Below are 54306 nucleotides of genomic sequence, written 5' to 3'. Positions count from 1 at the left end.
TGGCGCGAGACCCTGGCCGCCACACCGAAGCTGCTCGTGATGCGCGAGGCCGACCTGCTCGACGACGAGAGCAGGGCCGATCAGAGCGAGTTCCCCACGCGGTGGACCCAGGGCGATCAGGTGCTCGGTCTCGCCTACCGGTTCGAGCCGGGTGCCGCCGACGACGGCGTGAGCGTCGTGATCCCGCTCCCCCTGCTCGCGCAGATCGAGGACAGGGGCTTCGACTGGCAGGTGCCCGGCCTCCGCGCCGAGCTCGTCACGGGCCTGCTGCGCGCTCTGCCCAAGGCCATCAGGCGGCATGTGGTGCCCGCGGCCGACTGGGCAGACAAGTTCGGGGCCGAGCTGGCCGGAGACGGCCCGGAATCGCACGGCGGCCTCCCGAACCGCACCCTGAAAGAGGCGCTCGCCCGCCTCATCCAGCCCCTCGCGAACCAGCTCGTGTCTGCGGCGGACTTCGAAGACGACCGAGTGCCCGCGCACCTGCGCATGAACTTCCGCGCCGTCGACGAACGCGGGCGCGTCGCAGGATCGAACCGAGACCTCAGCACGCTGCAGGCAGAGCTCGCCGATCGGGCCCGCAGCAGCGTGGCCCGCTCGATCGCGGCCCCGCCCCGCCGACCGGGGCCGTCGAAGGGTCCGCAGCCGGCCGCGGCTGCCGCCGCCTCCATCGAGCAGGACGGCCTGACCGCCTGGACGTTCGGCGAGCTGCCCGAGGTGCTCGACACCCGGGTCGCCGGCGGTGTGGTGCGCGGGTACCCCGCGATCGTCGATCAGGGCAAGACCGTGTCGGTGCGTGTCGAATCGACGGCGGATGCCGCGAGCGCGGCCACCCGGGCCGGTGTCCTGCGACTCGTGCTGCTCGGTGTGCCCTCCCCCTCGTCGTATGTGCAGCAGCACCTGACCAGCCCGGAGAAGCTCGCACTCGCCGCATCGCCGTATCAGTCCGCAGCGGCCCTCATCGAGGACTGCCGCGCCGCCGTGGTGCAGAGCGCGATCGACCGACTGGCCCCCGGGGGCATCGTGCGCACCCAGGCCGAGTTCGAACGCGTGCGCGACGCCGTCTCGGCATCCCTCGTCGACGAGCTCTTCGCCTGCGTATCGCTCGTGGCCCGCATCCTCACGAAGTCCCGAGACGTCGAGCGCGGCATCAAGTCGCAGAACTCGCTCGCTCTGCTGGGCCCGCTCAACGACATCCGCACCCAGCTCTCGGGCCTGCTGCATTCCGGGTTCGTCTCGGCGGCGGGCGTCGACCGCCTCGCGCACTTCCCCCGGTACCTCGACGGCATGCTCGACCGGCTGAAGACCCTGGCGAACGCACCGGGCAAGGACCGCACACGCATGAGCGAGTTCGAGCGCATGGCGAAGGTGTTCGAGGATGCCGGGGGGACGATCCCGCTCGCACCCGGCGCACCTGCCGCGCTCATCGAGACCCGCTGGCTGCTCGAGGAGTATCGCGTGAGCGTGTTCGCGCAGCGGCTCGGCACCGCGCAGCCCGTCTCGCCGCAGCGCATCATGAAGGTGCTGGCATCGCGGGGGTAGCCTGAGGTCATGGCTCGCGCGATCGTCTACACAGAGTTCGGTTCCCCTGATGTGCTGCACCAGATCGAGATCCCCGATCCGATCGCGCTGAGCGGCGAGGCCGTGGTGCGCATCGAGGCGGCGGGCGCCAACCCGATCGATGCCAAGCTGCGCAGTGCGAAGCGCCCCTCGCCGCCGATCACCGAGCCGCGCACCGTCGGGTTCGACGGCGCCGGGGTGATCGAATCGCTCGGCGACGACGTCGACGGCTTCGCGGTGGGCGACCGCGTGGCGATCCGCGACACCGTCGGCACGTACGCGAGCATGCTCGCCGTGCCGGTCGAGAAGCTCGTGGCACTTCCCGACTCGGTCACCGCCGCGGAGGGGGCCGGCATCGGCATCCCCGCAGGCACCGCGTACCAGGCGCTGCGATCGCTCGACGTCGCCGAGGGCGACGTGCTGCTCGTGCACGGCGGCTCCGGATCGGTCGGCCAAGCGGCCGTGCAGTTCGCGGTCGCCTGGGGCGCGACCGTGATCGCCACCGCCAGCCCCGCCCGACACGACCAGCTGCGCGACCTCGGAGCGTCCCCCGTCGCCTACGGTGACGGGCTGCTCGAGCGCGTGCGCGCGGCCGCGCCGGACGGCGTGACGGTCGCCCTCGACTGCGCAGGCACGGATGCGGCCATCGAGGTCTCGCTCGAGCTCGTCGCAGACCGCGACCGCATCGCGACGATCGTGCGCGGACCGGATGCCGCGTCGTTCGGCATCCGCGCCTTCTCCGGAGGCTCGCCTGAGCCGCTCACCGAGCAGGAGCTCGCATGGCGGGCCGAGGCGCTGGCCGCGACCGTCGAGCTGCTCGCATCGGGTGACTTCGTGATCGAGCTCGGACCCGAACTGCCGCTCGGCGAAGCGGCGCAGGCCCATGAGCTCATGGAGTCCGGCGCCGCCTCCGGCAAGATCGTGCTGATCCCGTAGCAGGACCGGCCGTCAGGCGACCCTCTCCTCACTCTGCGCGGCTGTGGCCTCGTCACGGAGTCGGGCTCCCTCTCGCAACGCGGGCACGAGCTCGGCACCCCAGTCGCGCACGTCGCCGAGCGGTTCGAACCCGCGGATGAGGAAGCGCGTCACGCCCAGGTCGTAGTACTTCAGCAACGCTTCGGCCACCTGCTCCGGCGTGCCGACCGGCGCCGTGGAGTTGCCGGCCGGACCCGTGAGCCTCGTGATGCCGAGCCAGAGCCGCTCGTCGTGCACATCGCCACGCCGTGCGGCCTGCTGAAGACGGTCGGCGGACACCGGAACCTCCTCATGCTGCGCCGGACGCGCGAAGGTGAGGGTGTTGCCCGATGCCCGGCTCGCGATCAGCGCCTCGGTCTCGGCGTAGATGCGCTCGGCCTTCTCCCAGGCCTCGGCTTCGGTGGCACCGATGATCGGTCTGGTCGAGAGACTGAACTCGACGGTTCGGCCCTCACGCGCTGCCGCGGCGCGGATGGAGCTGATGTGCTCCGCGACGTCTGCGAGCGGCTCGCCGAAGAGCATGTAGACGTCTGCCCCCCTGGCCCCGACCTCGATCGCGCCGTCCGACAGGCCCCCGAAGAACACCGGGATCCCGTCGTCGGTCGCGGGCTTCACCGCCGAGAACGCGCCCTCGACCCGATAGAAGTCACCGTGGTAGTCGAACGGCTCGTCGGATGCGAGCGTGCGTCGGAGCACCTCGATGAACTCGCCGGTGCGACGGTACCGGTCGGATTTGTCGCTGAAGTCGCCGTCCCTGCGCTGATCGGACTCGCTGCCGCCGCTGATGTGGTGGATCGCGACCCGTCCGCCACCCGTGAGGTGGTCCAGAGTGGCGAGTTTGCGGGCGACGACGGTCGGGGCGACGAATCCCGGCCTGTGCGCGATCAGCACCTTCAGCCGTTCGGTCGAGTGCAGCGCCGCCGCAGCGACCGCGAAGCCGTCCGGCGAGCTCGCGCTGTAGCCGATCAGGACGCGGTCGAACCCCGCCTCCTCGTGAGCGCGAGAGAACTCGCGCACGTAGGCCGCGTCGACGACGGGCCCGTCGACGGCTCTCGACTCCGATCCGGCGGTCGTGGCGATCATTCCGAGCAATTCGATGGGCATGTGATTCAGCTCCTGACGGGGGCGGGCGACGGGCGGTTCGCCCGAGGCGCATGGATGAGGGGGACGGAGTCGATGAGCAGCCGGGTGTACGGATGCTCGGGGCGCGAGATCACACGACGGGTGGGTCCGTCTTCGACGATGCGTCCGTGGTCGAGCACGATCAGCCGGTCGCTCATCGCGGCGAGCGATCCGATGTCGTGCGAGATCACCAACATCGCCAGGTCGGATCCGCGAGCGTCGCGCAACGCGATGAGCGCCTGCACGACCCGGTCGCGGCTCGCCGCATCGAGGGCGCTGACCGGCTCGTCGAGCAGGAGCAGCCGCGGCTCGACGACCAGTGCGCGGGCGATCGCCGCTCGCTGGCGCTGCCCGCCGGACAGACCTGCGGGCAGGCGCGCGATGAGCTCCTCCTCGAGACCGACGGCGGCGAGGGCCGCCGCGCGACGGCGTGCGGCCTCGGCTGCGGGGACACCCGCGATGCGAAGCCCCTCGACGATCGAGTCGGCGACGCGGACCCCCGGGTCCAGAGACCGGAGCGGATCCTGGAACACGTACTGCACGGCGCCGCCGCGCCGCCACGCCCGCAATGCGCCGCCGCGGAGGCGCGTGACGTCTCGGCCGTCCACGACGAGGCGCGACCCGGCAGAGGGATCGACCGCGCGAAGCACGGCCTTGGCGAGAGTCGTCTTGCCTGAGCCGGATTCGCCGACCACGCCGACGACCTCGCCGGGGCGCACGGCGAGCGAGATGCGATCGAGCACGCGCACGCGCCCGTAGTCGACCGTGAGGTCTTCGAGTTCGAGGATGGGCGCTGTCATGCGAGGAACCTCTCGAGTCCGTATGCGGCGTGCGCGCTGAGCAGTTCCCGCGTGTAGGCGTGCGCAGGTGCACGCAGAACCCGCGACGTCGCACCGGCCTCGACGACGCGTCCGTCGCGGAACACCTGCACGCGCTCGCACACCTGGGCGACGACGGCAAGGTCGTGCGAGACCAGGATGAGCGCGAGATCGCGTTCCCTGCGCAGACGGCCGAGGAGCTCGAGCAGCTCCGCCTGCACCGTGACGTCGAGCGCCGTCGTCGCCTCGTCCGCGATCAGCACGGCGGGGTCGGCGGCGAGCGCCATCGCGATGAGGACGCGCTGCAGCATCCCTCCTGAGAGCTGAGCGACACGCTGACGCAGCACCAGGTCGACCCTGCGGATGCCGAGATCGTCGAGCAGCTCGCGCGCGCGCTCCCTGGCCTGACGACGCCCCAGCGCGGCGGTGATCCTCAGGGTCTCCTCGAGCTGTGCGCCCACGGGAATCGCCGGGTTCAGATACGAGGCAGGGTCCTGGAAGACGGCCCCGATGTGCGTGCCGCGCACGCGACGCCACGCCCGTTCATCCGCCTCGGTGAGATCGATCCCGGCGACCTGCACCGTTCCGCCGGTGACCTCGAGACCCGCAGGCAGGATGCCGAGCAGGGCGCGGCAGGTGAGGGTCTTGCCGCTTCCCGATTCGCCGACGATGCCCAGAGCCTCGCCAGGGCGCACCGAGGCCGAGACTCCGTGCACGAGTTCCGTGCCGTCGGAGGCGGTGATCACGAGATCCGTGACCGCGGCCGTGGCCGGGCGCGCGAGGGAGGCTTCGTCGAAGGAGGGGCGCAGTGGTCTTCCGTGCACGGTGCCCGTGCGGACCTCGGTGCCGCTCGCCTCGATGATCGACCGGGTGTCAGACATGCGCGGCCGCCTTCCGCTTCGCCGGCGCGACCGCCGCTGCTCCCCGCACGTCCCGCGCCGCGTCAGCGACCACATTGAGCGCGCCGACGGTGACGATGATCGCGAGCGCCGGAGCGAGCGGACCCCACGGCCGCTGGCCGAGGTACCCGAGGTCGCTCGACAGCATCCCTCCCCAGGTCGGGGCCGGCGGCTGCACCCCGATGCCGAGGAAGGTGAGCGACGCGACGGCGAGAAGCGCGCCGCCGAGTGCCGAGACCGTCGCGACCACCAGATTGGGCGCGACCTGCCGCCAGACGTGCCGCCGCAGGATCCACCACGCGGAGGCGCCCAGATAGCCCGCCGCGTCGATGTACGGGGAGTCGCGTACCCGCAGTGTGGCAGCGCGTGCGATGCGGAAGAACCCCGGGGCGAGCAGGATGCCGATCGCGAGCGTGGCCTGGATGAGACCGTTGCCCAGAAGCGCGGCGAACACGATCGCGAACAGGATGAACGGCAGAGCGAGGAGCGCGTCGACGATGCGCAGCGAGAGCCACTCGGCGACCCTCGGGACGAACGCGCTGAGGGCTCCGGGCACCGCCCCGAGCACGAGGCCGATGAGCGCCGCGGCGACGGCGCTGATGAGAGAGGCCGGCGCCCCGGCGAACAGCCGCGAGAGCACGTCTCTGCCGAGATAGTCGGTGCCGAGGAGGTGCACCAGGCTCGGCTCCTGCAGCGCTGCCGACGCGTTCTGTGCGAGCGGATCCTGCGGTGCGAGGGCGGGGCCCGCTACGGCGAGCAGGACCATGCCGACGAGCACGAGAAGTGCGAGTCTGACGCTCCATCCGGTGCGCCACAGTCTCACTGCAGCCGGCGATGCGATGACGCTCATGCGGCACTCCTCTCGGTTCCGCCTGCGCGGGAGATCACGATGTTGAGGACGGCCCCGACGATCACGATCATCGCGACCGTCACGAGGAGCACCCCCTGCACCACGGGCACGTCCCCCTGCAGTGCGGCACGGTTGGCGAGCTGTCCGAGTCCGGGCATCCCGAAGATCACCTCGGTGATGACCGCTCCGCCGACCAGGCGCGGCGCATGCACGCCGAGAGTCGAGAGCGCCGGGGCTGAGGCGATGGGCAGCGCGTGTCGGAACACGATGCGCGCGGGGCCGAGCCCGTGCACCCTGGCCCCGATGATGAAGTTCTCCCCCAGCGTGCTGACGAGCGAGGTCCGCAGCTGCCTGGCGATGTCGGCTCCCGCGTCCAGGCTGAGAGCGATCGACGGAAGCACGAGGCAGACGAGCCAGGCTCCCACGTCTTTCTCCGGCGGGGTGTACCCGGCGACCGGGAACAGCGGGATCGCGTAGGAGAAGAGCAGGATCAGTGCGATCGCCGCGACGAACGCGGGAACCGTGGCGGCGATCGTGCTGAAGGCGGTCACCACCCGATCGATCGCTCCTCCGCGGGTCACGGCGGCGAGCACGCCGCCGGCGAACCCGAAGACGAGGGCGAACAGCGTCGCCCCCGCCGCGATCGACAGGCTCACGGGAAAGGCCTGGGCGATGCTGTCTGCGACCGGGATGGTCGTGAACCAGGAGGTGCCGAGATCACCCGTGACGGCCCCCGTGATCCAGTCGACATATCGCACGAGGAACGGACGGTCGAGCCCGAACTGGTGGTTCAGCCTGTCGACGTCGGCCTGTGTGGCGACCTCGCCGAGGGCGACGGCTGCGGGATTCGATCCGCTCGCGGCCCCGAGTCCGAAGGTCGCGAAGGTGGCGAGGAGGAAGACGGTGACCGCCGTGACGAGGGTGGCGAGGATCACCCTCATCGCGGGCCACGCACTGAGGCGTGCGCCCCCGTCGTCGCGCTCGGGCACTGCGAGCTTCTCGGCGATCACTGTCGGCATGGTGTGCTCAGCCCTCGACCTTGACGTCTTCCCATCGCTGCACGTCGAGCCAGTGCCGGATGCCGGTCACCTTCTCGGGGTGCACGAGGATCCGCGGCCAGCTGAAGAGGAACGTGTTCGGCTGCAGCTCCACACCGATCTCGACAGCATCCTGGATCTTCTCGGCGTAGTCGTCCGCATCCGTGGGGGTGGCTCTCGCCGTGTCGATCGCCTCGGTGAGCTCGGACGGTGTCTGCCGGCCCAGGTTCATCAGCCCTTCGGTGCCGTAGAGCACCTCCAGCCCCTGCAGCGGCGACTGGCGGCCAGAGTAGCTGTCGAGCACGAACGGCAGGGTGCGCTGCACGTAGTTCTGGGCGACGGCTGCCGCGGGCAGGACATTCAGGGTCACGTCGATTCCGGCCTCAGCCCATTGCGCCTGCAGCACCTCGGCGAGCGCGGTGTCGTCCTCGGTCAGCGACAGGGTGATCTCGAGTCCGTCCGGGTGACCGGCTTCGGCGAGAAGCTCTTTGGCCGCATCCACGTCGTGGGGGTACAGCTCGTCGAGCTCCGGGCTGTGCGCGACGTACCCCTCGGGGAACGGCTGCCAGTTCGGCGTGCCCTGCCCGAAGTACGCCGCGTCGACGAGGGCCTGCCTGTCCGTGGCATGACTGATGGCCTGGAGCACGCGCTGGTCGTCGAACGGAGCCACGGTGCTGTTGACGTCGAGGGCCCGCACGGTGAGAGCCCTGATCGTCTCGACCTCCAGATTCGCCGCCTCCGCGCCGTCGACCTGAGCCGGGGGGACCTGCGCGACATCCCACTGCCCCGAGCTCACACCGGCGACGACCGTCGCAGGATCCGTGACGGGGACGATCGAGAAGTCGTCGATGAAGATGTGCTCGGCGTTCCAGTAGTCCTCGTTCTTCTCGAGATCGGCGTGGGCGTTGGGCACGTACTCGGTGAGAGCGAACGGACCCGATCCCTCGGGCTGGGTCGCGAGGGTCGTGACGTCGTCGAACGCCGCCGGGTTCACGATGAAGCCCGTCTTGCCGGCGAAGAGGTACGGCACCTGGTAGTCGGCCTGGTCGAGATGGACGGTGACCGTTCGCTCGTCGTCGACATCGATGCCGACGACGATCCGCAGCTGGCCGGCGAGCGTGGAGTTCTCCTGATCGCGCCCGCGTTCGATGCTCTGCTTCACCGCATCGGCTGTGACCGGAGTGCCGTCCGTGAACTCCGCCCCCTCGCGCAGATGGAACGTGATCGCGGTGCCGTCGGCGTTGTATTCCCAGCTCTCCGCGAGACCGGGAACGACCTCACCCTCCGTGTCGAGCTGAGTGAGGCCGTCGTAGACCAGCGCGAGCGCATGTGTGTCCCATCCGGCGGTCGAGGTCACCGGATCCCAGCTGGTGGGCAGAGCCCAGCCCCAGGTCAGCGATGTCGTCCCTGATGGGTCGGAGGGAGCGGCGGATGCACCGGCGCAGCCGGCCAGGGCGAGGGTCGCGGCCGTCGCAGCGGCGAACAGAGGAAGGCGAGATCGGGTGGTCATGACAGTGAACGTAGGAGCGCGCCGCAGCAGCCCACAATCTCCCGCGAATCGGAGGGTCACGTATCGCAACACGGCGAAATATCGGCTGCGGCCCCGCGGGACCGACAACAGGATGGGACCCATGACCACGACCTCCTCCCCTGCACTCTGGGCGCCACCGGCCCGCGTCCGCGGCACTCTCGCCGTCGTGACCGGGCGTGGTGAGCGCGCGGGCGTCTATGAGCGCTTCGGGCGCCGCCTGAGCGCCGACGGCTACGTCGTCGCCGTCTTCGACGAGGACGCGGAGTCGGCGAGCGACTGGCTCTCGGCTGTCCGCGACCTGCCGCGCGTGCTCATCGGAGCGGATGCTGCGGCATCCGCGGTCCTGCGCCTCGTCGCAGAGGGCGCCCCGACCGAGGCCGTCGTCGTCGTCGGCACGCTGGTGGACGCGGAGAGCGCGCTTCCGTCCGCCGAGGAGCGCACGGCGTGCCCGCTGCATCTCGGAGTGCTCGCCACCGAGGCGTCGTCCGAGCCTCTCACCGTCGCCGAGCCTCTTCCTGCACCCGCCGATCTCGCAGCTATCGAGGTTCCGGTGCTCGCGATCCACGGCGGCGCCGACAGCGTGTCGCCGCTGCCGCAGGTGATCGCGGCGCTGCGCGCGGTGCCTGATCTCGAGGTCGTCGAGACGGTCGACGGGCTGCACGACGCGCTCAACGACCACTCGCACCGCAGCGTGGCGGCATCGCTCGTGCAGTGGCTCGAGCGCCTGCGCGCCGGAGACGCCCACGCGCCGATCGTGCGGACGCACTCGGTCGGGAGCCTGGCGATCGCATGACCGAGTTCGCCACCAGACAGATCCAGGCGGGCTACGTGCCGGGAACGCCGCAGAACAGCGCCGTCCCGCCGATCTATCAGACCGCCGCCTACGAGTTCGCCTCGCTGGCGGACGCCGCCGACCTCTTCGCGCTGCGCGCCGCAGGCAACCTGTACAGCCGCAACGCGAGCCCGACCCAGCAGATCCTCGAAGAGCGCGTGGCCGCCCTCGAGGGCGGCACGACGGCCGTCGCGGTCGCCTCCGGTCAAGCGGCGGTCGCGGTCACCCTGCTCGCCCTGGTCGGCCGTGGCGGGCACATCGTCGCCGCCGCCCAGCTGTACGGCGGCACTGTGGACCTGCTGCAGGAGACCTTCGACGACTTCGGCATTCCGGTGACGTTCGTCGACCAGGACGACCCCGACGCGTGGCGCGCGGCGATTCGCCCCGAGACCCGGGTGCTGTTCGCCGAGTCCATCGCGAATCCGATCGCTCAGGTGCTCGACATCCGCGCGGTCGCCGACATCGCACATGCCGCGGGAGTGCCGCTCGTGATCGACAACACCGTCGGCACTCCGTATCTCGTGCGCCCGGGCGAGCACGGTGCCGACTTCGTGGTGCACTCCGCGACGAAGTTCCTCGGCGGCCACGGCACATCGCTCGGCGGCGTCGTCGTCGATCTCGGCACGTTCGACTTCGGTCGCGAGCCGGGACGCTGGCCCCAGTTCACCGAGCCCTACGCGCGGATCGGCGACTTCGCGCTCTGGGACCGCTTCGGCAGCGGCCAGGCGTTCGCCGCCCTGGTGAAGTCGAAGTACGTGCACGATCTCGGGCCGTCGCTGTCCCCCTTCAACGCGTGGCAGATCCTCCAGGGGATCGAGACGCTCGACCTGCGGGTGTCGCGGCAGAGCGGGACCGCGCTCGAGATCGCACGGCATCTGCAGGAGCATCCGGCTGTCGCCACCGTGCACCACCCCGGCCTCGAGGGCAACCGCTGGCATTCCCTCGCTCAGCGCTATCTGCCGCGGGGCGGTCCGTCGGTCTTCTCGTTCGATCTCGCGGTGGCCGAGGATTCGGAGACCGATACCAGGGTGGCGAGGGTGATCGACGCGCTGAAGGTCATCCGACTCGTCGCGAACATCGGCGACGCCCGCAGCCTCGTCAACCATCCCGCGTCGATGACGCACTCGCACCTCACCGCCGATCAGCGTGCCTCCGCCGGCATCTCGTTCACGACGATCCGCCTGTCGGCCGGGCTCGAGGATCCGGGCGACCTGATCGCCGACCTCGACAGCGCGCTCGCGCTCGCCTGAGCCCCCACTCGATCCGATCAGCCCTAGGAGAACCATGCCAATCGACCTCGGTTACTGGACCCCCGTCTATGGCGGATTCCTGCGCAACGTCACGGATGAGGGCCGTATGGCGGCCACGTGGGAGTACATCCGCGAGGTGTCGGTGACAGCCGACCGGCTCGGATTCCACACCACGCTCGTTCCGGAGCTCTACCTCAACGACCGCAAGGGCATCGACGCGCCGAGCCTCGAGGCGTGGTCGCTGTCGGCATCCATCCTCGCCGTCACCGAGCGTCTGCGCGTGATGACGGCCGTGCGACCCGGGTTCCATCTGCCGGCGGTGCTCGCGAAGACCGTCTCCACACTCGACCAGGTCGCGCCCGGGCGCGTCGCCCTCAACGTCGTGGCTGCCTGGTGGGCAGAAGAGGCACGACAGTTCGGCGGTCAGTTCACGACCCATGACGAGCGCTACGTGCAGGCAGAGGAGTTCGTCACCGTGCTGAACGGCCTGTGGGAGCACACACCGTACTCGTTCGCCGGTTCGCACTACTCCCTCGACGGGACGATCGTCGAGCCGAAGCCGTCGAACCACCCCGTGATCTTCGCCGGGGGCGAGAGCGAGGCGGGTCGCGAGTCGATCGCCGGCTTCGCCGACGCCTACGTCATGCACGGCGGCACCCTCGACGAGGTGCGGGCGAACGTCGCCGACATGAACGCCCGTTCCGACCGGCTGCACGGTCGGCCCGTCTCGGAGTTCGGCATGCCGGCCTACGTGATCGTCCGCGACACCGAGGCTGAGGCTCTGCGCGAACTCGAGCGCATCACGACGGTCGACCCCGACTCCCCCGGCTACGCATCGTTCGAGGAGTTCCAGCGCAACTCGAAGCTGTCGCTCGAGCTGACACGTCGCGAGTACTCGGTCGGCACTCGCGGGCTCCGCCCGAATCTGGTCGGCACGGCCGATCAGGTCGCCGAGCGCATCCACGAGTATGCGGATGCGGGCATCACGCTCCTCCTCATCCAGGCGTCGCCGCTCGACGAGGAACTCGAGCGAATCGCCGAGCAGGTCTTCCCCCTGGTCCCGCAGCGGAGCCTGGCGACGCTGACCTGATCGTCCCGGCTGTCGGTGAGACCCTCTACGCTGAGACCATGACTGGTCTTCGTTGGGGAATCCTCGCGACCGGCGGCATCGCCGGCGCGTTCGCATCCGATCTGCGCACGGCAGGGCTCGATCTCGTCGCCGTCGGCTCGCGCTCGCAGGAGTCGGCCGACGCATTCGCCGCCCGCTTCGACATCCCGCGCGCGCATCCCTCGTACGAAGCCCTCGTCGCCGACCCCGAGGTCGACATCATCTACGTCTCCACCCCGCACCCGATGCACCACGAGAACGCCCGCCTCGCGCTCGAGGCCGGCAAACACGTGCTCGTCGAGAAGGCGTTCACCCTCAACCGCAGCGAGGCCGAAGACCTGCAGCGCCTCGCCGCCGAACGGGGGCTGCTGGCGATGGAGGCCATGTGGACGCGGTATCTGCCGCACATGGTGCGCATCCGCGAGATCATCGCAGACGGCACGCTCGGCGAGATCCGCGCCGTCAGCGCCGACCACACCCAGCTCCTCCCCGACGACCCCGGCCACCGCCTGAACGCTCTCGAACTCGGCGGGGGTGCGCTGCTCGACCTCGGCATCTACCCCGTCTCGTTCGTCTGGGACGTCCTGGGCGCACCGACATCCATCCACTCCGTGGCCCGGCTCATCGAGACCGGAGCGGATGCCGAGGTCGCCACCGTCATGACTCACGAGGGCGGCGCGATCTCGACCACCCTCTCGTCGTCGCGAGCAGCTGGCCCGAACGCCGCGAGCATCATCGGCACGAAGGCGCGCATCGACATCGATCGCGTCTGGTACACCCCGACGACGTTCCGTGTCGTGCTCCCCGACGGCACGGCGGTCGAAGAGTACGTCTCAGAGGTCGCGGGCCGCGGCATGCAGTACCAGGCCCACGCGGCCGAGCGCCTCGTCGCCGACGGCGTGCTCGAGGGCGACATCCTGCCGATCGCCGAGAGCGTCGCGATCATGGGAACCCTCGACGAGATCCGCGCTCAGATCGGGGTGCGCTACCCGCGCGAAGGAGTCGACCATGGCTGAGGCCAACGACGCCCGCGTCGCCGTCTACCTCGACTTCGACAACATCGTCATCTCCTGGTACGACCGGGTGCACGGACGCAACGCCTACGGCAAGGACCGTCAGCGCATCACCGAGAACCCGACCGATCCCGAGGTCACAGAGCGCCTCTCCCGCGCCATGATCGAGGTCGGCGCGATCATCGACTACGCCGCGTCCTTCGGCACGCTCGTGCTCACGCGTGCGTACGCCGACTGGTCGTCGCCGGTGAATGCCGTGTACCGCTCGCAGCTCGTGGCCCGCGCCGTCGACCTGGTGCAGCTCTTCCCGGCCGCCGCCTATGCGAAGAACGGCGCTGACATCCGGCTCGCCGTCGACGCGGTCGAAGACATGTTCCGTCTGCCCGACCTCACGCACGTCGTGATCGTCGCCGGCGACAGCGACTACGTCCCCCTCGCACAGCGCTGCAAGCGTCTGGGGCGCTACGTGATCGGCGTCGGCGTCGCGGGGTCGACGGCCAAGTCGCTCGCCGCCGCGTGCGACGAGTTCGAGGCCTACGATTCGCTGCCCGGTGTGGTGCGTCCGAGCAAGAGCGCACCGGCGACCGTCGTCGCGGTGCCGGAAGCCGCAGCTGAGCCCGCCGTCGAACCCGCCGCAGAGCCCGCCGCGAAGGCGAAGACGCGACCGCCGGCCAAGACCGCCAAGGCCAAGGCGCAGGCGGCCGCCGCGACGGCTCCGGCCAAGGTGGATGAACACGGCGAGGGCACAGAGCAGGGTGAGGCGACAGAGCTGCTGCACCGCGCGTTGCGCCTCGGGCACGACAAGGCCGACGCGGACGAGTGGCTGCACAGCTCGGCCGTGAAGACGCACATGCGCCGTATGGACCCGTCGTTCAGCGAGAAGGCACTCGGCTACCGATCGTTCTCGGACTTCCTCAAGTCGCGCGAGAGCATCGCAGAACTCGAGGAGACCGGGCACGAGCGTCTGGTGAAGCTGCGCGACTCGGCCTGACCCGCGCCACTCGACCGGCCGGTCGCGAGACCGGTCCGGTCACTCCTCGAAGTCGTATTCCTGGAACGCGGCGACCTCGGGCACCCAGCGCTCCGACACGAACGCGGCGTGCGCCGGGTGCGCGTCGTAGGCGCGGTAGGCCGCCCGGTCGTGGAACATCATCGAGAACTGGTGCTCCAGGTCGCTCTTCGGGCTCACCTGGCGACGGATGGTGAAGTCCTCGACCCCGGGGATCGACGTGAGCACGGCTCTGCCGGTGGCGAGGAACTCGCGCTCCTCCGGGCTGCCTGCCTCGTGCACGAGGCGGAAGACGACGGTGTGCTGGATGGTCATGCGGCGTCTCCGGTCGTCTGGTTGCTGAAGGCGGCGTCGAACGATGCGGTGGGCACCGGCCACAGCATCGACCGCACGTAGGCGAGCGCCTGCGGTGCCCCGTGCAGGCGGTCCATTCCCGCATCCTCCCACTCGATCGAGATGGGCCCGTCGTATCCGATCGCGTCGAGCGCCCGGAACGCGTCCTCCCAGGGCACGTCGCCGTGACCGGTCGAGACGAAGTCCCATCCGCGTCGGGGATCGCCCCAGGGCAGGTGCGAGCCGAGCACTCCCGCGCGCCCGTTGTGGGGGCGCATCCGGGTGTCCTTGCAGTCGACGTGATAGATCCGGTCGGCGAAGTCGACGATGAACCCGACCGGGTCGATGTTCTGCCACATCATGTGCGACGGGTCCCAGTTGAAGCCGAACGCCGGGCGGTGGTCGATCGCGTCGAGCGCGCGCACCGACGACCAGTAGTCGTAGGCGATCTCGCCCGGGTGCACCTCGTGCGCGAAGCGCACGCCCTCGCCGTCGAACACGTCGAGGATCGGGTTCCAGCGCGTGGCGAAGTCGTCGAAGCCGGCCTCGATGACGGAAGCCGGCACCGGCGGGAACATCGCCAGGTACGGCCAGATCGACGAGCCGGTGAAGCCCACCACGGTGTCGACGCCGAGCTTGCGGGCCACTCGCGCCGCCCGCTTCATGTCGTCCGCCGCTCGCGTGCGCACGCCCTCGGCCTCCCCGTCGCCCCACACGTAGTCGCGCAGGATCGCCCGGTGGCGGAAGTCGATGGGCGCATCGCACACCGCCTGCCCGGCGAGATGATTCGAGATCGCGAAGATCCGCAGTCCGTGTCGGTCGAGGATCTCGAGGCGAGAGGCGACGTAGGCGTCATCCTCGTCGGCCCGCCGCAGGTCGAGGTGATCGCCGGAGGCGGCGACCTCGAGGCCGTCGTATCCCCATCCGGCCGCGAGCCGGGCGACCTCCTCGAAGGGCAGATCGGCCCACTGGCCGGTGAACAGGGTGACCGGGTGCGTGGTCATGGACACTCCTTCGTATCGCTGGACGACTCAGGCGCCGAGCACTCTCAGCGCCTGGATGCTGCGTGCGGCGAGTTCGTCCTGACTCGCCGCGAGTGGTCGCCACACGGACGCGGCGACGGCGATCGTCGCGTTCTCGCCCGTGAAGCTCTCGAGCCCGAGCGGCCCTCGATACCCCGCATCGTCGAGGGCGCGGAGGGTCTCCGTCCAATCGGTGTGGTCGTCGCCGACCGCACCCCGATCGCTGCCGCACACCTGCACGTGGGCGATCGTCGACCCCGCCGCGCGGATCGCCTCCGTCGGCTTCTTCTCCTCGATGTTCAAGTGGTAGGTGTCGAGAGCGAGCCCCACCCCCGCACCGAGCAGCGGCGCGAGCGCGTCGAGGCTCTGCTCGACGGTGTTGAGCACGCTGGTCTCATAGCGGTTGAGCGGCTCGACGGCGAGGGCGACCCCGGCATCCGCGGCATCCGAAGCCAGCGGTTCGAGGTTCGCGCGCAGCTCCCGCACCACCTGAGTGCGCTCGTCGGCCGTCATCCGCCAGGCCACGCCGGTGGGCGCGTAGAAAGGGCCGGCGACCACGGCCGAGCCGAGCGTCGTGGCCGCCGCGATGCACGACCGCAGGTAGTCCTGGGTCGCGGCGACGTCACCCGCCTGGGCGAGCAGCGACCGCCCCGGTCCCATGGCTCCGATGACGATCGCGCCGAGGCCGAGATCGTCGAGCATGTCGCGGGCCCGCACCGGGTCCCAGTCCCCGACGCTCTCGAGCGGCAGTTCGAGCGCCTGATACCCCATGCCGGCGGCCTTGCGCGCGAGCGGCCCGAGCGTCGCATCGGTCAGCGGAGACGTCCAGACCCACGTGTTGACGGCGATCGTGCGAGGCATCCTGCTCCTTCGGGGATGACGCGAGTGCTCCCACCCTCCCATCCGCGGTGGGCGGAGGGAAGGGCGGGAGCATCACTGCGGGTTACGGGATCTGACGTTCCTGCCACACCGTCGGGTAGCCGGGAAGGTTCTCTCCGCCGAACTTCGCGTAGTGGCCGTCGGGCATGCCCTCGTTGGCGGCGAGGTAGTCGTCGAGCTCGCCCTCGGTGATCGGCTTCTGCGGGAGCACCCACTCCTTCGGCACCTCTTCACCGGCGAAGATCATCTGCGCGGCGAGCAGCGGCGTCCGCCACTGGAAGTTCGAGTAGACCGGCGCGAGTCCGGTGAGACCCGTGTCCTTCCACTTGCGGAGGAAGCTCATCTCGTCCTCACCCGTCATCACGGGGTAGTCCGCGCCCGCGTCCTCGAAGGCCTCGATCGCGGCGACGGCGCCGTCACCGGCATCCATCCAGACGCCCTGCACATCGCCCTTGGCGAGCTCGTCGCTGATGATGCTCTTGATCTCGGCCGGGTCCGCGCCTGTGAAGTAGTCCACAGCCTCGATGCCCGCCTCGTCGAAGAGCTTCTCCGCCGCGGCCCACCGGTGCTCGAGCACGTCGACGCCGGGGAGGATCCGCAGCGCGACGACCTTGTCGCCCTCTTCGAGGTTGTCGATGAGGAACTCGGCGGTGTCGATGCCCCACGCGAATCCGCCGATGGGGTGGATGAACGTCACAGGGCAGTCGGTGTCGACACCGCGGTCGAACACGATCACCGGCTTGCCGGTCTCGCACGCCCGCTCGACGGCCGGGGTCATCGCCGCGGTGCTGTTGGGTGAGATGAGGAAGACATCGCAACCGCCCTCGGAGATGAAGTAGTCGATGTCCGCGATCTGCGTGTCATCGGAGTCCTGCGCATCGCGGGTCTCCATCTCGCTGATCGCGCCGGCCTCCTGCAGCGCCTTCAGTTGCTCGTTCATCGTGATCCAGCCGGTCTGGCGCCACGGGTTCGAGATCGAGGCGTTCGCGAAGCAGGCCTTCTTGGCCCCTTCGCTCGCGAACCCGGACGTGTCGACCATCTCGGCGTTGATGTGCTGGAGGTACGGCTCATCAGCCGGACCCTGCGGCTCGACACCGCGCTCCTCCATCTGCTTGTCGAAGAGCTCCTGATCGAACCACTCCGTGGTCTCGGCCGATTCCTCCGGGTTCTCCGACTCCGCCGGCGCCACGGACGGGTCTGTCGTACACCCGGCGAGCGCGATGAGGCCGAAGAGAGCCACCCCTGCGGTGGCGATCTTCATTGATCGTCGCATTGCTAATCTCCTCTGGTTTCTGTGTGGATGGTGCTGGTTGTTGCGGGTTCTGCGGTCTCGAGGACCGGAGAAGTCTGAGGGCCACGCGTGCGCCGCGCCCGGAATGCTACGGCGGAGTACGCGACGGCGGCGATGATGATGACGCCCTGCACGGCGTCTCGCAACGTCGACGGGACACCGGCGATGTTGAGCAGCATGAAGAGGGCCTCGAGCGCGAAGGCGCCGGCCGCCGCCGCGACGATCCAGCCGCGCCCACCGCCCAGCACGACCCCGCCGAGGACGACCGCCGTGATCGCGACGAACTCGTACCCGCGGCCGACCGAGGGGTGCACCCCGGCGTAGCCGACGAGCAGCACGGCCGAGAGCGTCGCGGAGAGGGACGAGATCATGAAGGCGCGGGTCGTGACCCAGGCGCTGCGCGCACCGGCGAAGTCGACCGCCGTGGCGTTGTCGCCCACCGCGATGAGCAGCTTGCCGAGCGGACGCTTGGTGATCCAGATTCCGAGGGCGAGCCAGCCGATCAGGATGAAGACCGCCCACGGGATGAACTCGAGCAGCGGCACATCGCGGATGCCACCGCGGCCGATCTCGCGGAAGCTGTCTGCCGGGTTTCCGGTGGCCGCTCCTCCCGTCCACCACATGACGCCGCCGAGAAGGGCGAGCATCATGCCGAGCGTGACGATGAAGGAGGGCACCTTGAGCAGCGTCGTGATGACTCCGTTGACCAGTCCGACGACCGCCCCGAAGACGATCATGAGCAGCAGCACGGGGATCGTGCGCGAGTCGTCCTGCCCGACGAGATTGCCGGCGATGATCACCTGCGCCGTGATCAGCGAGCCCTGGGACAGGTCGAACTCGCCCGCGATGATGACGAAGTACTGACCGATCGCGACGATCGCGATCGGGGCGACGCGCTGGATGAACCTCATGAACTGGCCGGGCTCGGCGAAGCTCGGGTTGAGGATCATGACCGCCACGAGCAGGATCACCAGCAGCAGGAACACCGCGCCCCGAGGGCTCACGAGTGTGCGCAGCGCGTTCATGCGCGTCCTCCTTCCGCGGTGGAGCTCGTATCGGCGAGTTGAGACGCGGCGGCCGCCATCTCGGACTCGGCCGCTGTGGCGGCGGCGTCTCCTCCGGTCCTCGTGCCGCCTGCTCCGAAGCGCGGACGGCGACGGACGATCGAGCGACGGCTGTAGACCGCGACCGCGGCGACGATCACGACGCCGCGGACGACGTCCTTCAGGAACGGGTTGACCTGCATGACGCTCATGACGTTGTCGACGACCGCGAGGATCGCGACGCCGCCGATCGCGCCCCAGATCGAGCCGCGTCCGCCCAGCAGCAGAGTGCCGCCGAGCACGACCGCGGCGATCGACAGCAGCGCGTAGCCGCCCTGCTGGCCGACGGTGGGGCTGCCGACCCCGAGACGGCTGGCGAGCAGCAGACCGGCGAGCCCTGCGAACACCGAGCACAGCACGTGCGCGGCGATCAGCGGCGGCTTCGTTCGCACACCCGACAGACGGGCGATCTCGGGATCGCCGCCGACCGCGAACAGGTGGGCGCCGGTGCGGGTGCGGTTCAGCAGGAACCAGACGAGCACCGCGAGCGCGATCATGATTATGGTCGAGACGGGAACGGGCCCGACGCCGGTGGCCCCGATGAGCTGGAACTCCCAGGGCACGCTGCCTGCCGAGCCCTCGAAGTTGGTGTTGAGGATCCCCTGCAGGATGAGACCCACGCCGAGGGTGGCGATGAAGCCGTTGACCTTGAGCACGGTGACGATCAGTCCGTTGACCAGGCCGATGGCGGCGCAGACGAGCAGGGTGACGGCGACCGCCGCCGGGATGTTCGCGGGGTTGCCGTTCATGATCGTTGCGGCCAGCAGGCTCGACAGACTCACGACATAGGTGACCGACAGATCGAGCGACGCCCCCAGCACCACCAGGGTCTGACCGATCGCGACCAGTCCGAGCACGCTCATGCCGGTGAGGATGTCGCGGATGTTGCCCGGACTGAAGAAATTGCGCCCCACGGTGCCGACGAGTATGGCGCCGACGATGAGGGTCAGGATCAGGATGCCGAGGACGATGACCGTCGAGTCGATCCGGAGCCGCTTCACAGTGCACCTCCGTCGATGGTCGCACCTGTGGCCGCGCCGAGGATCTCATGCTCGGCCGAACCTGCAGGCAGCTCGGCGACGAGCTCGCCGTCGTGCATCACGAGGATCCGATCGCTCATGCCGATCACCTCTGGGAGCTCGCTCGACACCATCAGCACCGCCTTGCCCTGAGCCGCCAGCTCGCGCATGAGCTGGTACACCGCGTACTTCGCCCCGACGTCGATACCGCGGGTCGGCTCATCGAAGAGCACGATCTGGGGCTGGGTGAGCAGCCATTTGGCGAGCACGACCTTCTGCTGGTTGCCGCCGGAGAGGAACCGCACCTCCTGGTCGAGGCCGCGCGAGCTGATCTCCAGCGAGCTGAGCACTCCGGGCACCTCTCGTCGTGACGAGGCGGTCCGACCGGCGAAGACGCTGCGGATCACGAGCAGGGCGTTGTCGAGCACAGATTGCCCGAGCGCGAGACCCTGTGCCTTGCGGTCCTCCGAGACGAGGGCGAACCCTGCGCGGACCGCCGCCCTGGCGCTCGCGATGCGCGTCGGAGAGCCGTCGACCCGCATCGAGCCCCGCACGAACGGATCGATCCCGAAGATCCCCTCGACCAGCTCGGTGCGCCCGGATCCCTGGAGTCCTGCGATGCCGACGATCTCCCCGGCGCGCAGCGTGAACGACACCTCGTCGACGAAGGCGTTGCCGCACCCGTCGAGCTCGAGACGCGGCTCGCCCACGACAGTGCCTGCCACGGCATCCGGGTAGTACGACTGGATCGAGCGGCCGACCATGCGGCGCACGAGCTCGTCGGTCGTCAGCGCTTCCGTCTGATCGGTCGACACGAGAGCGCCGTCCTTGAGGATCGTGATGCGGTCGCACAGGTCGAAGATCTCCTTGAGCCGGTGCGAGACGTAGATCACCGCCACCCCGCGAGACGTGAGCCGACGGATGATGGCGTAGAGCAGCTCGACCTCGCGGTCGCTGAGAGCGGCGGTCGGCTCATCCATCGAGATGACCTGCGCCTCGAACGACAGAGCCTTGACGATCTCGACGATCTGCTGCTCGGCGACGGTCAGCGACCCGACCCGCGCCTGAGGGTCGATGAACGAGACACCGAGGTCGGCGAGCAGTTCTCCGGTGCGACGGATCATCGCCTTCTGATCCACGAACCCGCCGCGGCGGGGCTCGCGCCCGAGATAGACGTTCTGCGCGACCGTGCGCTCGTGCAGCAGGGTGAACTCCTGGAAGACGGTCACTATGCCGTCATCCATCGCCTGTCGGGGGTGCGCGTGTCGCACCTCGGCGCCGCGGTACCGCACCGTGCCCTCGTCGGCTGGCTGCACCCCGGCGATGATCTTCATGAGCGTCGACTTGCCGGCGCCGTTCTCGCCGACGAGGCCGTGCACCTCGCCCGGACGCACGTCGAAGTCGATGCCCTTGAGCACCTCGACGCCGAAGAACGACTTGCGGATGCCAGCCACCTCCAGCACCGGCTGGGTGATCGTCGCGGTCATGCCGCCACCTCCGTCCATCGTCCGTGGGCGGCCGCCGAGGCGAGGACCGCCTCGGTCAGCACGGCCGAGCGGAATCCGTCTTCGAACGTCGGCAGCCCGTCGGGGCTCGCTCCGCCGATCGCCGCGTACACATCGGCGATGAAGCTGTTGAACGCGTCCTGGTAGCCCATCGTGTGCCCCGAGGGCACCCGCTGCAGCCGGGCCGAGTCGGGCGCGGCCGTGGCGGGGTCGCGAAGCAGCAGCCGGGACTCGTCTCGCATGCCGATCCACAGCTCCTCCGGGCGCTCCTGCTCGAAGCGGAGTGTCTGCTCGGATCCGTGCAGCTCGAGCGTCAGGGCGTTCTTCCGACCAGCCGCCATCTGCGAGATCAGCAGCGTTCCGAGTGCGCCGGATTCCGTCTCGACGAGGATCGCGACGATGTCCTCGGTGTCGACCGCCTGACCCGCTCGCTCGGCGAACACCCTGCGGGTGCGGGCGCTCAGGGACCGGATGCGCTGGCCGATCACGAACTCGATGAGGTCGCACAGATGCGACCCGATGTCGGCGAACGCCCGCGATGACCCACCGGATGCCGCACGCACCCGCCAGTCGTCGTCGGTGGGAAGCAGCATCCAGTCCTGCAGATACGAGCAGTCGAGCGTGAGGAGCTCGCCGAAGTGTCCCCCCGCGACACGCGCACGAGCCTCCCGCACCATCGGGTGGTACCGGTAGACGAACGGAACCGCACCGACTCGTCCTCGCGACACCGCGGTCTCGGCGAGCCTGCGGGCGTCTGCGGCGCTCGTGGCCAGGGGCTTCTCGCAGATGACGTGCTTGCCCGACTCGAGCGCTCGGAGCGCGAGCTCCACGTGGGTGGCGTTGGGGGTGCAGATGTGCACGACGTCGATGTCGTCGGCGTCGAGCAGAGCTGCGGCATCGATCTCGGCACGCACGGCTCCGAGTTCGACTGCGGCCTGACGTCCGCTCGAGGCGGACCGGGTGGCGATCGCGCGGAGCTCGCCGCCTGCGTCTCTGGCCGCGGTGCGATGCACGCGGGCCATGAATCCTCCGCCGAGGATGCCGGCTCGGATCGTCCCGAGACCGGTGTCAGTGACATCCGTTGTCATGCCGGCGAGTCTGACACAGGCCCGCCGACTTTTGCTAGAGCTTTGTCAAAAGTTCTTTGTAACGAATCGGAAGTCGATCGAGAGCCGTGTCAAGTCTGTGGTTTACTGACGCAATGGTCGACGCACTCCGCACCGCCGCGGCAGCGAACCCCGGCGCAGGCGAGATCTTCCAGATCCTCCGCGACGGCACCGCTCGCACCAAGGCCGAGCTCGCAGCCATCACCGGCCTCGCCCGCTCGACCGTCGCGCTGCGCGTCGACGCTCTGCTCGCCGCCGACCTTCTCCGCCCGGCGGGCGAGGCCGCGTCCACCGGCGGGCGCCCGCCGGCGCGGCTGGCCTTCAACTCTCGCGCCGGAGTCGTTCTCGCCGTCGACCTCGGCGCCACACATGCCACGATCGCCGTCGCGGATCTCGCGGGATCGATCCTCGATTCGCGCACCCGCACGATCGACATCGCCGACGGGCCTGAGAGTCTGCTCGACGTGATCCTCGCCGACGGGGCTGCGCTGCTCGAGACTCCGACCGCGGAGGGCGTCCCCCTGCTCGGCATCGGGATCGGCGTCCCCGGACCGGTCGAGCACTCGACGGGTCGGCCGACCAACCCTCCGATCATGCCCGGCTGGGACCGCTTCGACGTCCCCGGCTACGTGCAGCGCACGTTCGACGTGCCCGTGCTGGTCGACAACGACGTGAACATCCTCGCGCTCGGCGAGCACGCGACGATGTGGCCGCACGTCGACGACCTCATCTTCGTCAAGGTCTCAACCGGCATCGGAGCCGGCATCATCGCCGGCGGGCAGCTGCAACGGGGGGCGCAGGGCTCAGCCGGCGACATGGGGCATGTCCAGGTGCCGAGAGTGGTCGGGTCCACCAGGGAGCCCGGCGACGAGCGCGACCTCGAGGCGCTCGCGAGCGGGTCGGCACTGGCGACGGCGCTGCGCGGCGCGGGGCACGAGGCGCACAGCCCGGCCGATGTGATCGAGCTGGTGCGCTCCGGCAATGCCGCAGCCATCGAGGCGACACGGCAGGCGGGACGCGATGTGGGCGAGGTCCTGGCGACGGTGGTCAACCTTCTCAATCCGTCGATCATCGTGCTCGGCGGGAGCATCGCCCGTGCCGGCGAGCACCTGCTCGCCGGGGTGCGCGAGGTCGTCTACCGACGGTCCATCCCTCTGGCGACCCAGCATCTCGCCATCGTGCAGTCGCAGGCGGGTGACAGGGCAGCCGTACTCGGGGCCGCGATCATGGTCGCCCGCGAGGTGCTCTCACCTGCGAACGTCGACCGCTATGTGGCGACGAAGGCGCGCTGATCGGCCCCTCGTCGCCACATCGACGGATCTCAGAGAGTCGCCTCGAACGGGTCGAAGTCGGCGTCGAGAGAGCCGACCTCGTCGATGGTGCTCGCGACCTGCACGAAGCTGCGCGACTCGGCCGCCTCTTCGATCGAGAGCAGAGTGTCGAGCACGTGATAGCCGAACTCCCCGGTGGCGACATGCGGCCGACCGGCGGCGATCGATCGAGCCATGTCGAGCAGGCCGACTCCGCGCCCCGAGAGCACGCCCTCCTGGGCGACGTCGACGACTTCCTGCGTCATGGGCGCCGGCGGGACGAAAGCCTGCGCCAGCGGCCGGGTGATCGTGATCTCGCCGCCGAAGGTGTTGGGATCGGGGATCACGATCGTCCCCTCCGTGCCGGTGATCTCGACGATGCCCGTGCGCAGGAGGGGCGAATCGGTGCTGTACAGGCTTTGCGCCTGTCCGCCCTGCTCGAAGTCCATCAGCACGCTCAGCGTCGACGGGATCTCGACGGGGAACTCCTGACCGCTGAGCTCGCCGACCTGCACGGTGCGGGTCGGCGTGCCCTGCAGACCGAGCGCCGCGACGGCGGCGACCGGTCCGAACACGTGCACGAGAGCCGAGACGTAGTACGGACCCATGTCGAGCAGCGGCCCCGCGCCCTTGGCGTACAGGAACGCAGGGTTCGGGTGGAAGATCTCGGGCCCCTGCCACTGGAAAGTGGTCTGGGCGAACAGCGGACGGCCGATGTCCCCGCGGGCGATCGCGCGCTTCGCCGTCTGCACCCCCGGCCCGAGGACGGTGTCGGGTGCGATACCGACGCGCAGCCCCGCAGCATCCGCCTTCTGCAGCAGGCGCAGCGACTCGTCACGGCTGACGCCGATCGGCTTCTCCGTCCACACGTGCTTGCCGGCGGCGAGGATCGCCTCGGACACCTCGACATGCACCGCGGGGATCGTCAGGTTCACCACGATGTCGATCTCGGGGTCGTTCAGCACGAGCTCGACTCCACCGGCCCGCGGGACGCCGTACTTCTCGGCCTGCGCCTTCGCGCGCTCCTCGAGGAGGTCACCGATGGCGATCACCCGCACGTCGGGGAAGGTCGTCAGGTTCGACAGGTACTGGTCGCTGATGTTGCCCGCGCCGATGATGCCGACGCCCACGGGGCCGTTGCCGATCGCCATCAGCCGGCCACCTTCTCGTCGAGGTAGACGCGGCTGCGCTCGATCGCATCCCAGAGGTCGCCCTCGAAGTGGTCGAACTCCACGATCGCGAGCTCGAGTGCCGGGGCCGCGGCGATGGCCTCGACCAGCGGGACGGCGCCCTCTCCGGCTGCGACCTGATCGGCGGGCGGGTAGGCGCTCAGCAGCGCGGGGTCGAGCGTGCCGTCCTTGGCGTGCACCGCGATGACACGGTCGCCCAGGCGCTGCAGCAGAGCGACAGGGTCGACGCCGCCGCGGGCGACCCAGTACAGGTCGACCTCGAGCACGACGCGCTCGTCGAGCAGGCCCGCCAGCACCTCGAGCCCGGTGACGCCGTCGAAGACGGCCTCGAGCTCGTGGGCGTGATTGTGATAGCCGACGCGCACGTCGACGGTGGCGCCGACGGCGGCAGCCTCGTTGAGAAGACGCGCGGTCTCTTCGATCTGCTCGATCGTCTCCCAGCGCGCGGGCTCGGTGTACGGGTCGATGACCGTGTGCATGCCGAGCACCTTCGCCGCGGCGAAGACCTCGGCGGGCGACGGCACGGGGAGGGTGGTTCCGCTGCCGTCGGGGTTCACGAACGACTCGGAGGCGAGGAACGCGTGACCCGAGGGCGCGGTGAGACCGGCGGCCGACAGCGCGTCGGCGAGCGGCTGGGCACGGCGCACGAAGTCGTAGGGCTCGACGGCCGTGAAGCCTCTGGCGGCGACCTCTGTCAATGAGCCTTCGAGGTCGGTCTCGAGCTGATCCTTGATCGTGAACAGCTGGATGGAAGTCTGAATCGCCACGGGGTCTCCTTCGGTCGTCAGTGACGTGCGGGCTGTCTTCGCCCGTCTGTCCGAGCACGCTATCACCAAATACCTCCGCGCGGAAGTTTTCATGTCGCTACACTCTCACCATGACCGACGATCAGGATCGCCCGCGCCAGCGCGGTGCCTATGCGAAGGGCATCGCCCGGCGCCAGGAGATCCTCGACCGTGCGATCGAGGTCTTCGCCGCGCGCGGTGCCGACCGCACGAGCCTGCGCTCCATCGCGAGCGCCGTCGGCGTCACGCACTCAGCCCTCACGCACTACTTCGGGTCGCTCGAAGAGCTGCTCGTCGCGGTCTACCAGGAGAGCACGGCGCCGGAGCGTCAGCACCCCGACGCGTTCCAACCGGACGCGACCCCCGTCGAGCGGATGATCGAGTCCGCGCGCACCAACCGCGAGGTCCCCGGTCTCGTGCAGCTGTATTCGATGCTGGTCGCGGCCGCTCTCGAGGAAGGGCACCCCGCCGCCCGCGAGTTCGCGACGACCCGCTTCGCGCGGCTGCGCGCGGACATGGCCGAGGTCGTGCGGGAGCAGCAGGAGACCGGACGCATGCGCGAGGATGTGGATGCCGAGGCCGTCGCCGCCCTGGTCGTCGCCGCCTCCGACGGCCTGCAGACGCAGTGGCTGCTCGACGACACCGCCCCCCAGCACGAAGCACTCGCGCTGCTCGACCGACTCCTGCGGCCGCCCTCTCGCTAGGGTGAAGAGGTGACAGCACCAGGTACTGATCGACGGTCGCCCTACGAGCGCGCACTCGGCGAGCGCATCTCGGAACTCCATCCGAAGACCGCCTGGTACTTCCGCACGATCCCCGACGGCCACGTCGGGGTCGGCACGGGGGTGTTCACGACCGCGGGGTCGCGTCATCGCTGGCTCTGGCCGGTGTTCCGCATCGCGGAGGCCCTCGGAGTCGCGTTCGCCGGGTGGGAGCACGACGTGCCGTTCCGCATCGAGAACCGCACGGTCGACGGTGAGGCTCTGGCCGTCAGGCACTTCGACCTCCCTGGGCGCACGTGGGTCATGCCCGACGTCGTCTCGCTCGGCGCGAACCGCATCCTGCGCAACGAGATCGGCCCTCATCGCACAGTCGTCACGACCTTCGACATCGACGTGCGCGACGGCGCCGTCGTGCTGACCATCCGCCGCGTCGGGATGCGTTTCGGGCGGCTGCGCATCGCCGCACCGCGTTTCCTCCGTCCGCGCATCGGTCTCGTCGAGCGCTGGGACGAGCAGCGCGAGCGGCACCATGTGAACATGACCATCGACGCCCCTGTGCTCGGTCGGGTGTATGAGTACACCGGCTTCTTCGAGTACGCGATCGAGAGCGAGACTCCGTGACAGACCAGACGCCCCTCTCGGCAGGCCCCGTCGTGGTCGGCGGCTCGACCGGGTTCATGGGGCAGCACCTGACGTCGCGCCTGCGGTCGGCCGGGCGGGAGGTCATCACGATCTCACGGTCGGGCGCCGACATCTCCTGGGGTGAGCAGGCGGCGATCGATCGTGCCGTCGACGGCGCATCGCTCGTGATCGGCCTGGCGGGCAAGAGCGTGAACTGCCGCTACACACCCGAGAACCGCGCAGCGATCTTCCGCTCACGTCTCGACACCACCGCGTCGCTGAGCTCCGCCATCGCGAGAGCCGCGAATCCTCCCCCGCTGTGGATCAACTCGTCGACGGCGACGATCTACCGCCATGCGGAAGAGCGACCGATGACGGAGTCGTCGGGCGAGATCGGCACCGGATTCTCCGTCGAGGTCGCGAAGGCGTGGGAGCGCGCCCTGTTCGCGGACGATCTGCCGCACACGCGGCGGGTGGCCCTGCGCAGTGCGATCGTGCTGGGCCACGGTGGCGTGCTCGGTCCCCTGAAGAACTTGGCCCGGCTCGGGCTCGGAGGCGCGCAGTACGACGGTAGGTGGCCGATCGGTCGTGCTCGCCGGGCCGCCGGCACCGGACACCGTCCCGGTGCACGCCGCGGTCGGCAGAGGTTCAGCTGGGTGCACGTCGAGGACATCGCGCGGATCATCGACTTCCTCGAGGTGACGCCGACCCTCGACGGGCCGGTGAATGCCGCCTCCCCGAACCCGACCGACAACGCCGACTTCATGGCCACGGTGCGGCGGGTGCTGGGCGTGCGCATCGGCCCGCCGATGCCGCGGTGGATGCTCGAACTCGGCGCCATCGGCATCCGCACCGAGACCGAGCTGATTCTCAAGAGCCGATGGGTGATCCCCGAGAAGCTCACGGTCGCCGGATTCGAGTTCGCGTACCCGCATCTCGAAGATGCCGTTCGAGAGTCGTTCGATCTCGAGCGCCCCGGCCAGCGAGACGCGTCAGCGACACCGCTCGTGGCTACGGCAGCAGGTGCCCGGCCGCGCGGAAGAGCTCGTACCACTCGCCTCGGGTGAGCTCGATGTCGGACCCCGCAGCGGCGTCCTGCACGCGCTGCGGAGTCGTGGTTCCGAGCACGACCTGCATCTTGGCGGGGTGACGCGTGATCCATGCGGTCGCGATCGCGATCGGCGCGACTCCGTATGACGACGCGAGGCGATCGATCACGCGGTTGAGCTCCGCATACTCGGGGTTGCCGAGGAAGACGCCAGTGAAGAAGCCGCCCTGGAACGGCGACCAGGCCTGGATCGTGATGCCGTTGATGCGGCAGTACTCGACGATCCCGCCGCCGTCGCGGACGACGCTCTGGTCTTCGCCGGCCATGTTCGCGGCGACCGGCTGCGCGAGGATCGGCGCGTGCGTGATCGAGAGCTGCAGCTGATTGGCGACAAGAGGCTGCGTGACCGCCGTGCGGAGCAGATCGATCTGTCGAGGGGTGTGGTTCGAGACACCGAACGCGCGGACCTTGCCCGCGGCCTCGAGCTCGTCGAACGCCCTGGCGACCTCCTCGGGTTCGACCAGCGCGTCCGGACGGTGCAGCAGTAGCACGTCGATGTGGTCGGTGCGCAGCGCCGAGAGGGACCCCTCGACCTGGCGGACGATGTGCTCGTACGAGAAGTCGAACGTGCCCTCAGCGGGGTGGATGCCGCACTTGGTCTGCAGCACGATCTCATCGCGCTCGGCGGCGCTCAGCCCCAGCGCCTCGGCGAAGCGCCCTTCGCAGAAGTGCATGCTTCCGCCGTAGATGTCGGCGTGGTCGAAGAAGTCGATGCCCGCACTGCGGGCCGTGTCGTAGAGTTCGCGGATCTGGGCGTCATCCTTGTCGTCGATGCGCATCATTCCGGCGACGACGGCGGGGGCGGTGGCGGATCCGAACGGGATGGTCTTCATACCCCCACGCTACTGCGGGCGAGGGGTGAGCCGTGAGACTGCGATGTCGAGCGCCTGCGCGATCTCGGCCAGATCGGTGACGGTGAAGTCGGCCTCGCCCGCGAGCCTCTCGCACAGCTCGGCGCCGGTGATCCCCACCTGCCGGGAGAGCCATCGAGCGCTGCGCCCCGCACGCAGCAGTTCGTCTTCGACCGCGGTCGCCACCACACGTCGCACATCTGTCGTCATTCATAGACAGTATCGCCGCGTACGTGGAGCGACAAGCGTCCCACGCACCAGTATGACGGCATGTTGGCTTCGTCCCGGTGCTATCGTGACTCACGTGAAGACACCGGGCGAGCAGTTCAACGCGGCGGTCGGCCGCCAGCTCCGCGCCGAGATCGGCGCTGCAGGAAGCAGCATCGCCGCGATGGCTCGCGAGATCGGCATCGCCAGGAGCGCTCTCGACAACTACGTGACGGGCAAGCGCTCGATCCCGGTTCCCATCGTGTACGCGGTCAGCGCGTCCGTCGACCTCGCGCCCCACATCATGATCAGTCGCGCGGAAGAGCGGTTTCGCTCCGAGGTCGAGCGCGGCGGCGCCACGATCACCCCGCTCCACCCCCGTACCGATGTCCGTGGTCGACGCGAAGATCGATCCGAAGTCGCGTTCGAGTCTCCCCTCGCCCACGCCGACGACACCGACGATCTCTACGACTGACGCCCCAGTGACGAGGAGGACCATGGAGTCCCTCCTCCGCCTGCTCGAAGAGAACGGGCTGCACCTCGTCGAACGCCGAGGTCGATGCTACGGCGGCTACGAGCCTCAGACCGCGACCATCCGCGTCACCCCTGGACTCAGCCGGAGAGCGACGTGCAGCGTGATCGCGCACGAGCTGGCCCACGCCGTGCTCGGGCACGTTCCCACCCCGGATCCGTCGATCCGCGCGCGACAGGAGCGACGCGCCGACGAGTGGGCTGCGCGCCTGCTGATCAGCGCCGACGCCTATGCCGAGGCCGAGAAGGTGCGAGGCACCCATCCGGCCAGCCTCGCGTTCGAACTGGGCGTGACCATCGAGATCGTGACCGCCTACCAGCGCCTGCTCCGCCGCGTCGGCGACGCGACATACGTCAGCGCGAAGATGGGCCGAGGGCAATGGGATCACCGCACCCTCATCGCGTGATCCGACACCCGACGCGGCGCTGATTGAATGTCTGCATGACCTTCCGCACCACCCCGGGCCCGATCACACTCACCGGACGACTCGTCGAACTCCGCCCCTTGGAGACCTCGCACCACGACGGCCTCCTCGATGCGCTGCGCGAAGGAGATCTGTGGAAGCAGGCCTGGTACACCTCGGTGCCCTCTCCCGAGGGGCTCGCCGCGGAGATCGACCGTCGCATCGGTCTGATCGACAGCGGCGGCATGATCCCCTTCACGGCGTTCGACGCCTCGGGACGCATCCTCGGTCTCACCTCGTACTACGAACTCGCCGCAGACGTCCCCCGGCTGCACATCGGCTACACGTGGAACCGCCCGTCGGCGCACGGAACCGGCACCAACGCCGAGTCGAAGCTGCTGCTGCTCAGGCACGCGTTCGAAGAGCTCGGCGTCTTCAGAGTGGGCTTGACCACTCAGTGGGTGAACTTCCAGTCGCGCGCCGCGATCGAACGTCTGGGAGCGAAACAGGACGGCGTCATGCGCGCGATGAGCCGATACCGCAACGGCGCACTGCGCGACAGCGTCGAGTTCTCGATCATCGAACCGGAATGGCCATCGGTGAGGGCCAACCTCGAGGCGAGGCTGGCCAGACGCCTCTGACTACTCGGTGGCGTTGCCCGACCAGTTGTCCTTGCGACGAGTGGCCGAACCGCCCGCCCGCATCATGAACGCGAGCGACAGGCTGGTGATGAGAAGTCCGCCGACGAAGACGATCGCCTGGAAGTCCTCCAGCGACTGCGCGAGCCCCATGAGCCAGATGCCTCCGAGGAAGAGGATCATGAAGAAGATGAAGCTGAGGATCACGGGATCTCCTGTCGTAGCGGCCGTCATCCAGGATACCGTCTAGCGCACACGTGCCAGCGACGGAAGCCCCTGGGCTATCGACGTCGACGATGATTTCGTGCAGGGATGACCGCACAACTGACAGCCCTCGCCATCTCCTGCACGCTCAAGCCCTCCCCCGCCGAGTCGAGCACCGACCTTCTCGGTTCGCAGATCCTCGCGTCACTCGCCGAGCACGGTGTGACCGGCGAGCTCGTACGCGCCGTCGATCACGTGATCAGCCCCGGGGTCGAAGCCGACATGGGCGGAGACGACCAGTGGCCCACGCTGCGCGAGAAGGTTCAGGCCGCCGACATCCTCGTGTTCCTCACTCCGACCTGGATGGGCCAGCACTCGAGCATCGCGCAGCGGGTGCTCGAGCGACTCGACGCGGAGTTGAGCGAGACCGATGACGCGGGACGGCCGATCCTCTTCGACAAGGTCGCGCTCGCGGGCATCGTCGGCAATGAGGACGGCGCGCACCACATCGCCGCGATCCTCTTCCAATCGTTGAACGACATCGGATACTCCGTGCCCGCTCAGGCGTCGATCTACTGGAACGGGGAGGCGATGCAGACCGTCGACTACAAGGATCTCGACGAGACCCCCGAGAAGGTCGCGTCGGCGACGGCGACCGCCGCTCGCAACGCGGCGCATCTGGCCGGCCTGCTCAGGGCGCACCGCTACCCGGCCGAGTAGGTCAGGACTTCGGCGTGCCGCCGTCGGCGATCCTCGCCTGCACGTAATCGTCGATCACGAGTTCCCCGGTCGCATTGAGGGCGTGCATGATCTCTTCGATGCGCGGTTTCTGGATGACCTGGGGTTCGGCTGAGCTGAAGAGGAACTGCAGGGGGATCGCCGGATGGATCCACACCGTGACGCGCCCAGGATCGCCGCCCTCGGAAGGAAGCCAGGTCATCATGAAGCTCTCCTGGCGACGCAGCTTCGTGCCGACGATGACCTTCAGATGAGCCAGCGTCTCGTCGTCGATGAGGATCGGCTCCGATGTGCCGTCATACCGCAGTCTTCCCATGAAGGAAACCGTACCCCGGCACGCGCCTCGTCGTGTACACGCGAGCGCTGTCAGACGCGGCGGAACGTCACGACCTCGTCACGGCGCGCGCGCTCGACGCGCAACCCTGCTCGTTCGAGCCGTCGGAAGACCCGGCGCGGCAGCATCGGCAGCTCGCCGGTGCGGCCCGGCGGCGGCTCGGCGAGCCCGACGATGAGCGAGAGGTCCACGCCGCCGCCCCGCGCCTCGATGCGGGCGTAGTCGGAGCGGGTTCGCCAGATGAGGCGCTGCAGCTGACGGAAGGGGATGCGGTGCGTCGCCGACCCTGCGCGGATGCGCAGCTCGTCATTGCCGAACACGACGCTGCACGTCAGCGTCCGACGACGCAGCCCGCTTCTGACCAGCAGGTAGACCGGCAAGGCGACGACGACGCCGACCAGGAGGATTGCGAGACGGGCCCCGACGCGCATCACGGCGTCGTCGAAGGCGATGAGCAGCGTCGTTCCGACGACGCCGACGACAAGGACGACAAGGACGATGGCCAGCGTCAACGTCCGCATCCGCAGGTCGAGGGCCGAGAACTCCACACCGGAGCCGTCGCCGCCCTCGTCACGCTCCCACTCGGGTGCGACGGGAGGCGGTCGTCTCTTCGCATCACGACGCCCGATGACATCGGTGAGGCGCGACAGGACACCCAGCCAGATCCACCCGGCGGCGGGCCCGGCGGCTATCTGGAGCACGACGACGATCGCGCGGATCGGTTCGGGCAGACCGGCCGACAGTGCGCCGTCGTATCGAATCACGACGAACATCACCGCGCTCAGGGCCACGGCGACCCCGAGATGCACCGCGACGCCGGCGCGCACCGGGCGCATCTCCATCGTCGCGTTGACGAATGAGAACGCGATGCTCCAGCCGCCGAGCAGCATGAGCAGGAAGGGGAAGAAGCTCAGGTCGTCGCCCGCGATGGTCCAGGCGATCGCGACGATCAGGAGCAGCACTCCCCATGCGAGCGGAGCACGCACGAACCTGCGGCCGACCTCGCGCCTCAGCCGCCTCTCTGAGGTCGTCTCGGGCGCGATGTCGGTCATCGCAGCAATCCTAGGGCGAGACCCGACGTCATCACGGGCGCATCGGGCTGCGTGCGGCAGTACCGTGGTTCCATGACCGCTCCCGTTGATCCGACACACACTCCCGCCTGGTCCGAGCTCGCCGCGCTGCGCGAGTCGATCACGGCCGATCTGCGAGGCTGGTTCGCCGCCGATGCGAGCCGCGCCGGGCGCTTCACCTTCCCGCTCGCCGATCTGCACGTGGACCTGTCGAAGAACCTCGTCACCGATGAGGTGCTGGCTGCGCTGCTGCGCCTCGCCGAGCAGACGGGGGTCACCGAGCGATACTCCGCGATGCTGGAGGGTCGCCACCTCAACACGTCCGAAGATCGAGCGGTGCTCCACACCGCTCTGCGACGACCGGCCGGGGCCTCCCCCGCGCTCGTCGTCGACGGACAGGACGTGGATGCCGATGTGCAGGCCGTGCTCGACGCGCTCAGCGCGTTCGCCACCCGGGTTCGCGCGGGCGAGTGGCTCGGCATCACAGGCAAGCGCGTCACCCACGTCGTCAACATCGGCATCGGCGGCTCCGACCTCGGGCCCGTCATGGTCTACGAGGCGCTCAAGCCCTACGCGGATGCCGGCATCGAGGCGCGGTTCGTGTCGAACATCGACCCCACCGACCTCGCACAGAAGACCTCGGACCTCGATCCCGAGACGACGCTCTTCATCGTGGCGTCGAAGACCTTCACCACGCTCGAGACGCTCACCAATGCCCGTCTGGCCCGCGACTGGCTGTGGGCCGGCCTCCGGGCCTCCGGCGCGATCTCCGACGACGACGACGCCCGCACCGACGCCGTCGCCCACCATTTCGTGGCGGTCTCCACCGCACTCGACAAGGTCGCCGCGTTCGGCATCGATCCGGCCAACGCCTTCGGGTTCTGGGATTGGGTCGGCGGTCGCTACTCGGTCGACTCCGCGATCGGGCTGTCGCTCGCGATCGCGCTCGGCCCGGACGTGTTCCGGGAGCTGCTGACCGGCTTCCACGCCGTCGACGAGCATGTGCGCACCACTCCACTCGAGCGCAACGTCCCCGTGCTGATGGGTCTGCTCAACGTCTGGTACGTGAACTTCCACGGCGCGCAGTCGCACGCGGTGCTGCCCTACGCACAGCAGCTGAGCCGGTTCCCGGCCTACCTGCAGCAGCTGACGATGGAGTCCAACGGCAAGTCCGTCCGCTGGGACGGCACCCCGGTCACCACCGACACCGGCGAGGTGTTCTGGGGCGAGCCCGGCACCAACGGCCAGCACGCGTTCTACCAGCTCATCCATCAGGGCACTCGGCTCATCCCGGCCGACTTCATCGCCTTCGTGAACCCGGCCTACCCGCTGACCGACGGCGGGGAGGACGTGCACGAGCTGTTCCTGGCGAACTTCCTCGCTCAGACCAAGGCCCTGGCGTTCGGCAAGACCGCCGAAGAGGTCGAGGCGGAGGGAACCACGGGAGCGCTCGTGGCCGCACGCACGTTCGCGGGCAACCGCCCGACCACCTCGATCTTCGCGCCCGCTCTCACGCCGCAGGTGCTCGGCCAGCTCATCGCCCTCTACGAGCACATCACGTTCACCCAGGGCACGATCTGGGGCATCAACTCGTTCGACCAGTGGGGCGTCGAGCTCGGCAAGCAGCTCGCGATGCAGATCGCACCGGCGATCGGCGGCGACGAGTCGGCGATCGAGGCGCAGGATGCATCGACGAAGGCGCTGCTCGCGTACTACCGCGCGAACCGCGAGTAGGTGAAAGCAGGCGAGACGCACATGGCATCGTCGTCGCCCCGCGATCCATCGGTCCGTGCGCGTCGACGGGGCCTCCTCGTCAGCGCCGTACTGGTGATCGCGGCGGGTCTCGTCACGCACTTCGTCGGCAGCGGTCCGACGGCGGACTTCGCCGGCGACGCCCTCTATGCGGTGATGATCTACCTCGTCATCTCGATCGCGTTCCCCCGCGCCGCATTCTGGATCGTGGGTGCGACAGCGCTGGCCCTGTGCACGCTGATCGAGTGCCTCCAGCTCACCGGCCTGCCGGCGCTGTGGGCGCAGACCTTCTGGCCTGTTCGCCTCGTCCTGGGGGTCGGCTTCGACGTGCGCGATCTCGTCGCGTACGCGGTGGGCGCCGGCGCCGCGACCCTGGTCGACGTCACTCTCAGCCGCCGTCGCCGGGCACGCGTCTGACAGACAGCAGAAGACCCCCCGAGCGGCGCTCGGGGGGTCTTCTTCCTTCGTCGGTGGACCTAAGGGGATTCGAACCCCTGACCTCCTCGATGCGAACGAGGCGCGCTACCAACTGCGCCATAGGCCCTGACGTCTTCTACGCTATCACGCTCGAAGACCCGTTCGTGCCGCGCGGATCAGCCCGCTGCACGCTTCGCGAGCAGGTCGCGGACGTGCGCCTCGATCTCGGCGTCGTCGACGTATCCCATCTTGGAGAAGGGAGAAGCGGCTGCCGGAGCGGCGGCGGGGATCTGCACGGGTGCGGCGGGCGCCAGGCGCTCGGCACGCTCACGCAGCTCGGCGAGGCGAGCCGCGGTCCGGCGCTCCTCCTGCGCATCGAACTCCGCTCGCGCGACCTGCGCGCGAGAGCCTGCGACGCTCACCAGCGGCTCGGGCAGCGGACGAGGAGTCCACGTCGCTCGACCCTGATCGTGCAGTTCCGGCGCCACCCGCTGCGCGGGCTTCTCGGCGACCCGGACGGAACGTCGGGCGGCGCGAGCGGCGACCGCCGACATGCGCTGCAGGGCGTAGCCGGCCACGACGATCAACGCGCCTCCGACCCACAGCAGCAGCTGCGCCTGAACGGCGATCAGCTGCCAGACGCCGAGTCCCGCGATCACGAGACCGAGCAGCAGAGTCGAGCTGGCGACGATGCGCACGCGACGACGTGCGCGTGCCTGACGGACGACAGGATCAGCCCTCGTGGCCGCGAGCTCTTCCCGCAGAGCCATGAGCTCGGCGGCTTCCTTCTCGGACTGCAGGCGCTTCGCGAGCTTCTGCTGTGCGAGAGCGGTCCGCGCGTTGAGCTCGAGGCGCACTTCGCCCGGAGTCTCGCTGGTCTCGGCGAGCACCCGGAGTGCCTGATTGAGGCGGACGGCGTTGCGTTCTGCGGCGTCGTACTGGAAGCGTCCGCGCCACGAGGGCAGCAGATAGAGCATCCACAGGAGCACGGCGACGAGGACTATCACTCCCCCGCTCAGCACTGGCCCGTCCATGTCGACAACGGTACGGGAACATCGGTGATCACGACGCTCAGTGGGAGCGTGTGTCGCGACCAGTTCTGAAGTCAGCGGCGTGTCAGAGCGCGAAACGGTCGGAAGGAGGGATCGTCGCGGCGTCGGGAGGCACCTCGCCGTTCAGCCATCGCGCCAGCACCCCCTGCGGCACGTCCTCGCGCGTCAGAGCGAACGCGTAGTGATCGCGCCAGTCGCCGTCGATGTGGATGTACCGGCGACGCAGCCCCTCGTAGCGGAACCCGAGCTTCTGCACGACCCTCAGACTCGCGACGTTCTCGGGGCGGATGCAGATCTCCATCCGATGCAGCGCGTACTCCGTGAAGCACGCGTCCGTCGCGAGTGCGACAGCCGTGGGCGTGATGCCCTTGCCCGCGAACCGCTCGCTCACCCAATAGCCGATGGTCGCCGAGCACAGCGACCCGCGGGCCACCCCCCAGACATTGAGCTGCCCGGCGATCTCGCCCTCGTACTCCATCACGAACGGATAACCCGCACCGTCGCGATACTGCTGCAGCAGACGACGGATGCTGAGCCGCATGTCGAACGAGACCGAGCCGTACGGCACGGTGGCCTCCCACGGCTGCAGCCAGGAGCGGTTGCTCAGCAGCTCGTGCTGCAGAGCCCTCGCATCCCGGGAGCGCACGAGGCGCAGCTCGATGGGACCATGCCGCATCCCCGTCGCCTGATCCATGCGCGCGCCCACGACCGCGACGACGCCTAGAGGCGTTCCGCGAACTCCTTGAGCCACGGGCGCAACTCGGGACCGAGGTCATCGCGATCGGAGGCCAGCTGCACGATCGCCTTGATGTAGTCGACGCGGTCACCGGTGTCGTAGCGGCGTCCGCGGAAGATCACGCCGACCACACCGGGGCCCTCGGGCCTGGTCGCCAGCACCTGCAGCGCGTCGGTCAGCTGGATCTCGCCGCCCTTGCCCGGCTCGGTGTGCTCGAGCACGTCGAAGATCGACGCGGGAAGCACATAGCGACCGATGATCGCCAGGTTCGACGGAGCGTCTTCAGCGGCGGGCTTCTCGACGAGGTCGGTCACGCGCACGGCGTCCGATCCTTCGATGTCCTCGACGGCCGCGGCGCCGTACATGTGGATGTTGGCGGGGTCGACCTCCATGAGGGCGATCACCGCGGCACCCGAGCGCTCGTGCTCTGCGATCATCTCGGTGAGCAGCTGGTCGCGCTCGTCGATGAGGTCGTCGCCGAGGAGCACGGCGAAGGAGCTGTCGCCGACGTGCGTGCGGGCACGCAGCACCGCGTGGCCGAGACCCTTCGGCTCGCCCTGACGGACGAAGTGGATGTCGGCGAGATCGCTCGAGTGGATGACCCGCGCCAGGCGACCGGTGTCGCCCTTCTCCATCAGCTTCACCTCGAGCTCGGGAACCGAGTCGAAGTGGTTGGAGATCGCGTTCTTGTTGCGGCCGATGATGACGAGGATGTCGTCGATCCCGGCGGAGGCGGCCTCTTCGACGACGTACTGGATGGCCGGCTTGTCGACGACCGGCAGCATCTCCTTCGGCATCGCCTTCGTCGCCGGCAGGAACCGTGTTCCCAGTCCTGCAGCGGGAATGACAGCCTTCATCTTCCTAATACCCATCCACACAGCCTAGTGGGGATGCCACCGTAGACTCGGAGGCATGTCCCATGACGTCGAGCATGAGAAGCGCGCGCTTCGCGCTGAACTCCGCGAGCGCCGCCAGTTGCTGAGCGACGCGCAGCGGGAGTCCGCGGCATCCGCCATCACGCAGCGACTCGATGACCTCGTCGAGTCGCTCGGTGCGCGGTCGATCTCGTGCTTCCTCTCGACCACGACCGAACCGGGCACGAGGGAGTTCGTCGTCGGGGCGGTGCGCCGCGGCATCCGGGTCCTGCTTCCGGTGACGCGCGCAGACGGCCTGCTCGACTGGGCGGTGGCGACCGATGACGACGACGTCACCGAGGGCCTGTTCGGGCTGCCCGAACCCACCGGCGAGGTCCTCGGTCCGATCGCCGTGAACGACGTCGACCTGATGGTGATCCCCGCCGCCGCGGTCGACCGCACCGGGATGCGCATGGGCTGGGGGCGCGGATACTTCGACAAGACCATCGGATCGATGGAGAAGTGCCCGCCTGTCTACGCAGTCATCTATGATTCCGAGGTACTCGACTTCCTGCCGAGGGAGGTGCACGATCAGCCGGTCTCCGGTGTCGTGACTCCCACGCAGACCCTGCACCTGTCGCCGACGCGACGCTGACCCGCGAGGATCGCAATGCCCACCTATGCCTATGCCTGCCGTTCGTGCGGCCACGCCTTCGACGCCGTGCAGAGCTTCTCGGACGACGCCCTCACCGTCTGCCCCGAGTGCGGCGGAGAGCTGCGCAAGCAGTACGGATCGATCGGCGTGACGTTCAACGGATCGGGCTTCTATCGCACCGACTCGCGCGCGGGCTCCGGCGCTTCCGCCTCCGCCCCGGCATCATCGAAATCGGAGCCGGCCAAGAGCACCACTCCGGCACCTGCGTCGACCAGCACTTCTTCCTGACACCATCGACTCTTCGGAGGCATTCATGCTCAAAGGCTTCAAGGACTTCATCCTCCGCGGCAACGTGATCGACCTGGCGGTCGCGGTCGTCATCGGCACCGCGTTCACGGCGATCGTCACCGCCGTGGTCAACAGCATCATCACCCCGCTCGTCTCCCTGTTCTTCAAGGCTGACGCGACCGGCAACTTCGGACCGCAGCTGCAGAGCATCTACGGCGACACGGTCACGTTCCCGATCGGCGACCTGATCTCGGCGGTCATCAGCTTCCTCTCGGTCGCGCTGGTCGTGTACTTCGTCTTCGTCCTGCCGATGAACACGTTCAAGGCCCACGTCGAGGCTCGCAAGGGCACCCCTGCCGAGCAGCCGGAGGAGGAGCCGGCCGCCGCCACCGAGGCCGAGCTGCTCGTCGAGATCCGCGACCTGCTCGCCCGGAACAGCACGCGCGACTGACGCCCAGCCGCCCTACGACGAAGCGCACGGTCCTGATCGGGCCGTGCGCTTCGTCGCATCCCCCGCAGACGGCTCGAGGGCGTGCGTTCAGTAGTGCGGGGGCACGTCCTGCATCAGTCGATCGTCATTCGGGCCCTTGGGTCCCTTCACGGCCTTCGGCTCCTTCGCGACCTTCTCCGGGTCCGTGTCGGTGCCGGGCACCGGCGTCAGCCGGGCGCGCCTCGATCCGGCGACGCGGACGACCTTCTGCCGGGGTGCGTCAGAGCCGCGTTCGTCAGTCATTCTGCGGATCGGTGAGATCGATCGGCTGGGTGTCGTTGTCGGCACGAGCCGCAGATGCCGAGATGCCCAGGACTCCGGCGATGCGCGTGGCCGCGGTGACCGGGTCGCTGTAGAGGTCGAACGCATGCACGCGCACGTAGTGCCAACCGAGGCGCCGCAGCACGTGCGGGCGCAGTCGGAGCGTCTCGCGCAGCGATTCCCCGCGAGACTCCGGGTCTGACTCGATCACGACAGCCTTGCCGTTGTGCTGGGCGACGAGCGGCAGCAGGCCACGGTAGTCGACGTCGACGGCGGCACCGAGGCGGCGCAGCTCGCGCGCGAGGGCGAGAGTCAGAGGATCGGCGAGGTCCTCGAGGCGCGCATCGCGTGCGCGGGTGGCGAGGCCGCCGAGGATCGACATCAGCGTGGCCGCTCCGTACTCGAGGCGACCGTCGTCGAACGAGGAGGGCCGGATCGACGAGACGATCACCATGGATCGCCGTGCACGGGTCATCCCCACGGTGAGCAGCCGCTCGCCGTCCGGCGTCGAGAGGTCACCGAAGTCGCTGAGAACCCGGCCGTGCTTGGTGAGGCCGTAGCCGAGCGAGAAGATCACGCGGTCGCGGCTCTCGGCGACCGACTCCTCGAGGGTGAGCACCGCGAAGGGCTCGGCGGTGTCGCGGCCTACGAAATCGGCGACATCCGATCGTCCGGCGAAGGCGGAAGTGACCGCGGCGCGCACGCGCTCGGCGTGACGCCTGCTCGCTGTGACGACCATCAGAGACTCGTCCGGGCGGTGCACCGCGTGCTCGACGACCAGCGTGACCACGCGCGCCACCTCGGCCTCGGGGCTCTCCACCGCACCCGACACGGGGTCGGGGGCTCCGGTGCCGCCTTCGACGTAGTCGACGGTGAGGCTGCCACGTCCCAGGTACGAGCCCGCCCAGGGCAGGGAGACGATCTCGCCGCCGTAGAACGCGTCGTTGATGAGTTCGGCGAGGTCTTCGCCGCCCGCACGGTAGCTGCGTGTGAGGGTCATCACCGGAAGCAGCTCGGAGAGCCGCTCGAACACCGACACGGAGTCGAACGGAACCTCGTGCTCCCACTCGGAACCGGGGTCGACGGCGACGTGGAACGCGGTCGGCAGCTGCGTGACCGGGTCGCCGAATGCGACGACCTGACGGGCTCGACGGATCGCCGGGGCGGCTTCTGCCAGGTTGATGGCGGCCGCATCGACGAGGAGGACCGTGTCGAACTCCACTGAGTCGGGGATCTGCGGCACGAGGTAGGGCGATGAGATCCAGACCGGTGCCAAGACGTCGACGAGGGTGGGCGCCGAGCTCACGATCTCGGCCGTCGTCGTCGCCGACTGCTTCAGCGCTCGTCTCAGGTTCTGGGATTCCTGCGGCTCGTCGACGATCGCGATCTTCCACTGGTTCGCGAGCTGCCACGCGAGCAGCGGACCCGCCATCGCCGCGTGCGCCTCATCGACGAGACGGAAGTCCCGCTCGAGCCGATCGACCACCGCCGTGTTCGCGCCGAGCAGCGCCCGGTCTTCCTGCAGAGCGCGTTCGAGCAGCGTCTGCCACCACGCGAATTCCAGCTCGTCGCCCACGCGCGACTCGGCGACGTGGCGAACGGACAGCTCCGCGAGCAGCGGTTCGAGACCGAGTTCGGCCAGCCGATCGCGCAGCTGCGCACGCTCCACGAGGTTGTCGAAGACATCGGATTTCGCGGCGAGGCCGGCGAGAGTGCGCACGAGCCGGGCGACGGGGAGCGTCGAGAGCGGCTCCCTGCGTCCGAGTGCGACATCCAGCTCTGAGAGCTCTGCGGTGACGCGCTGCCAGGAGGCGTAGACGTCGGCGAGACCGAGCGGGACCTCGGGCGCGACACCGGCTTCCACGAATCGCTGCCACTGGGTGCGCTGCGCCTGGATGCGCAGCAGCGACTCGTGCATCTCGGTGACGTGCACACCCGGGCGGACGTACTCCTTCGCGAGTCGACGCAGACGGCGCCGATTGGCTCCGGACATCGCCGGCGCATCGCGTCGAGACCCGTGCGCCTGGATCAGCTCCCCGAGAGGGCGTTCGAACACCGTGGGACTGAACCGATCGAGGGAATCACGGATGCCCTGCAGGAGCCGCAGGTACTCGCCGAGCTCGTCGATGGTCGAGAACGGACGCATGTGCGTCTGGGCGATCAGTGCGTAGCCCCGCTCGAGCAGAGCGGGCACGCTCTCGGAGTGCAGACGCGCCGCCAGCTGGTGCGCGGACTTCGCGGCCTCCGTGCTCGAGAAGGTCACGCCGTACCAGGGTGAGTCGTCGGGGCCGAAGCGGAACTCGCCCAGACGCGCCGCCTGTGCGAGCGCGGCGGCCGCCGACGAGCGGTCGTCGGCGAGACGGCGGAGGGTCTCTGCACTGAGCCGCGCGGTGGTCGACGGCGGAGTGGGCAGGGAGGCGAGCCTCGTGAGGTGTCGCGTGGCGTCGAGCACCGAGGAGTTCGTCCCCGACACCGGAGCGGTGAGAGCATGCCGGTAGTCCCGCAGCACGGCGCGCAGACGCACCAGCGCGTCATCGACGTCGCTGACCTTCGGAGCAGTCGCCTTCTCGTTCCGGCCGATCGCACGTACGAGGTCGCGGCGCACACTCGCGGGTGAGACGGCCAGACTGTCGAGTCCGATGCCGGAGAGGCGATGCCGCACACCGTCGAGCGTCGAGCGCCGAGCCGAGACGACGAGCACGCGCTTGCCTGCGCGCACGAGTTCACCGAGCGCATTGATCACTGTCTGCGTGCCGCCGGTCCCGGGGAGCGTCGCGACGGTCAGCGAGTGACCGGCCGCGATCTTCGCGAGAAGGGCCTCCTGCTCGGCATCCGCGTCGAGCAGCAGATTGTCGGATGCCGGTGCGCGGTCATCCGGTCCGGTGTGGTGGGGATCGGGTCTGCGAGCGGAGACCTGCTCGCGGTCACCCACGTGTCCGGCGAGGGCGTTGAGCACGACATGGTCGAGGCTGCCACCGTCGCGGGACATCGCCCCGCCGACGTCGGCGAAGGTCGAGACCACGAGCCGCGGCAGCACCGTGAACGTGTCGATCGATCGCGTCGTGGCCCGCAGGCTGTCGATCACAGGCTGGGGCTTGAAGATCCCGCCGTCGTAGGCGAGGGCGGCGAGCGCGGCCGCATCGATCGTGATGCCGAAGTGCTCGCGTGCGATCCGCACGAGCTCCGGGTTCACTTCGAACGCGCCCTGCAGCTTGAGCTCGAAGTCGGAGTGGTGCCGGCGGATCGCCAGAGGCCGCAGAAGCACGGGCGCCGAGAACTCCGCCCCGCCGATGCGCCATCCGGCGACCCCGACCGCGAGGTGCACGGCTTCGATGCCGCGGACGGTGCGCAACTCGGTGTTCTTCGCGGTGATCCGCTCAGCGGCGAGCCTCGCGGTGCGCAGACCGACCTCGTCGCGATAGAGATTCGACAGCAGGGTCGATTTGCCCGTGATGAACTGGGGAAGGCTGCCAGGGTGAGCCTTCGAGATGTCGATGCCGGACTCGACCGTGTCGCGGAAGTTGACGAGCGGCGACAAGCCGCCGAGGTCGGCGGCCTCCGCACGCAGACGGGTGCGCTCCGCCTCTGCGGCGTGCGCGATGCCGATACCGGAGACCGGCTCGTGCAACTCGCCGAGGGTCACTGCGGCATCGGTCGCTGCGTCATCCGCAGCCTTGCCTTCACGTCGCCACACACCTCACACACTAAGCGTGCCTCGCCGCACAGCCGGTATCCCTGGCGGGTTTCACCGTATTTCCGCCCTTCAGAGGCCTGCAGCGGGTGCATGCGGACTGCTTCTGCACCCAGGCCGCGAGTCAGCGAGGTCTCCCCCGCTCGTGCCCACGACGATGCCCGTGCCGGATCGGTGCGGTCAGTATGGAGGCATGACCTTCCGCTACGACTTCGCACCGACCCCGTTCGGAGACGCCCTCGCCGTGTTCTCCGACGAGGGTCTCGTCCGATTCGACCTCTCGGAATCAGACGATCCCTCGGTTCCCTGGGTTCTCGAGAGCGTCTCGGGCCAGCTTCGCGCCGTCCCCGAGCCCGACCCGGGAGCAGCCGACGAGCTCACCGAGCTCCTCGATGCGTACTTCGACGGTGCTCCCGTGCGCTTCCAGGATCATCTGGCCTTCGACTGGCGGCTCGTCGACGGGTTCGCCCGCACCGCGCTGCAGACGATCAGCACGATCGAGTGGGGAGAGACGATGAGCTACGGCGAGATCGCGGCGCTGGCTGGTCGCCCCGGTGCCGCCCGCGCCGTCGGCACCGCCTGCCGCCTCACGCCTTTCTCGATCGTCGTCCCCGTCCACCGCGTGGTGCGGTGGGACGGAACGGCGGGGCAGTACGGCGCGCATCCCGAACGCAAGAGATTCCTGCTCGACCTCGAGTCGCACCGCTGACCGCATACGACGTGGACCCCGACGAGTAGGCCGTCGGGGTCCACGTTCGCATCACCTCCGGATCAGTGATCCACAGCCTTCTCCGCTCCGAACCCGGTCAGCGAGCGGACCTCCATCTCGGCGGCCAGGAGCGGCGACTCCTTGGTGCGGCTGGTGACGGTTCCGAGCCAGCCGAGGAAGAAGCCGAGCGGGATCGACACGATGCCCGGATTGTTCATCGGCCACAGGACGATGTCGATTCCGGGGATCATCGACGTCGGCGAACCGGAGAACACCGGCGACAGGACGATGAGGATGATCGCCGCCGCAAGACCGCCGTACATGCTCCAGACGGCCCCCCGCGTGTTGAATCGTCTCCAGAACAGCGAGTAGAGGATCGTCGGCAGATTCGCCGAGGCGGCGACCGCGAAGGCGAGCGCCACGAGGAAAGCGATGTTCTGCCCCTGCGCGCCGATGCCGCCGACGATGGCGAGAATGCCGATCACGACCACCGTTCGCCGCGCGACGCGCACCTCGCCGTCAGGGTCGGGCTCGACCGGGTTGCCTGCGGAGTCCTTCTTGCCCTTCTGGATCACGTTCGCATAGATGTCGTGTGCGAACGAGGCGGCCGCCGTGATCGTGAGTCCGGCGACCACGGCGAGGATGGTCGCGAACGCGACCGCCGAGATGAAGCCGAGCAGCACCGGTCCGCCCAGATACAGAGCGAGCAGCGGAGCGGCCGAGTTCGGTCCGCCCGGTGCTGCCGCGATCACATCTGCACCGACGAGCGCGCCTGCTCCGTACCCGAGCACCAACGTCAGCAGGTAGAAGCCGCCGATGAGCCAGATGGCCCACACCACCGAACGACGGGCCTCCTTGGCCGTCGGCACCGTGTAGAAGCGCATCAGCACGTGCGGGAGTCCCGCGGTTCCGAGCACGAGAGCCATGCCGAGGGAGACGAAGTCCCACGGGTTCGCGCCGTACTGAAGGCCCGGCCCGAGGATGGCGTCGCCCTTGTCGGAGTTGGCCACGGCTGCCTCGAGCAGCGTGTTGAGGCTGAACCCGTTGATCGCGAGCACCCAGATCGTCATCGCGATGGCGCCGCCGATGAGCAGGAACGCCTTGACGATCTGCACCCAGGTCGTGCCCTTCATACCGCCGATGAGGACGTAGACGATCATCAGCAGACCGACCACGGCGATCACGATCGACTGCCCGACCCGGCCGTCGATTCCGAGCAGCAGCGACACCAGGCCGCCGGCACCCGCCATCTGCGCGAGCAGATAGAAGAAGCACACGGCCAGCGTCGTGATCGCGGCCGCCATGCGCACCGGGCGCTGCTTCAGACGGAAGGACAGCACGTCGGCCATCGTGAACTTGCCGGTGTTGCGCATGAGCTCGGCGACGAGAAGCAGCGCGACGAGCCAGGCGACGAGGAATCCGATCGAATACAGGAATCCGTCGTAGCCGTTGATCGCGATCGCTCCGCAGATTCCGAGGAACGACGCCGCGGACAGATAGTCGCCGGCGATCGCGAAACCGTTCTGCGGACCGGTGAACGAGCGCCCGGCGGCATAGTAGTCGGCCGCCGTCTTGTTGTTCTTGCTCGCGCGGATCACGATGAACAGCGTCACCGCGACGAATGCGCCGAAGATCGAGATGTTGAGAATGGGATTGCTCTCGACTGCGACAGCCTGGGTCGCAGTGTGGATGACGTTCATGCCTCCGCCTGCGCCTTCTCGAGTTCGTCACGGATCTCGGTCGCTATCGGGTCGAGTCTGCGATTGGCGAACGCGACATAGCCCATCGTGATCGCGAATGTGGTCACGAACTGCCCGAGACCCATGAGCAATCCGACGGTGATATCACCCCACACCTTCTGCGACATGAAGTCGATCGCGAATGCGGCGAGCAGGACGTAGACGAAATACCAGATGAGGAAGAACGCCGCGAGCGGGAAGATGAACGATCGCTGCGTCTTCTTCAACTCGCGGAATCGTGGTGATTGCTCGACAGCGATGTAGTCGATCGCTCCCGGCGAATCTGCCGTCGGATGGTCGGTCATGGGGCCTCCTTGCCTCATGTGCTGCGGCTCGCGCCGGTTTCCCAGGCGAATGATAGGGTCGACGCTACGAAACGGGGAACAGCGCCGTCACCCCCGAAAGTAGGTAGTCGTGACCACATCGACCGAGATGGAATCAGAGACGGAGCTCGTCGCCAGAGCGGTGCGCGAGCTCGCTCTGCGCACCCGGTTCCCCGTCACCTTCGGAGGACTCGTCGACGAGGGAGTCGTCAGCGTCACCAGCATCGTCGGCAACCGCACCCGCAGCCTCGACGGACTGCGGGTGAGGCCCGAACGGGGACTCGGCGGGCGGGCGATGATGGAGCTGCGCCCCCGGATGACCAGCGACTACGGGTCTTCGCAACAGATCACCCATGACTACGACGTGTTCGTGCTCGGAGAGGGGCTGCGCACGCTGCTCGCTCTTCCCATCATCGTGAGCGGTCGCCCTCGAGGTGTCCTCTATGCCGGCACCTGGGACACGACACCCGTCGGAGGCGTGACGACCGCTCCGGCGATGCAGGTCGCGCAGTCGGTGGCGGAGGAGCTTCGCGTTCGCGACGAGGTGGAGCGACGACTGCGCGCGGTGACACCGGCATCCGAATCCGTCGCGCCGCGCCATCGCGAAGAGCTGCGCGAGAGCTTCGCAGAGCTTCGCAGCATCGGGGCGTCCGTCGACGACGCCGACCTGCGCGCGCGGATCGCGCAGGTGGAGCAGCGTCTCGTGATGCTCGCGGAGGATGCCGTGCCGGCGAACACCGGACCGATCTCGACCGTTCATCTCTCCCGTCGGGAGACCGATGTGCTCGCCTGCGCGGCCCTGGGAGCGACGAATGCGGAGATCGCCGGCCAGCTCGGCCTCCGAGAGGGCACGGTCAAGGCCTACCTCGGCACGGCGATGTCGAAGCTCGACGCGTCGACCCGCCATGCGGCCGTGGCCAAGGCGCGCCGCGCCGGGCTGCTCCCCTGAGCCTTCTGCACGCGCGACGATCGCCGAGCAAGAGCTGCACAGGCACTGCCCAGCGCCGACGGCTATCGTGAATACTGGTCGGTGAACCCCGGCCCCGGACGAGGCAGACCAGTACCCGGTGAGCGAAAAGACTGGTCCGAAAGGACCATCATGTCGTGGATCGTGCTGATCGTCTCCGGAGTCCTCGAGGCCGTGTGGGCGACTGCCCTCGGCAAATCCGAAGGACTCACCAAACTGTGGCCCAGCATCATCTTCGCGGGCGGGCTCGCCCTCTCCATGGTCGGGCTCGCATTCGCGATGCGTGATATCGCAACGGGTACCGCTTATGCGGTATGGGTGGGAATCGGCGTGACACTCACCGTCATCTGGGCGATGGTCACGGGTGACAGCGAAATCTCCTGGGCGCGGATCCTGCTGCTTCTCGGACTCGTCGGGTGCATCGTCGGCCTGAAATTGATCGACCCCGGTCACGCATAACATCTCGCGACACGTTTGTCGGGAGTATTGTCATTTCCATGGCAAGAAGAATTGTGCACCAGTTGGTCGATGACATCGACGGAAGCGTCCTGGACGTGGGCGAAGGCGAGACCGTACATTTCTCGCTGAATGGAACCTCTTACGAGATCGATCTGAATACCGCGCACGCAGAGGAATTGCGCGCGGCATTCGAACCGTACATCTCGGCGGGGCGTCGGGCAGGCTCGGCCGTGTCAGCACGATCGGCCGCACCCCGCAAGCGCGCCGGGCGCAACCCCGAGGTCGCTGCGATCAGGGCGTGGGCGAACGACAACGGCTACACGCTCTCGGAGCGGGGCCGCATTCCCGCTCCGGTCGTCGAGGCGTACAACGCCGCGCACTGACTCACTCTGAGGTCGCGACTCCGGGTTGGGCCCACGGCTCATCCCGGAGCGTGATCTCCTTGGCCATGTCCGAGAGGAATCGGATGACCACCTCACGCTCATCCGCCGTCAGCCGAGCCGCTGAGTAGAAGCGCTTCGCCTGCTGTCGGCCCACCGTCTCCATCGCGGCCTGTCGCGTCTCCGGAGTGATGGTGATCGCAAGAGCACGCCGATCTGTCGGGTGCGGTGCGCGCCGGATGTGACCGCCCTTCTCCAGGCGGTCGAGCAGCTTGGTCGTCGATGCCGTGGATATCCCGAGATGGGTCGCTATCCCCCCAGGAGTGGCCGTCGCACCGCGGTTCTCGCAGACGATCAGATAGTGCAGTGCACGCATATCCGTGTCATTCAGGCGCATGTAGCGCCGCGAGGCGAGCGACAGCTTCTGCTCGGCGTCCCTGAGCTCGCCGAGGGCACCCATCACCAGCGCGATCTGGCGCAGGTCCTCGGGCGCGACCCCTGACCGGTCGATCAGAGTGCTCCGCGGATCCGCCGACTCGACGTCGTAGATCGCGGCGTGCGAGAGTCCGTCGGGCGACATCTCCTCCTGTCGCGAGAGCACACCCGACGCGCCGCTCCCGCGGGGGGTGGCGTCGGGTCCGTCGTGCATGACATCATGCTACACACGAATGTTTCATGTTATGTTGATTATTAGCTAAGCTAGCGAAAATCGAGGAGGTTCCCCCGTTGGATGAGGTCACCCTCCTTTCTGCAGACGGAGTCGCGATCGGCACCCGAGCGAAAGACACCGTTCACACCACCGATACCCCTCTTCACCTGGCGTTCTCCTGCCACGTCTTCGACCGTGACGGGCGACTTCTGGTGACGCGCCGAGCACTCGCGAAGCGCACGTGGCCGGGAGTCTGGACCAACAGCTTCTGTGGTCACCCGCGACCCGGCGAGGACATCACGGACGCGGTGCATCGCCGCGCGAAGGACGAACTCGGGCTCCGCCTCACCGACGTCTCCGTGGTGCTGCCCGACTACCGCTACCGGGCCGTCGACGCGAGCGGGATCGTCGAGAACGAGATCTGTCCCGTCCATGTCGCCATCGCAGACGGCCCCCTCTCCCCCGACCCCGACGAAGTCGCCGAATGGGCATGGGTAGACCCGGCGGAGTTCGCCGACTCCGTCATCGGCGCCCCCTTCGCCTTCAGCCCCTGGCTCGTCGAGCAGCTCCCCCAGCTCCGCGACCTCGGGGTGGTGTGACCATGAGCGTGACCGTGACGCAGGCCGCGCCGCGAGAAGACATGAGCACCCGCGTCGAATCGGTGCTGCGTCAGCGCTTCGACCTTCACTGCGAGAACGCCGAGGCGTACGGAAGCGAATTCGCGGCACTCTGGCGTGCGACAGCAGACCATGCCCTCGGCGGCAAGCTCGTGCGCCCCAGGCTGCTGCTCGACATCCACCGCGCACTGGTCCCGGCCGCCGACGACAGCGCGACCACGGCCGCCGTCGACATCGCGACGCATATCGAGCTGCTGCACTACGCCTTCCTGCTCCACGATGACGTCATCGACGGTGACCTCACCCGCCGCAAGCGACCGAACCTGATCGGACAGCTCGCGGCAGGTGCGCCAGGCGCCTCCGAGGAGGGCTCGCTGCACTGGGCGAGATCCAGTGCGATCCTGATGGGCGATCTGATGCTCTCGGCGGCGATCATGGGCTTCGCCCGGGCAGAGGTCTCGGCGCCCGCGCGACGACGTCTGCTCGACCTCGTCGAGCAGACCATCCTCGAGACGGTGGCCGGTGAGCACACCGATGTCGCGCTGAGCCACGGGATCATCGCCTCAGACGTCGACACCGTTCTCACCATGAGCGTCTACAAGACGGCGACCTACTCGTTCTCCCTGCCGCTGCGAGCGGCGGCGCTCCTCGCCGACGCCTCGGCGTCTGCCGAAGCGACGCTGCACTCCGTCGGCCGCCATCTGGGCCTCGCATACCAGCTGCAGGACGATCTGCTCTGCGTGTTCGGCGACCACCGCACGCACGGCAAGGATGCGTTCTCCGATCTGCGGGAGGGCAAGGAGACAGCTCTCATCGCCTTCGCCCGCTCGACGAGCACCTGGGAGCGCATCGCCCCCCGATTCGGTTCCCCAGACCTGAGCCTGCAGGACGCCACCGCGATGCGCGATCTGCTGCGCGACTGCGGAGCCGAGCGATTCGTCGTCGGGCTCATCGGCGATCAGCTCGACGCGGTCTACGCGCTGCTGTCCGAGGCGGAGCTCGCCGGCGAGATCAGCTCGGACGCTGCACGGTCGATCCTGGTCTCCGCTTCTCGTCTCGAAGGACGCCAGGCATGAGCGCGATCCCTCACGACGCGTCGAGTGCGAGTCTGGGGCGGTTCAACCGCGCCGCCGACACGGCATCCACCGAGGTCATCCGCACCTACTCGACGTCCTTCGGACTCGCGACCCGACTGCTCGGCGAGAGACACCGTCAGCACGTGCGCAACATCTACGCGATGGTGCGCATCGCCGACGAGATCGTCGACGGCGTCGCCGCACAGGCAGGACTCGACGAGTCGGCCCAGACCGACGCGCTCGCGTCGTATGTCGCCGAGACCCACCGTGCGATGAGCGTCGGATACAGCACGGACCTCGTGCTGCACGCCTTCGCGCGCACGGCGAGAGAGAGCGGGATCGGCGAGGACCTCACGCAGCCCTTCTTCGACTCGATGGCCGCCGACATCGCCGGCGACACCGACTTCACCGCGTACGACGCGGCGGCGCATGACCGCTATGTCTACGGCTCCGCCGAGGTGGTCGGGCTGATGTGCCTGCGGGTGTTCCTGCGCGACGAGGAGCGCACGACCCGCGAGCTCGAGACGCTGACCCACGGAGCACGACAGCTCGGCGCAGCGTTCCAGAACGTCAACTTCCTGCGCGACCTCGCAGACGACACCGAGCGTCTGCAGCGCGGGTATCTCGGCGACAGCGGCCGGCTCACGGATGCCGATCGCGACGACTGGGTCCGCACGATCACCGTGCAGCTCGACGACGCGGCGCGCTCGATCCCCCTTCTGCCCAGAGACTCGCGCGCGGCCGTGCGCAGCGCCCACGCGCTGTTCGCCGCGCTGACGAGACGCGTGGCGAGGACTCCGGCCTCGAGTCTGTACGAGCGCCGCGTGCGCGTCCCCGATCCGATCAAGGCGCTGCTGGCGGCGCGATCGGTGCTCGTGACGGCGCTGGAGCGGAACCGATGAGTCGGGTCGCGGTCATCGGCGCCGGCGTCGCCGGTCTCGCTGTCGCCGGACTCCTCGCCCGCGACGGCCACGACGTGACCGTCTACGAGAAGAACAGCCGGGTCGGCGGTCGCGCGGGAACCATCGAGCGCGACGGCTTCCGGTTCGACTCCGGGCCGTCGTGGTACCTCATGCCCGAGGTGTTCGATCACTTCTTCGAGATGATGGGCACCTCGACCCGGGAGCAGCTCGACCTGACGCTCCTCGATCCCGGATACCGCGTCTTCCAGGCGCCGGGTTCGGACGGGCGGCCGTCACCGTCCGTCACGGTGCCCACCGGGCGCGCGGCGGTGTCACGTCTTTTCGAGTCTCGCGAGCCCGGCTCAGCGCAGACCCTCGACGCGTACCTCGACTCGGCGCACGACGCGCGCGTCATGGCGGAACGCTACTTCCTCTACAACCCGTTCACGCGGTTGCGCACGCTGATGACGCCGGAGGTGCTGCGAGCCCTTCCTCGCCTCTTCACTCTGCTGGGCACGCGCCTGCAGTCGTTCGCCGCTCGACGCTTCCGCGATCCGGTGATCCGTCAGCTGCTCGGATACCCCGCGGTGTTCCTCGGCACGGATCCCCGCACCGCCCCGGCGATGTACCACCTCATGAGCGCTCTCGACCTCGACGAGGGCGTCAGCTACCCGCAGGGCGGGTTCTGGCGGGTCGTCGAGCGCATCGCGGAACTGGCCGAGGCGGCAGGCGCCAAGATCGTGCTGGATGCCGATGTCACGTCGATCAGCACCGGCATCCGGTCGGGCGCACCGAGCGTGACCGGTGTCGAGTGGCGCGACTCAGCAGGTGTCGCGCATGCGACCGAGGCCGACATCGTCGTCTCCGGCGCGGATCTTCACCACACCGAGACGTCACTGCTCCCGCCGCACCTTCGCACGTACCCCGATTCGTGGTGGCAGCGGCGCACGAGCGGGCCGGGTGCCGTGCTCGTGATGCTCGGCGTTCGCGGTTCTCTGCCCGAGCTGCCGCATCATTCGCTGTTCTTCACCGACGACTGGGATGCCAACTTCGACGCCATCTTCGGCGATTCGCCCGAGATCCCTTCCCCGGCCTCGACCTATGTCTGCCGTCCGAGCGCCACCGACAGCAGCGTCGCACCCGAAGGACACGAGAATCTCTTCGTGCTCGTGCCGATCCCGGCTGACACGGCCTTGGGCGCGGGGGGCTCCGACGGTGGCGGATCAGCCGCGATCGAGCAGGCGGCCGACGCCGCGATCGACCAGATCGCGAGTTGGGCCGGCATCGACGACCTGCGCGAGCGCATCGTGGTGCGTGAGACGAAGGGCCCGGCTGACTTCCTCGAGGACTACAACTCATGGCGGGGCGGGATGCTGGGGCCTGCGCACATCCTCTCCCAGAGCGCGATGTTCCGAGCTCAGAACGAGTCGCGCCAGGTGTCCGGGCTGTATTACGCGGGCGCCACGACCGCACCGGGAGTCGGTGTGCCGATGTGCCTCATCAGCGCCGAGATCGTCCTGAAGCGCATCCGCGGAGACCACTCCAGCGGGCCCCTCGATGTCTCGGCCACCGCTGCGTCCCCGCGCGGGACAGCGTGATGGGCTTCGTGTATCCCGCACTCCTGGTCGCCACGCTCGGATGCATGCTGCTGCTCGACTGGCGATTCCGGCTGTTCTTCTGGCGCGATGCCGTGACCGCGGCCATCGTGTCGACGGTCGGGCTCGCGTTCTTCCTCGTCTGGGACATCGCAGGCATCGCCGGGGGAATCTTCTTCCGCGGCGATTCGGCCATCGCGACGGGGATCGTGCTCGCACCCGAGCTGCCGATCGAGGAGCCCGTCTTCCTGCTCTTCCTCGTCGTGTGCACGATGGTCGTCTACACCGGTGCCGTGCGGATCCTGACACGGCTGAGCCGGCGATCGAGCGAGGTCCCGCGGTGACCTACCTCGAGCTCTCCGCGTGGTTCGTCGGCGCCGCAGTGGTGGCGGCCGTCATCCTGTGCGCCGTCTCCGGTCGGTATCGCGCCCACCTCGGCGCGATGGCCGTGACCATCGTGGTGCTCTTCATCCTCACCGCCGTGTTCGACACGGTGATGATCGCGACGGGCCTGTTCCACTATTCCGCCGATCACCTGCTCGGCGTGCACATCGGTCTCGCGCCTCTCGAGGACTTCGCCTACCCGCTCGCCGGGGCGGTGCTGCTGCCCGCTCTGTGGGCGGCGCTGCGCGCCCGTCGACGCGCCCGCGCCGGCATCCGGGTCACCGACGAGGAGCCCTCATGACCTCATCGACGCGCGACTCCGTCGGACGCGACATCGCTCAGATCCTTCTGTCATCGCGTCCGATCAGCTGGATCAACACCGCCTTCCCGTTCGCAGCCGCCTACCTTCTCAGCACGCGCGAGATCGACCTCACGCTGATCATCGGCACGCTGTACTTCCTGGTGCCCTACAACCTGGCGATGTACGGCATCAACGACGTGTTCGATTACGCGTCGGACCTCGCCAATCCGCGCAAGGGCGGGATCGAGGGCGCGCTGCTGTCTCCCCGCATCCACCGGGCGACCCTGTGGGCGGCGGTCGTGACGAACGTCCCGTTCCTCGTCTACCTCGTCGCGGTCGGAGACCCCGCGTCGTGGCTCTGGCTGGCGGTCAGCGTGTTCGCCGTGATCGCCTACTCCGCACCGGGACTCCGGTTCAAGGAGCGGCCGTTCCTCGATTCGACGACCTCGAGCCTGCACTTCGTCACCCCCGCGATCGTGGGTCTCGCTCTGGCCGAAGCGTCTGTCACACCCACGGCAGTCACCGTGCTCGTCGCCTTCTTCCTGTGGGGCATGGCCGCACACGCCTTCGGAGCGGTGCAGGACATCGCGCCCGATCGCGAAGGGGGCATCGGCTCGATCGCGACCGTGATCGGAGCCCGCGCGACCGTGCGGCTGTCGATCGCGCTGTGGACGCTGGCCGGCACAGCGATGCTGTTCACGTCGTGGCCGGGGCCTCTCGGCGCCGCGCTCGCGCTGCCCTACATCGTGAACGCCGCGCCCTGGTGGAACGTCACCGACGAGACCTCCCCCGGCACCAACCGCGCCTGGCGGCGTTTCATCTTCCTCAATTACTTCGCCGGGTTCCTCGCGACGATGATCCTCATCCTCGCCTGGGTCTCCTGACGTCCCCCTGCCGATCCCCGCCCTGCACGTCCCGAGAGGTACCCGATGTCCAGCCCTGAGCACGCGCCCGTCCCGCCGACCAGAGTGCGCGCGCGGCGCCACTCCTGGGCGCGTGTCCTCATCCCTGTCGCGCTGATCCTGGTGTGGCTGGTC

General features: G+C 68.8%; 60 protein-coding genes, 1 tRNA gene and 1 riboswitch (1 of these 62 only partly in view). Of the genes, 31 read left to right on the top strand and 30 right to left on the bottom strand.

Going from position 1 to position 54306, the window contains the following annotated elements:
* Positions 1 to 1539 carry the 3' portion of an ATP-dependent RNA helicase HrpA gene (gene hrpA, locus QMA07_RS04760; RefSeq protein ID WP_290160326.1) on the top strand. 2367 nt of this gene lie to the left of the window's left edge, so only the last 1539 of its 3906 coding nucleotides appear in the window; the start codon falls outside the window, past its left edge; its stop codon occupies positions 1537 to 1539.
* A gap of 9 nt (positions 1540 to 1548) precedes the next feature.
* Entirely contained in the window at positions 1549 to 2493 is a 945-nt protein-coding gene (locus QMA07_RS04755) for an NADP-dependent oxidoreductase (RefSeq protein ID WP_290160325.1), read from the top strand.
* Between the two features lie 12 nt (positions 2494 to 2505).
* Here the strand turns inward: QMA07_RS04755 and QMA07_RS04750 are convergent, their stop codons facing one another.
* Genes QMA07_RS04750 through QMA07_RS04725 form a run of 6 tightly spaced genes read right to left on the bottom strand, consistent with a single transcriptional unit; the run spans position 2506 to position 8768 of the window.
* Positions 2506 to 3636, bottom strand: a complete 1131-nt coding sequence (locus QMA07_RS04750; protein WP_290160323.1) for an LLM class flavin-dependent oxidoreductase — start codon at positions 3634 to 3636, stop codon at positions 2506 to 2508.
* Positions 3637 to 3641: 5 nt separating this feature from the next.
* The gene (locus QMA07_RS04745; protein WP_290160322.1) at positions 3642 to 4454 is read right to left on the bottom strand and encodes an ABC transporter ATP-binding protein; all 813 of its coding nucleotides are present in this window, start codon (positions 4452 to 4454) and stop codon (positions 3642 to 3644) included.
* Complete coding sequence (locus QMA07_RS04740) at positions 4451 to 5353, bottom strand: ABC transporter ATP-binding protein (protein ID WP_290160321.1); 903 nt, start codon at positions 5351 to 5353, stop codon at positions 4451 to 4453. Before QMA07_RS04740 ends, QMA07_RS04745 begins: the two co-directional genes overlap by 4 nt.
* A complete protein-coding gene (locus QMA07_RS04735; RefSeq protein WP_290160319.1) occupies positions 5346 to 6221 on the bottom strand; it encodes an ABC transporter permease in 876 nt (291 codons plus the stop codon). Before QMA07_RS04735 ends, QMA07_RS04740 begins: the two co-directional genes overlap by 8 nt.
* Positions 6218 to 7240 carry an ABC transporter permease gene (locus tag QMA07_RS04730; protein ID WP_290160318.1) on the bottom strand — a complete coding sequence of 341 codons (1023 nt, stop codon included), beginning with the start codon at positions 7238 to 7240 and terminating at the stop codon, positions 6218 to 6220. Before QMA07_RS04730 ends, QMA07_RS04735 begins: the two co-directional genes overlap by 4 nt.
* A gap of 7 nt (positions 7241 to 7247) precedes the next feature.
* Positions 7248 to 8768, bottom strand: coding sequence for an ABC transporter substrate-binding protein (locus tag QMA07_RS04725; RefSeq protein WP_290160316.1), 1521 nt, complete (start codon positions 8766 to 8768; stop codon positions 7248 to 7250).
* 121 nt (positions 8769 to 8889) lie between these two features.
* Here QMA07_RS04725 and QMA07_RS04720 point away from each other — a divergent pair, with 121 nt between their 5' ends.
* The 5 genes from QMA07_RS04720 to QMA07_RS04700 are packed head-to-tail and all read left to right on the top strand — an operon-like array spanning position 8890 to position 13983.
* A complete protein-coding gene (locus tag QMA07_RS04720) occupies positions 8890 to 9582 on the top strand; it encodes a hypothetical protein (protein ID WP_290160315.1) in 693 nt (230 codons plus the stop codon).
* A complete protein-coding gene (locus tag QMA07_RS04715; RefSeq protein ID WP_290160314.1) occupies positions 9579 to 10871 on the top strand; it encodes an aminotransferase class V-fold PLP-dependent enzyme in 1293 nt (430 codons plus the stop codon). Before QMA07_RS04720 ends, QMA07_RS04715 begins: the two co-directional genes overlap by 4 nt.
* A gap of 34 nt (positions 10872 to 10905) precedes the next feature.
* Positions 10906 to 11961 (top strand): LLM class flavin-dependent oxidoreductase, encoded by a 1056-nt coding sequence (locus QMA07_RS04710; RefSeq protein WP_290160312.1) that lies wholly within the window; start codon positions 10906 to 10908, stop codon positions 11959 to 11961.
* Between the two features lie 38 nt (positions 11962 to 11999).
* Complete coding sequence (locus tag QMA07_RS04705; protein WP_290160311.1) at positions 12000 to 12995, top strand: Gfo/Idh/MocA family oxidoreductase; 996 nt, start codon at positions 12000 to 12002, stop codon at positions 12993 to 12995.
* Positions 12988 to 13983, top strand: a complete 996-nt coding sequence (locus tag QMA07_RS04700; protein WP_290160310.1) for an NYN domain-containing protein — start codon at positions 12988 to 12990, stop codon at positions 13981 to 13983. The genes QMA07_RS04705 and QMA07_RS04700 overlap by 8 nt, the downstream gene beginning before the upstream one ends.
* Positions 13984 to 14022: 39 nt before the next feature.
* Here QMA07_RS04700 and QMA07_RS04695 read toward each other — a convergent pair whose 3' ends face one another.
* The 8 genes from QMA07_RS04695 to QMA07_RS04660 form a co-directional block, all read right to left on the bottom strand.
* Positions 14023 to 14316 (bottom strand): Dabb family protein, encoded by a 294-nt coding sequence (locus tag QMA07_RS04695; protein ID WP_290160309.1) that lies wholly within the window; start codon positions 14314 to 14316, stop codon positions 14023 to 14025.
* Positions 14313 to 15338 (bottom strand): sugar phosphate isomerase/epimerase family protein, encoded by a 1026-nt coding sequence (locus tag QMA07_RS04690; protein WP_290160308.1) that lies wholly within the window; start codon positions 15336 to 15338, stop codon positions 14313 to 14315. Before QMA07_RS04690 ends, QMA07_RS04695 begins: the two co-directional genes overlap by 4 nt.
* A gap of 27 nt (positions 15339 to 15365) precedes the next feature.
* The gene (locus QMA07_RS04685) at positions 15366 to 16217 is read right to left on the bottom strand and encodes a sugar phosphate isomerase/epimerase family protein (RefSeq protein ID WP_290160306.1); all 852 of its coding nucleotides are present in this window, start codon (positions 16215 to 16217) and stop codon (positions 15366 to 15368) included.
* Positions 16218 to 16299: 82 nt separating this feature from the next.
* The gene (locus QMA07_RS04680; protein ID WP_290160305.1) at positions 16300 to 17508 is read right to left on the bottom strand and encodes a substrate-binding domain-containing protein; all 1209 of its coding nucleotides are present in this window, start codon (positions 17506 to 17508) and stop codon (positions 16300 to 16302) included.
* A gap of 2 nt (positions 17509 to 17510) precedes the next feature.
* Complete coding sequence (locus tag QMA07_RS04675) at positions 17511 to 18551, bottom strand: ABC transporter permease (protein ID WP_290160304.1); 1041 nt, start codon at positions 18549 to 18551, stop codon at positions 17511 to 17513.
* Positions 18548 to 19630 carry an ABC transporter permease gene (locus QMA07_RS04670; RefSeq protein WP_290160303.1) on the bottom strand — a complete coding sequence of 361 codons (1083 nt, stop codon included), beginning with the start codon at positions 19628 to 19630 and terminating at the stop codon, positions 18548 to 18550. Before QMA07_RS04670 ends, QMA07_RS04675 begins: the two co-directional genes overlap by 4 nt.
* A complete protein-coding gene (locus QMA07_RS04665) occupies positions 19627 to 21135 on the bottom strand; it encodes a sugar ABC transporter ATP-binding protein (protein WP_290160301.1) in 1509 nt (502 codons plus the stop codon). Before QMA07_RS04665 ends, QMA07_RS04670 begins: the two co-directional genes overlap by 4 nt.
* Positions 21132 to 22241 carry a Gfo/Idh/MocA family oxidoreductase gene (locus QMA07_RS04660; RefSeq protein WP_290160300.1) on the bottom strand — a complete coding sequence of 370 codons (1110 nt, stop codon included), beginning with the start codon at positions 22239 to 22241 and terminating at the stop codon, positions 21132 to 21134. The genes QMA07_RS04665 and QMA07_RS04660 overlap by 4 nt, the downstream gene beginning before the upstream one ends.
* A gap of 113 nt (positions 22242 to 22354) precedes the next feature.
* Here QMA07_RS04660 and QMA07_RS04655 point away from each other — a divergent pair, with 113 nt between their 5' ends.
* Entirely contained in the window at positions 22355 to 23551 is a 1197-nt protein-coding gene (locus QMA07_RS04655) for an ROK family protein (protein ID WP_290160299.1), read from the top strand.
* Positions 23552 to 23580: 29 nt separating this feature from the next.
* On the opposite strand, the gene QMA07_RS04650 is transcribed toward QMA07_RS04655, so the two are convergent.
* Both QMA07_RS04650 and QMA07_RS04645 read right to left on the bottom strand, forming a co-directional pair.
* On the bottom strand, positions 23581 to 24720 hold the full coding sequence (locus tag QMA07_RS04650; protein WP_290160298.1) for a Gfo/Idh/MocA family oxidoreductase: 1140 nt from the start codon (positions 24718 to 24720) through the stop codon (positions 23581 to 23583).
* Positions 24720 to 25526, bottom strand: coding sequence for a sugar phosphate isomerase/epimerase (locus QMA07_RS04645; protein WP_290160297.1), 807 nt, complete (start codon positions 25524 to 25526; stop codon positions 24720 to 24722). The genes QMA07_RS04650 and QMA07_RS04645 overlap by 1 nt, the downstream gene beginning before the upstream one ends.
* Before the next feature lie 110 nt (positions 25527 to 25636).
* Between QMA07_RS04645 and QMA07_RS04640 the strand changes: the two genes are divergently transcribed.
* The 3 genes from QMA07_RS04640 to QMA07_RS04630 are packed head-to-tail and all read left to right on the top strand — an operon-like array spanning position 25637 to position 27954.
* A complete protein-coding gene (locus tag QMA07_RS04640) occupies positions 25637 to 26248 on the top strand; it encodes a TetR/AcrR family transcriptional regulator (RefSeq protein WP_290160296.1) in 612 nt (203 codons plus the stop codon).
* A gap of 9 nt (positions 26249 to 26257) precedes the next feature.
* Positions 26258 to 26887 carry a DUF4166 domain-containing protein gene (locus tag QMA07_RS04635; RefSeq protein WP_290160295.1) on the top strand — a complete coding sequence of 210 codons (630 nt, stop codon included), beginning with the start codon at positions 26258 to 26260 and terminating at the stop codon, positions 26885 to 26887.
* A 56-nt stretch (positions 26888 to 26943) separates the two neighbouring features.
* Positions 26944 to 27954 carry a DUF1731 domain-containing protein gene (locus QMA07_RS04630; protein WP_290160525.1) on the top strand — a complete coding sequence of 337 codons (1011 nt, stop codon included), beginning with the start codon at positions 26944 to 26946 and terminating at the stop codon, positions 27952 to 27954.
* On the opposite strand, the gene QMA07_RS04625 is transcribed toward QMA07_RS04630, so the two are convergent.
* Positions 27899 to 28828 carry an aldo/keto reductase gene (locus QMA07_RS04625; protein ID WP_290160294.1) on the bottom strand — a complete coding sequence of 310 codons (930 nt, stop codon included), beginning with the start codon at positions 28826 to 28828 and terminating at the stop codon, positions 27899 to 27901. The genes QMA07_RS04630 and QMA07_RS04625 overlap by 56 nt on opposite strands.
* Positions 28829 to 28837: 9 nt before the next feature.
* Complete coding sequence (locus tag QMA07_RS04620) at positions 28838 to 29056, bottom strand: hypothetical protein (protein ID WP_290160293.1); 219 nt, start codon at positions 29054 to 29056, stop codon at positions 28838 to 28840.
* Positions 29057 to 29150: 94 nt separating this feature from the next.
* On the opposite strand from QMA07_RS04620, the gene QMA07_RS04615 reads away from it, so the two are divergent.
* Genes QMA07_RS04615 through QMA07_RS04605 form a run of 3 tightly spaced genes read left to right on the top strand, consistent with a single transcriptional unit; the run spans position 29151 to position 30629 of the window.
* Positions 29151 to 29528 (top strand): helix-turn-helix transcriptional regulator, encoded by a 378-nt coding sequence (locus QMA07_RS04615; protein WP_290160291.1) that lies wholly within the window; start codon positions 29151 to 29153, stop codon positions 29526 to 29528.
* A 22-nt stretch (positions 29529 to 29550) separates the two neighbouring features.
* Positions 29551 to 29991 carry an ImmA/IrrE family metallo-endopeptidase gene (locus QMA07_RS04610; RefSeq protein ID WP_290160290.1) on the top strand — a complete coding sequence of 147 codons (441 nt, stop codon included), beginning with the start codon at positions 29551 to 29553 and terminating at the stop codon, positions 29989 to 29991.
* Positions 29992 to 30026: 35 nt separating this feature from the next.
* A complete protein-coding gene (locus QMA07_RS04605) occupies positions 30027 to 30629 on the top strand; it encodes a GNAT family protein (protein ID WP_290160289.1) in 603 nt (200 codons plus the stop codon).
* Here QMA07_RS04605 and QMA07_RS04600 read toward each other — a convergent pair whose 3' ends face one another.
* The gene (locus tag QMA07_RS04600; RefSeq protein ID WP_290160288.1) at positions 30630 to 30860 is read right to left on the bottom strand and encodes a hypothetical protein; all 231 of its coding nucleotides are present in this window, start codon (positions 30858 to 30860) and stop codon (positions 30630 to 30632) included.
* Between the two features lie 78 nt (positions 30861 to 30938).
* Between QMA07_RS04600 and QMA07_RS04595 the strand changes: the two genes are divergently transcribed.
* The gene (locus QMA07_RS04595) at positions 30939 to 31550 is read left to right on the top strand and encodes an NAD(P)H-dependent oxidoreductase (RefSeq protein ID WP_290160287.1); all 612 of its coding nucleotides are present in this window, start codon (positions 30939 to 30941) and stop codon (positions 31548 to 31550) included.
* Position 31551: 1 nt separating this feature from the next.
* On the opposite strand, the gene QMA07_RS04590 is transcribed toward QMA07_RS04595, so the two are convergent.
* Both QMA07_RS04590 and QMA07_RS04585 read right to left on the bottom strand, forming a co-directional pair.
* Complete coding sequence (locus QMA07_RS04590) at positions 31552 to 31884, bottom strand: hypothetical protein (protein WP_290160286.1); 333 nt, start codon at positions 31882 to 31884, stop codon at positions 31552 to 31554.
* 50 nt (positions 31885 to 31934) lie between these two features.
* Positions 31935 to 32954, bottom strand: a complete 1020-nt coding sequence (locus QMA07_RS04585) for a hypothetical protein (protein WP_290160285.1) — start codon at positions 32952 to 32954, stop codon at positions 31935 to 31937.
* 72 nt (positions 32955 to 33026) lie between these two features.
* Between QMA07_RS04585 and pgi the strand changes: the two genes are divergently transcribed.
* Positions 33027 to 34706, top strand: a complete 1680-nt coding sequence (gene pgi / locus QMA07_RS04580; protein WP_290160284.1) for a glucose-6-phosphate isomerase — start codon at positions 33027 to 33029, stop codon at positions 34704 to 34706.
* A gap of 21 nt (positions 34707 to 34727) precedes the next feature.
* Positions 34728 to 35141, top strand: coding sequence for a DUF2809 domain-containing protein (locus QMA07_RS04575; RefSeq protein WP_290160282.1), 414 nt, complete (start codon positions 34728 to 34730; stop codon positions 35139 to 35141).
* 54 nt (positions 35142 to 35195) lie between these two features.
* Here QMA07_RS04575 and QMA07_RS04570 read toward each other — a convergent pair.
* The 4 genes from QMA07_RS04570 to galU form a co-directional block, all read right to left on the bottom strand.
* Positions 35196 to 35268, bottom strand: a tRNA-Ala gene (locus tag QMA07_RS04570).
* 49 nt (positions 35269 to 35317) lie between these two features.
* Positions 35318 to 36175, bottom strand: a complete 858-nt coding sequence (locus QMA07_RS04565; protein WP_290160281.1) for a hypothetical protein — start codon at positions 36173 to 36175, stop codon at positions 35318 to 35320.
* Positions 36176 to 36257: 82 nt separating this feature from the next.
* The gene (locus QMA07_RS04560) at positions 36258 to 36869 is read right to left on the bottom strand and encodes a GNAT family protein (protein WP_053099195.1); all 612 of its coding nucleotides are present in this window, start codon (positions 36867 to 36869) and stop codon (positions 36258 to 36260) included.
* Positions 36870 to 36913: 44 nt separating this feature from the next.
* The gene (gene galU, locus QMA07_RS04555; protein ID WP_290160278.1) at positions 36914 to 37801 is read right to left on the bottom strand and encodes a UTP--glucose-1-phosphate uridylyltransferase GalU; all 888 of its coding nucleotides are present in this window, start codon (positions 37799 to 37801) and stop codon (positions 36914 to 36916) included.
* Positions 37802 to 37841: 40 nt separating this feature from the next.
* Here galU and QMA07_RS04550 point away from each other — a divergent pair, with 40 nt between their 5' ends.
* From QMA07_RS04550 to mscL, 3 genes are read left to right on the top strand one after another with little or no spacing between them, the layout of a single operon-like run.
* Complete coding sequence (locus tag QMA07_RS04550; protein WP_290160277.1) at positions 37842 to 38438, top strand: 5-formyltetrahydrofolate cyclo-ligase; 597 nt, start codon at positions 37842 to 37844, stop codon at positions 38436 to 38438.
* Between the two features lie 15 nt (positions 38439 to 38453).
* A complete protein-coding gene (locus tag QMA07_RS04545; RefSeq protein ID WP_290160275.1) occupies positions 38454 to 38726 on the top strand; it encodes an FmdB family zinc ribbon protein in 273 nt (90 codons plus the stop codon).
* 25 nt (positions 38727 to 38751) lie between these two features.
* Entirely contained in the window at positions 38752 to 39177 is a 426-nt protein-coding gene (gene mscL / locus QMA07_RS04540) for a large conductance mechanosensitive channel protein MscL (RefSeq protein WP_290160274.1), read from the top strand.
* A gap of 87 nt (positions 39178 to 39264) precedes the next feature.
* Here mscL and QMA07_RS04535 read toward each other — a convergent pair whose 3' ends face one another.
* Both QMA07_RS04535 and QMA07_RS04530 read right to left on the bottom strand, forming a co-directional pair.
* Positions 39265 to 39459 carry a hypothetical protein gene (locus tag QMA07_RS04535; RefSeq protein WP_290160273.1) on the bottom strand — a complete coding sequence of 65 codons (195 nt, stop codon included), beginning with the start codon at positions 39457 to 39459 and terminating at the stop codon, positions 39265 to 39267.
* Positions 39452 to 43120, bottom strand: a complete 3669-nt coding sequence (locus QMA07_RS04530; RefSeq protein ID WP_290160524.1) for an AAA family ATPase — start codon at positions 43118 to 43120, stop codon at positions 39452 to 39454. The genes QMA07_RS04535 and QMA07_RS04530 overlap by 8 nt, the downstream gene beginning before the upstream one ends.
* Positions 43121 to 43361: 241 nt before the next feature.
* On the opposite strand from QMA07_RS04530, the gene QMA07_RS04525 reads away from it, so the two are divergent.
* Positions 43362 to 43877: a methylated-DNA--[protein]-cysteine S-methyltransferase gene (locus QMA07_RS04525; protein ID WP_290160272.1), complete on the top strand. Its 516-nt coding sequence runs from the start codon at positions 43362 to 43364 to the stop codon at positions 43875 to 43877.
* A 62-nt stretch (positions 43878 to 43939) separates the two neighbouring features.
* Here the strand turns inward: QMA07_RS04525 and QMA07_RS04520 are convergent, their stop codons facing one another.
* Positions 43940 to 45577: a cation acetate symporter gene (locus QMA07_RS04520; protein ID WP_290160271.1), complete on the bottom strand. Its 1638-nt coding sequence runs from the start codon at positions 45575 to 45577 to the stop codon at positions 43940 to 43942.
* Entirely contained in the window at positions 45574 to 45921 is a 348-nt protein-coding gene (locus tag QMA07_RS04515) for a DUF485 domain-containing protein (protein ID WP_140037672.1), read from the bottom strand. Before QMA07_RS04515 ends, QMA07_RS04520 begins: the two co-directional genes overlap by 4 nt.
* A gap of 109 nt (positions 45922 to 46030) precedes the next feature.
* On the opposite strand from QMA07_RS04515, the gene QMA07_RS04510 reads away from it, so the two are divergent.
* The 3 genes from QMA07_RS04510 (at position 46031) to QMA07_RS04500 (ending at position 47748) form a co-directional block, all read left to right on the top strand.
* On the top strand, positions 46031 to 46888 hold the full coding sequence (locus QMA07_RS04510) for a LuxR C-terminal-related transcriptional regulator (RefSeq protein ID WP_290160269.1): 858 nt from the start codon (positions 46031 to 46033) through the stop codon (positions 46886 to 46888).
* Positions 46889 to 46960: 72 nt separating this feature from the next.
* Positions 46961 to 47028, top strand: a riboswitch (guanidine-III (ykkC-III) riboswitch).
* Between the two features lie 10 nt (positions 47029 to 47038).
* Positions 47039 to 47365 carry a multidrug efflux SMR transporter gene (locus tag QMA07_RS04505; RefSeq protein WP_290160268.1) on the top strand — a complete coding sequence of 109 codons (327 nt, stop codon included), beginning with the start codon at positions 47039 to 47041 and terminating at the stop codon, positions 47363 to 47365.
* Between the two features lie 38 nt (positions 47366 to 47403).
* Positions 47404 to 47748, top strand: a complete 345-nt coding sequence (locus tag QMA07_RS04500) for an Lsr2 family protein (RefSeq protein WP_140037674.1) — start codon at positions 47404 to 47406, stop codon at positions 47746 to 47748.
* A gap of 1 nt (position 47749) precedes the next feature.
* On the opposite strand, the gene QMA07_RS04495 is transcribed toward QMA07_RS04500, so the two are convergent.
* A complete protein-coding gene (locus QMA07_RS04495) occupies positions 47750 to 48325 on the bottom strand; it encodes a MarR family transcriptional regulator (RefSeq protein WP_290160523.1) in 576 nt (191 codons plus the stop codon).
* A gap of 146 nt (positions 48326 to 48471) precedes the next feature.
* On the opposite strand from QMA07_RS04495, the gene idi reads away from it, so the two are divergent.
* Genes idi through QMA07_RS04460 form a run of 7 tightly spaced genes read left to right on the top strand, consistent with a single transcriptional unit; the run spans position 48472 to position 54153 of the window.
* The gene (idi, locus tag QMA07_RS04490; protein ID WP_290160267.1) at positions 48472 to 48993 is read left to right on the top strand and encodes an isopentenyl-diphosphate Delta-isomerase; all 522 of its coding nucleotides are present in this window, start codon (positions 48472 to 48474) and stop codon (positions 48991 to 48993) included.
* A gap of 41 nt (positions 48994 to 49034) precedes the next feature.
* On the top strand, positions 49035 to 50087 hold the full coding sequence (locus QMA07_RS04485) for a polyprenyl synthetase family protein (protein WP_290160266.1): 1053 nt from the start codon (positions 49035 to 49037) through the stop codon (positions 50085 to 50087).
* Complete coding sequence (locus QMA07_RS04480; RefSeq protein WP_290160265.1) at positions 50084 to 50989, top strand: squalene/phytoene synthase family protein; 906 nt, start codon at positions 50084 to 50086, stop codon at positions 50987 to 50989. Before QMA07_RS04485 ends, QMA07_RS04480 begins: the two co-directional genes overlap by 4 nt.
* Positions 50986 to 52587, top strand: coding sequence for a phytoene desaturase family protein (crtI, locus tag QMA07_RS04475; RefSeq protein ID WP_290160264.1), 1602 nt, complete (start codon positions 50986 to 50988; stop codon positions 52585 to 52587). The genes QMA07_RS04480 and crtI overlap by 4 nt, the downstream gene beginning before the upstream one ends.
* Complete coding sequence (locus tag QMA07_RS04470; RefSeq protein WP_290160263.1) at positions 52587 to 52928, top strand: lycopene cyclase domain-containing protein; 342 nt, start codon at positions 52587 to 52589, stop codon at positions 52926 to 52928. Before crtI ends, QMA07_RS04470 begins: the two co-directional genes overlap by 1 nt.
* Positions 52925 to 53269, top strand: coding sequence for a lycopene cyclase domain-containing protein (locus QMA07_RS04465; RefSeq protein WP_290160261.1), 345 nt, complete (start codon positions 52925 to 52927; stop codon positions 53267 to 53269). The genes QMA07_RS04470 and QMA07_RS04465 overlap by 4 nt, the downstream gene beginning before the upstream one ends.
* The gene (locus QMA07_RS04460) at positions 53266 to 54153 is read left to right on the top strand and encodes a prenyltransferase (RefSeq protein WP_290160260.1); all 888 of its coding nucleotides are present in this window, start codon (positions 53266 to 53268) and stop codon (positions 54151 to 54153) included. Before QMA07_RS04465 ends, QMA07_RS04460 begins: the two co-directional genes overlap by 4 nt.
* The last annotated feature ends 153 nt before the right edge of the window (positions 54154 to 54306 follow it).

This window comes from Microbacterium sp. APC 3901, from assembly GCF_030407765.1.
Taxonomy (GTDB): domain Bacteria; phylum Actinomycetota; class Actinomycetes; order Actinomycetales; family Microbacteriaceae; genus Microbacterium.
Note: the sequence above shows the minus strand (reverse complement) of the source record. Positions and strands in the feature narration are given on the sequence as shown.

Excerpts from the sequence above, each read along its gene's own strand:
- QMA07_RS04755 (WP_290160325.1), top strand. The coding sequence starts at position 1,549 with ATGGCTCGCGCGATCGTCTACACAGAGTTCGGTTCCCCTGATGTGCTG.
- QMA07_RS04750 (WP_290160323.1), bottom strand. The coding sequence starts at position 3,636 with ATGCCCATCGAATTGCTCGGAATGATCGCCACGACCGCCGGATCGGAG.
- QMA07_RS04745 (WP_290160322.1), bottom strand. The coding sequence starts at position 4,454 with ATGACAGCGCCCATCCTCGAACTCGAAGACCTCACGGTCGACTACGGG.
- QMA07_RS04740 (WP_290160321.1), bottom strand. The coding sequence starts at position 5,353 with ATGTCTGACACCCGGTCGATCATCGAGGCGAGCGGCACCGAGGTCCGC.
- QMA07_RS04735 (WP_290160319.1), bottom strand. The coding sequence starts at position 6,221 with ATGAGCGTCATCGCATCGCCGGCTGCAGTGAGACTGTGGCGCACCGGA.
- QMA07_RS04730 (WP_290160318.1), bottom strand. The coding sequence starts at position 7,240 with ATGCCGACAGTGATCGCCGAGAAGCTCGCAGTGCCCGAGCGCGACGAC.
- QMA07_RS04725 (WP_290160316.1), bottom strand. The coding sequence starts at position 8,768 with ATGACCACCCGATCTCGCCTTCCTCTGTTCGCCGCTGCGACGGCCGCG.
- QMA07_RS04720 (WP_290160315.1), top strand. The coding sequence starts at position 8,890 with ATGACCACGACCTCCTCCCCTGCACTCTGGGCGCCACCGGCCCGCGTC.
- QMA07_RS04715 (WP_290160314.1), top strand. The coding sequence starts at position 9,579 with ATGACCGAGTTCGCCACCAGACAGATCCAGGCGGGCTACGTGCCGGGA.
- QMA07_RS04710 (WP_290160312.1), top strand. The coding sequence starts at position 10,906 with ATGCCAATCGACCTCGGTTACTGGACCCCCGTCTATGGCGGATTCCTG.
- QMA07_RS04705 (WP_290160311.1), top strand. The coding sequence starts at position 12,000 with ATGACTGGTCTTCGTTGGGGAATCCTCGCGACCGGCGGCATCGCCGGC.
- QMA07_RS04700 (WP_290160310.1), top strand. The coding sequence starts at position 12,988 with ATGGCTGAGGCCAACGACGCCCGCGTCGCCGTCTACCTCGACTTCGAC.
- QMA07_RS04695 (WP_290160309.1), bottom strand. The coding sequence starts at position 14,316 with ATGACCATCCAGCACACCGTCGTCTTCCGCCTCGTGCACGAGGCAGGC.
- QMA07_RS04690 (WP_290160308.1), bottom strand. The coding sequence starts at position 15,338 with ATGACCACGCACCCGGTCACCCTGTTCACCGGCCAGTGGGCCGATCTG.
- QMA07_RS04685 (WP_290160306.1), bottom strand. The coding sequence starts at position 16,217 with ATGCCTCGCACGATCGCCGTCAACACGTGGGTCTGGACGTCTCCGCTG.
- QMA07_RS04680 (WP_290160305.1), bottom strand. The coding sequence starts at position 17,508 with ATGCGACGATCAATGAAGATCGCCACCGCAGGGGTGGCTCTCTTCGGC.
- QMA07_RS04675 (WP_290160304.1), bottom strand. The coding sequence starts at position 18,551 with ATGAACGCGCTGCGCACACTCGTGAGCCCTCGGGGCGCGGTGTTCCTG.
- QMA07_RS04665 (WP_290160301.1), bottom strand. The coding sequence starts at position 21,135 with ATGACCGCGACGATCACCCAGCCGGTGCTGGAGGTGGCTGGCATCCGC.
- QMA07_RS04660 (WP_290160300.1), bottom strand. The coding sequence starts at position 22,241 with ATGACAACGGATGTCACTGACACCGGTCTCGGGACGATCCGAGCCGGC.
- QMA07_RS04655 (WP_290160299.1), top strand. The coding sequence starts at position 22,355 with ATGGTCGACGCACTCCGCACCGCCGCGGCAGCGAACCCCGGCGCAGGC.
- QMA07_RS04650 (WP_290160298.1), bottom strand. The coding sequence starts at position 24,720 with ATGGCGATCGGCAACGGCCCCGTGGGCGTCGGCATCATCGGCGCGGGC.
- QMA07_RS04640 (WP_290160296.1), top strand. The coding sequence starts at position 25,637 with ATGACCGACGATCAGGATCGCCCGCGCCAGCGCGGTGCCTATGCGAAG.
- QMA07_RS04630 (WP_290160525.1), top strand. The coding sequence starts at position 26,944 with ATGGGGCAGCACCTGACGTCGCGCCTGCGGTCGGCCGGGCGGGAGGTC.
- QMA07_RS04625 (WP_290160294.1), bottom strand. The coding sequence starts at position 28,828 with ATGAAGACCATCCCGTTCGGATCCGCCACCGCCCCCGCCGTCGTCGCC.
- QMA07_RS04620 (WP_290160293.1), bottom strand. The coding sequence starts at position 29,056 with ATGACGACAGATGTGCGACGTGTGGTGGCGACCGCGGTCGAAGACGAA.
- QMA07_RS04610 (WP_290160290.1), top strand. The coding sequence starts at position 29,551 with ATGGAGTCCCTCCTCCGCCTGCTCGAAGAGAACGGGCTGCACCTCGTC.
- QMA07_RS04605 (WP_290160289.1), top strand. The coding sequence starts at position 30,027 with ATGACCTTCCGCACCACCCCGGGCCCGATCACACTCACCGGACGACTC.
- QMA07_RS04600 (WP_290160288.1), bottom strand. The coding sequence starts at position 30,860 with ATGACGGCCGCTACGACAGGAGATCCCGTGATCCTCAGCTTCATCTTC.
- QMA07_RS04595 (WP_290160287.1), top strand. The coding sequence starts at position 30,939 with ATGACCGCACAACTGACAGCCCTCGCCATCTCCTGCACGCTCAAGCCC.
- QMA07_RS04590 (WP_290160286.1), bottom strand. The coding sequence starts at position 31,884 with ATGGGAAGACTGCGGTATGACGGCACATCGGAGCCGATCCTCATCGAC.
- QMA07_RS04585 (WP_290160285.1), bottom strand. The coding sequence starts at position 32,954 with ATGACCGACATCGCGCCCGAGACGACCTCAGAGAGGCGGCTGAGGCGC.
- pgi (WP_290160284.1), top strand. The coding sequence starts at position 33,027 with ATGACCGCTCCCGTTGATCCGACACACACTCCCGCCTGGTCCGAGCTC.
- QMA07_RS04575 (WP_290160282.1), top strand. The coding sequence starts at position 34,728 with ATGGCATCGTCGTCGCCCCGCGATCCATCGGTCCGTGCGCGTCGACGG.
- QMA07_RS04565 (WP_290160281.1), bottom strand. The coding sequence starts at position 36,175 with ATGGACGGGCCAGTGCTGAGCGGGGGAGTGATAGTCCTCGTCGCCGTG.
- QMA07_RS04560 (WP_053099195.1), bottom strand. The coding sequence starts at position 36,869 with ATGCGGCATGGTCCCATCGAGCTGCGCCTCGTGCGCTCCCGGGATGCG.
- galU (WP_290160278.1), bottom strand. The coding sequence starts at position 37,801 with ATGGGTATTAGGAAGATGAAGGCTGTCATTCCCGCTGCAGGACTGGGA.
- QMA07_RS04550 (WP_290160277.1), top strand. The coding sequence starts at position 37,842 with ATGTCCCATGACGTCGAGCATGAGAAGCGCGCGCTTCGCGCTGAACTC.
- QMA07_RS04545 (WP_290160275.1), top strand. The coding sequence starts at position 38,454 with ATGCCCACCTATGCCTATGCCTGCCGTTCGTGCGGCCACGCCTTCGAC.
- mscL (WP_290160274.1), top strand. The coding sequence starts at position 38,752 with ATGCTCAAAGGCTTCAAGGACTTCATCCTCCGCGGCAACGTGATCGAC.
- QMA07_RS04535 (WP_290160273.1), bottom strand. The coding sequence starts at position 39,459 with ATGACTGACGAACGCGGCTCTGACGCACCCCGGCAGAAGGTCGTCCGC.
- QMA07_RS04525 (WP_290160272.1), top strand. The coding sequence starts at position 43,362 with ATGACCTTCCGCTACGACTTCGCACCGACCCCGTTCGGAGACGCCCTC.
- QMA07_RS04520 (WP_290160271.1), bottom strand. The coding sequence starts at position 45,577 with ATGAACGTCATCCACACTGCGACCCAGGCTGTCGCAGTCGAGAGCAAT.
- QMA07_RS04515 (WP_140037672.1), bottom strand. The coding sequence starts at position 45,921 with ATGACCGACCATCCGACGGCAGATTCGCCGGGAGCGATCGACTACATC.
- QMA07_RS04505 (WP_290160268.1), top strand. The coding sequence starts at position 47,039 with ATGTCGTGGATCGTGCTGATCGTCTCCGGAGTCCTCGAGGCCGTGTGG.
- QMA07_RS04500 (WP_140037674.1), top strand. The coding sequence starts at position 47,404 with ATGGCAAGAAGAATTGTGCACCAGTTGGTCGATGACATCGACGGAAGC.
- QMA07_RS04495 (WP_290160523.1), bottom strand. The coding sequence starts at position 48,325 with ATGTCGCCCGACGGACTCTCGCACGCCGCGATCTACGACGTCGAGTCG.
- QMA07_RS04485 (WP_290160266.1), top strand. The coding sequence starts at position 49,035 with ATGAGCACCCGCGTCGAATCGGTGCTGCGTCAGCGCTTCGACCTTCAC.
- QMA07_RS04480 (WP_290160265.1), top strand. The coding sequence starts at position 50,084 with ATGAGCGCGATCCCTCACGACGCGTCGAGTGCGAGTCTGGGGCGGTTC.
- crtI (WP_290160264.1), top strand. The coding sequence starts at position 50,986 with ATGAGTCGGGTCGCGGTCATCGGCGCCGGCGTCGCCGGTCTCGCTGTC.
- QMA07_RS04470 (WP_290160263.1), top strand. The coding sequence starts at position 52,587 with ATGGGCTTCGTGTATCCCGCACTCCTGGTCGCCACGCTCGGATGCATG.
- QMA07_RS04460 (WP_290160260.1), top strand. The coding sequence starts at position 53,266 with ATGACCTCATCGACGCGCGACTCCGTCGGACGCGACATCGCTCAGATC.